General features: G+C 63.7%; 35 protein-coding genes, 2 tRNA genes, 2 rRNA genes, 2 pseudogenes and 1 CRISPR repeat array (2 of these 42 cut by a window edge). Of the genes and pseudogenes, 12 read left to right on the top strand and 29 right to left on the bottom strand.

What is annotated here, in order from left to right; genetic code table 11:
• Window positions 1-208, bottom strand: partial view of a PTS sugar transporter subunit IIA gene (locus tag G4L39_RS01120; protein WP_165105273.1) — the 5' portion only. Its footprint begins 293 nt before the window's first position; 208 of the gene's 501 nt are visible here — the first part of the coding sequence; its start codon is at window positions 206-208; its stop codon lies beyond the left edge, outside the window.
• Window positions 209-662: 454 nt separating this feature from the next.
• Between G4L39_RS01120 and G4L39_RS01115 the strand changes: the two genes are divergently transcribed.
• Window positions 663-1,970: an alginate export family protein gene (locus G4L39_RS01115; RefSeq protein WP_165105272.1), complete on the top strand. Its 1,308-nt coding sequence runs from the start codon at window positions 663-665 to the stop codon at window positions 1,968-1,970.
• 1,419 nt (window positions 1,971-3,389) lie between these two features.
• Here G4L39_RS01115 and uxaC read toward each other — a convergent pair.
• Window positions 3,390-4,844: a glucuronate isomerase gene (gene uxaC / locus G4L39_RS01110; RefSeq protein ID WP_165105271.1), complete on the bottom strand. Its 1,455-nt coding sequence runs from the start codon at window positions 4,842-4,844 to the stop codon at window positions 3,390-3,392.
• Window positions 4,845-5,043: 199 nt separating this feature from the next.
• On the opposite strand from uxaC, the gene G4L39_RS01105 reads away from it, so the two are divergent.
• From G4L39_RS01105 to G4L39_RS15690, 5 genes are all read left to right on the top strand, one after another.
• Window positions 5,044-8,058 carry a sensor histidine kinase gene (locus G4L39_RS01105; protein WP_165105270.1) on the top strand — a complete coding sequence of 1,005 codons (3,015 nt, stop codon included), beginning with the start codon at window positions 5,044-5,046 and terminating at the stop codon, window positions 8,056-8,058.
• Window positions 8,055-8,696, top strand: coding sequence for a response regulator (locus G4L39_RS01100; RefSeq protein WP_165105269.1), 642 nt, complete (start codon window positions 8,055-8,057; stop codon window positions 8,694-8,696). Before G4L39_RS01105 ends, G4L39_RS01100 begins: the two co-directional genes overlap by 4 nt.
• A gap of 184 nt (window positions 8,697-8,880) precedes the next feature.
• Entirely contained in the window at window positions 8,881-11,046 is a 2,166-nt protein-coding gene (locus tag G4L39_RS01095; RefSeq protein WP_165105268.1) for a glycoside hydrolase family 2 protein, read from the top strand.
• Window positions 11,043-12,107: a radical SAM protein gene (locus G4L39_RS01090; RefSeq protein ID WP_165105266.1), complete on the top strand. Its 1,065-nt coding sequence runs from the start codon at window positions 11,043-11,045 to the stop codon at window positions 12,105-12,107. The genes G4L39_RS01095 and G4L39_RS01090 overlap by 4 nt, the downstream gene beginning before the upstream one ends.
• Before the next feature lie 99 nt (window positions 12,108-12,206).
• Entirely contained in the window at window positions 12,207-14,567 is a 2,361-nt protein-coding gene (locus G4L39_RS15690) for a glycoside hydrolase (protein WP_165105265.1), read from the top strand.
• Between the two features lie 42 nt (window positions 14,568-14,609).
• Here the strand turns inward: G4L39_RS15690 and G4L39_RS01080 are convergent, their stop codons facing one another.
• The 14 genes and pseudogenes from G4L39_RS01080 to G4L39_RS01020 all read right to left on the bottom strand — a co-directional run bounded on the left by G4L39_RS01080 (window position 14,610) and on the right by G4L39_RS01020 (window position 27,806).
• Window positions 14,610-15,350, bottom strand: coding sequence for a 3-keto-disaccharide hydrolase (locus G4L39_RS01080; RefSeq protein WP_165105264.1), 741 nt, complete (start codon window positions 15,348-15,350; stop codon window positions 14,610-14,612).
• 250 nt (window positions 15,351-15,600) lie between these two features.
• Window positions 15,601-15,828, bottom strand: a pseudogene (locus G4L39_RS01075) (putative quinol monooxygenase); the annotation flags it as partial.
• A gap of 103 nt (window positions 15,829-15,931) precedes the next feature.
• Window positions 15,932-16,651, bottom strand: coding sequence for an orotidine-5'-phosphate decarboxylase (gene pyrF / locus G4L39_RS01070; protein ID WP_165105263.1), 720 nt, complete (start codon window positions 16,649-16,651; stop codon window positions 15,932-15,934).
• Between the two features lie 393 nt (window positions 16,652-17,044).
• Window positions 17,045-17,626, bottom strand: a complete 582-nt coding sequence (locus tag G4L39_RS01065; protein ID WP_165105262.1) for a hypothetical protein — start codon at window positions 17,624-17,626, stop codon at window positions 17,045-17,047.
• Window position 17,627: 1 nt separating this feature from the next.
• Window positions 17,628-18,053 carry an ExbD/TolR family protein gene (locus G4L39_RS01060; RefSeq protein WP_165105261.1) on the bottom strand — a complete coding sequence of 142 codons (426 nt, stop codon included), beginning with the start codon at window positions 18,051-18,053 and terminating at the stop codon, window positions 17,628-17,630.
• 6 nt (window positions 18,054-18,059) lie between these two features.
• Window positions 18,060-18,755 (bottom strand): MotA/TolQ/ExbB proton channel family protein, encoded by a 696-nt coding sequence (locus tag G4L39_RS01055; protein WP_165105260.1) that lies wholly within the window; start codon window positions 18,753-18,755, stop codon window positions 18,060-18,062.
• Between the two features lie 9 nt (window positions 18,756-18,764).
• Window positions 18,765-19,517: an energy transducer TonB gene (locus tag G4L39_RS01050; RefSeq protein ID WP_165105259.1), complete on the bottom strand. Its 753-nt coding sequence runs from the start codon at window positions 19,515-19,517 to the stop codon at window positions 18,765-18,767.
• Window positions 19,518-19,685: 168 nt separating this feature from the next.
• Window positions 19,686-21,131 carry a PepSY-associated TM helix domain-containing protein gene (locus G4L39_RS01045; protein WP_165105258.1) on the bottom strand — a complete coding sequence of 482 codons (1,446 nt, stop codon included), beginning with the start codon at window positions 21,129-21,131 and terminating at the stop codon, window positions 19,686-19,688.
• 99 nt (window positions 21,132-21,230) lie between these two features.
• Complete coding sequence (locus G4L39_RS01040) at window positions 21,231-23,618, bottom strand: TonB-dependent siderophore receptor (RefSeq protein ID WP_165105257.1); 2,388 nt, start codon at window positions 23,616-23,618, stop codon at window positions 21,231-21,233.
• A 406-nt stretch (window positions 23,619-24,024) separates the two neighbouring features.
• Complete coding sequence (locus G4L39_RS01035; RefSeq protein WP_165105256.1) at window positions 24,025-24,516, bottom strand: FixH family protein; 492 nt, start codon at window positions 24,514-24,516, stop codon at window positions 24,025-24,027.
• Window positions 24,513-26,006 (bottom strand): cytochrome c oxidase accessory protein CcoG, encoded by a 1,494-nt coding sequence (ccoG, locus tag G4L39_RS01030; RefSeq protein WP_205880686.1) that lies wholly within the window; start codon window positions 26,004-26,006, stop codon window positions 24,513-24,515. The genes G4L39_RS01035 and ccoG overlap by 4 nt, the downstream gene beginning before the upstream one ends.
• Before the next feature lie 248 nt (window positions 26,007-26,254).
• Window positions 26,255-26,891 (bottom strand): annotated as a pseudogene (ccoO, locus tag G4L39_RS15685) (cytochrome-c oxidase, cbb3-type subunit II); the annotation flags it as partial.
• Between the two features lie 177 nt (window positions 26,892-27,068).
• The gene (locus tag G4L39_RS15860; protein ID WP_276607511.1) at window positions 27,069-27,194 is read right to left on the bottom strand and encodes a hypothetical protein; all 126 of its coding nucleotides are present in this window, start codon (window positions 27,192-27,194) and stop codon (window positions 27,069-27,071) included.
• Between the two features lie 12 nt (window positions 27,195-27,206).
• Window positions 27,207-27,806 carry a heavy metal translocating P-type ATPase metal-binding domain-containing protein gene (locus tag G4L39_RS01020; protein WP_240893721.1) on the bottom strand — a complete coding sequence of 200 codons (600 nt, stop codon included), beginning with the start codon at window positions 27,804-27,806 and terminating at the stop codon, window positions 27,207-27,209.
• Between the two features lie 474 nt (window positions 27,807-28,280).
• On the opposite strand from G4L39_RS01020, the gene G4L39_RS01015 reads away from it, so the two are divergent.
• The 4 genes from G4L39_RS01015 (at window position 28,281) to G4L39_RS01000 (ending at window position 32,142) form a co-directional block, all read left to right on the top strand.
• A tRNA-Val gene (locus G4L39_RS01015) sits at window positions 28,281-28,356 on the top strand.
• Between the two features lie 716 nt (window positions 28,357-29,072).
• Window positions 29,073-31,142 (top strand): beta-galactosidase, encoded by a 2,070-nt coding sequence (locus G4L39_RS01010; protein WP_165105252.1) that lies wholly within the window; start codon window positions 29,073-29,075, stop codon window positions 31,140-31,142.
• Window positions 31,143-31,166: 24 nt separating this feature from the next.
• Window positions 31,167-31,571: a DciA family protein gene (locus G4L39_RS01005; protein WP_165105251.1), complete on the top strand. Its 405-nt coding sequence runs from the start codon at window positions 31,167-31,169 to the stop codon at window positions 31,569-31,571.
• A gap of 82 nt (window positions 31,572-31,653) precedes the next feature.
• Window positions 31,654-32,142 (top strand): zinc ribbon domain-containing protein, encoded by a 489-nt coding sequence (locus tag G4L39_RS01000; RefSeq protein ID WP_165105249.1) that lies wholly within the window; start codon window positions 31,654-31,656, stop codon window positions 32,140-32,142.
• A 66-nt stretch (window positions 32,143-32,208) separates the two neighbouring features.
• On the opposite strand, the gene G4L39_RS00995 is transcribed toward G4L39_RS01000, so the two are convergent.
• The 10 genes from G4L39_RS00995 to cas3 all read right to left on the bottom strand — a co-directional run bounded on the left by G4L39_RS00995 (window position 32,209) and on the right by cas3 (window position 49,163).
• Window positions 32,209-35,871 (bottom strand): reprolysin-like metallopeptidase, encoded by a 3,663-nt coding sequence (locus G4L39_RS00995; RefSeq protein ID WP_165105248.1) that lies wholly within the window; start codon window positions 35,869-35,871, stop codon window positions 32,209-32,211.
• Between the two features lie 126 nt (window positions 35,872-35,997).
• On the bottom strand, window positions 35,998-37,524 hold the full coding sequence (locus tag G4L39_RS00990; protein WP_240893715.1) for an NADH-quinone oxidoreductase subunit N: 1,527 nt from the start codon (window positions 37,522-37,524) through the stop codon (window positions 35,998-36,000).
• A gap of 28 nt (window positions 37,525-37,552) precedes the next feature.
• Window positions 37,553-39,085, bottom strand: a complete 1,533-nt coding sequence (locus G4L39_RS00985; protein WP_165105246.1) for a complex I subunit 4 family protein — start codon at window positions 39,083-39,085, stop codon at window positions 37,553-37,555.
• A gap of 704 nt (window positions 39,086-39,789) precedes the next feature.
• A CRISPR array of direct repeats spans window positions 39,790-40,541; the repeat unit is 37 nt; unit sequence GTTTCAATCCGCGCCGCGCGCCGAAACGCGCGGCGAC.
• 203 nt (window positions 40,542-40,744) lie between these two features.
• The gene (cas2, locus tag G4L39_RS00980; protein WP_165105245.1) at window positions 40,745-41,035 is read right to left on the bottom strand and encodes a CRISPR-associated endonuclease Cas2; all 291 of its coding nucleotides are present in this window, start codon (window positions 41,033-41,035) and stop codon (window positions 40,745-40,747) included.
• Window positions 41,036-41,071: 36 nt separating this feature from the next.
• Window positions 41,072-42,184, bottom strand: coding sequence for a type I-C CRISPR-associated endonuclease Cas1c (gene cas1c / locus G4L39_RS00975; protein WP_165105243.1), 1,113 nt, complete (start codon window positions 42,182-42,184; stop codon window positions 41,072-41,074).
• A 181-nt stretch (window positions 42,185-42,365) separates the two neighbouring features.
• Window positions 42,366-43,079 carry a CRISPR-associated protein Cas4 gene (gene cas4 / locus G4L39_RS00970; RefSeq protein WP_165105241.1) on the bottom strand — a complete coding sequence of 238 codons (714 nt, stop codon included), beginning with the start codon at window positions 43,077-43,079 and terminating at the stop codon, window positions 42,366-42,368.
• Window positions 43,045-44,052 carry a type I-C CRISPR-associated protein Cas7/Csd2 gene (gene cas7c, locus G4L39_RS00965; RefSeq protein WP_165105239.1) on the bottom strand — a complete coding sequence of 336 codons (1,008 nt, stop codon included), beginning with the start codon at window positions 44,050-44,052 and terminating at the stop codon, window positions 43,045-43,047. Before cas7c ends, cas4 begins: the two co-directional genes overlap by 35 nt.
• Window positions 44,053-44,080: 28 nt before the next feature.
• Window positions 44,081-46,015: a type I-C CRISPR-associated protein Cas8c/Csd1 gene (cas8c, locus tag G4L39_RS00960; protein ID WP_165105238.1), complete on the bottom strand. Its 1,935-nt coding sequence runs from the start codon at window positions 46,013-46,015 to the stop codon at window positions 44,081-44,083.
• Window positions 46,016-46,017: 2 nt separating this feature from the next.
• Window positions 46,018-46,896: a type I-C CRISPR-associated protein Cas5c gene (gene cas5c / locus G4L39_RS00955; protein WP_165105236.1), complete on the bottom strand. Its 879-nt coding sequence runs from the start codon at window positions 46,894-46,896 to the stop codon at window positions 46,018-46,020.
• Window positions 46,893-49,163: a CRISPR-associated helicase Cas3' gene (gene cas3, locus G4L39_RS00950; protein WP_165105234.1), complete on the bottom strand. Its 2,271-nt coding sequence runs from the start codon at window positions 49,161-49,163 to the stop codon at window positions 46,893-46,895. The genes cas5c and cas3 overlap by 4 nt, the downstream gene beginning before the upstream one ends.
• Before the next feature lie 416 nt (window positions 49,164-49,579).
• On the opposite strand from cas3, the gene G4L39_RS00945 reads away from it, so the two are divergent.
• Entirely contained in the window at window positions 49,580-49,918 is a 339-nt protein-coding gene (locus tag G4L39_RS00945; protein WP_165105232.1) for a hypothetical protein, read from the top strand.
• A gap of 1,278 nt (window positions 49,919-51,196) precedes the next feature.
• On the top strand, window positions 51,197-52,039 hold the full coding sequence (locus G4L39_RS00940) for a PEP-CTERM sorting domain-containing protein (RefSeq protein ID WP_165105230.1): 843 nt from the start codon (window positions 51,197-51,199) through the stop codon (window positions 52,037-52,039).
• A 2,244-nt stretch (window positions 52,040-54,283) separates the two neighbouring features.
• Here G4L39_RS00940 and rrf read toward each other — a convergent pair.
• The 3 genes from rrf to G4L39_RS00925 all read right to left on the bottom strand — a co-directional run.
• Window positions 54,284-54,399: ribosomal RNA gene (gene rrf, locus G4L39_RS00935) — 5S ribosomal RNA — on the bottom strand.
• A 151-nt stretch (window positions 54,400-54,550) separates the two neighbouring features.
• A 23S ribosomal RNA gene (locus G4L39_RS00930) occupies window positions 54,551-57,442 on the bottom strand.
• 176 nt (window positions 57,443-57,618) lie between these two features.
• A tRNA-Ile gene (locus G4L39_RS00925) sits at window positions 57,619-57,671 on the bottom strand (it continues 24 nt past the right edge of the window).

Here is a 57,671-nt window from a genome sequence, read left to right as displayed (position 1 = left end):
CCTCGCCGATGCCGGTACTGTGCAGTTCCTCGCGATCCCGCAGCGCCTCCACCAGCTCCTCCAGCCGTTCCGGTCGGCCCTCCAAACCGGGCACACGCGCGGCCAGCTCGCGAAGAACCTCGTCCCGCGTCCGCGCCTGCAGCGACAAAACAATGGTGCTCCGGCTCAGTAACAAATGCAGTTGTAACGACCGGTTCGACTCCACCATGCCGCCCAAGGTAGCCCTGCCATGAACTCGGGAAAGTCCGAATTCCGCCGCCCCGGCCAACACGTCCCCCGCCCACCACCCGCAAACGCCTTGGGAACCCGCCGGCTTTCAACGATCCAACCCCCCTCTTCAGACCCTGGCCGCACCGCACCACCTCCAAAAACCGACCACCCCCGACCCACATCCCCACGGCATCCAAACACTCCCACCAAGCCCACACTTCCAACTGTCGGGTCCCGGCCATCATTCAACCCGCCGGACCCTCCCCCACTCCACGAGTTGCCCCGGCCCCATCGCCCGCCACCCGCCGGGCTTCGACAAACGCCGCCCCGCAAAACCGCCGGATCTCTTGACCTGGGTCAAGGCTTCGCCTCCACCGACCCGGATACTCGGAAGGCAGCGGATCGCCCGAACGTGGTTGGGCGGTCCCCACAAACCGACGGATCACACACCCATGAGAAACAAAATGACCACGACGACCACAACCCCGTGCCGCTCGTGCACGCCGACCTGGTGGATTCTCTGCCTGTGCGCAGCCTCATGGATCGGCGCCCCTCCACTCCGCGCCGTGGACCCTTCATCGTTCTGGAACGCCTGGACGCAGGACCTGCCCCCGGCCCTCCAAAAGGGAACGTTCTCCCTCAACGTACGCGCCCGATACGAATTCGTCCGACAAGACAACCTGCCTCTGGACTCCCATGCAGGCACCATCCGCACCCGGTTCGGATTCACCACCGCGCCGCTGTACGGGTTTCAGGGAATGTTGGAAGCCGAAAACATCCTGGCACTGGATGACGATTCCTACAACGCCGCCGGCGCCAACGGCCAGCCCGGCCGACCGGTCGTCGCAGATCCGGAAACCACGGAAATCAACCAGGCATGGATCTCCTGGAGTTGGGCCCATCAGCTCACCCTCAAGATCGGCCGGCAACGAATCGTATTCGACAATCAGCGCTTCATCGGCGACGTCGCCTGGCGCCAAAACATGCAAACCTACGACGCAGCCACCCTCAGCTGGCACCCCGCCACCGAACTGGCCCTGGACTATGCCTACGTCTGGGACGTGCGTCGCGTCTTCGGCAACGTAAGCGGCCTGCCACCTGCCAATCGAAACTTCGATTCCGACTCGCACCTGGTCCACCTCTCATGGGCACCCCATCCGGCTGCCCGCATCACGGCCTACGCGTGGCTCCTCAACCTCGAAAACGCAGCCGGCCCAAACGCCTCCTGTGCCACCTACGGCCTGGCCTGGAGCGGAACCCAACCCATCAAAGAAAACCTCCACCTGGACTACCGGTTGGAAGGCGCCTGGCAAACCGATTACGGCGACAGCTCGCTCGACTACAGCGCACCCTACTACCTCCTTGAGCTGGCTGCACGTTACGGGCGCTGGACCGCGGGCGCCGCATGGGAAACCCTGGGCAGCGACAACGGAGCACCCGTCCGCACGCCCCTCGCCACCCTGCACGCATGGAATGGATGGGCCGACGTCTTCCTCAACACACCCACAGCAGGCCTGCGTGACCTCCAGGCATTCGTCCAGGTAACACTCGCCGCCGACACCCCCCTCCGCGTGGTCTACCACAAGTTCAACGCCGAGGACAGCGGCGCTGATTTCGGCCGGGAAATCGACATCCTCATCTCCAAACGCGTCGGCCGTTACTGGACATTCCTCGCCAAATACGCCTGGTACGACGGAACAGACCGCCCTTACAACTTCGACATCCACAAGGTCTGGGCGCAGGTGGAATTCAATTTCTAAAGCCGGTGGCCCGTCCCGGGCGAGACGGGCACAACAGACAACGACATCCGTCGGTGGTTGACGACCGCGCCGGAGCGATCCTTACGAGCGGCTGGCTGGACCGTACCGGCAGCGAGGGATGCGGAGTAACCCATCACGACCCGTTCTCAAGGCGACACAGTTCGGGCGATCGCAAGCAAGGCGCCCCGCCCGCAGTCGCCGCAGCGTCGGGCCCAATCCCGGCCATTAGCCCCGATGCTGCATGAACCTCGACCCATAGACATGGCCAGACGCTCGATACGAACCGAATGGTGCCGCAACGGGGGAGGACGCATTTCCGTTTCTCGCGCCCGGCTATCGCTCAACCTGGCGCGCGGCCTTGCCCGGTGCATGCGCGGTCGCGCCAGCCGGGCCGGACCTGCCACAAACCCTTCCCTGCCGGCAACACATTGATCGAATCCCGGGCCCGCTGAAGGTGCATCGTCTGCAAGCACGGCACGGGCGTGTCGAAAACGCATACGACCGGGGACAAGGACCAAAGTCATCCGGCGACCGACTTCCGCTACGACTGCCGGCACAGCAACGCCCACCGTAGGACCACGGATCCGGCCGGCGTGTTTTCCATGGCTGGGCCTTTTTCATGAACCACGGAGTACACAGAGGAAAGCCACCGCGAAGACTTCGCATGCAGTGATCCAAACGAATCCGGTGAAGCGCCGCAATTGTCACCGTTTGCACACCACTGGCCAACCCGGACGCGATGCTGTCGCACAAGACGACAACCCGCCCGCGCCCTTGGCGTCGCATGAATTCCGGAGGAACCGCGTCCCCGCGCTCTACAAGACCACGTAGACACCGGGGACCGTCCCCAACCCGCAACACGATCACATCGAAAGTGCCCTTTGCGACGTCCGACAGGCCGGGAGGGACCGCGTCCCCGCGGTCCGGAACCAACCTGCGCACAGGAGACGGTGCGCCTCCCGCGCCATCGCCCAACTGAAGACACCTTGCATCATCCGCCAGCACGGGAGTTACGGCGTCCTCGCCCTCCATTGGATATGCACCAGCAACAACGGGGGTGATGCCAACCCATCCTGGCCCCCAACCCGCACTCTCCGTGGTCCAAAGGCCCAAGGAGGCTCTCTCGAGGGAGCAGCACCCCGCAATGTGACCGCCCCTCGTCTCGCATGATCCTTTTCGGCCTTCCTCCGCGGCAACCTCTGTGTCCTCCGTGCCTCTGCTCCATGAACAGCCTGTTGGTGCGCACGCGTGACATCACAAACCCGGGCCATGAACAGCACCTCACGCTCACCCGGGCCGGTTGTGCGCCTCAAAGAGGTCGGGCCAGGATGCCACCCCTCCCCCCCGTCTCCAGCCGGTGACGCCCGGATGCGAACATGTTCGGGTCACCGATGGACCCGACCGACCCCGCCACCAGGTTCAATGTCGCTTTCCGCCACGGGATCGGCCCGGTTCCGGAGAAGCGGGCAGGTCCTCAAACCCGAAGAAGGTGCGTGCGTTGTTGTAACAGAGGTTGCGGATCAGCGGGCCCAGGAGCGCATCGTCGTTCGGCAGCTCACCGTTCTCCACATCCCGACCCACAAGGTTGCAGAGGACGCGACGGTAATACTCATGCCGCGGATAACTCATGAAGGAGCGCGAATCGGTCACCATGCCGACGAAGCGCGAGAGCAGGCCGAGGTTGGAAAGGGCGTTGAGCTGCCATTCCATGCCCTCCTTCTGGTCCAGGAACCACCAGCCGGGCCCCAACTGGATTTTGCCGGGGATGCGCCCGTCCATGAAGTTCCCCAGCATGGTCCCGAACACGTAATTGTCGGCCGGATTGAGATTGTAAAGGATCGTCCGCGGCAGACTTTCCTCCTGATCCAATCGGTCGAGAAACGCCGCCAGATTGCGGGCCTGGGGGAAATCCCCGATGGAATCGAACCCGGTGTCAGGCCCCAGCTCGCGGAATCGCCGGGTGTTGTTGTTGCGCATGGCGCCCAGGTGCAACTGCATGACCCACCCCTTGGCCGCGTTCAACCGGCCCACATGAAGCATCACATGGGAGGCAAAGGCGTCGCGTTCCTCCGGACTGACAGCACGACCCGAACGCGCCTTGCGAAAAATGGCACGCAACCGCGCCTCGGTGGTGAATGTGGCGAACGCACTTTCCAAACCATGGTCGGAGGCCCGACAGCCAAGCCGGGCAAACGCATCATGACGCCGTTCCAGGGCTTTGAGGAAATCGTCCCATGACGCAATCTCCACATCCGCAGCCGCTGCCAGCCGGTCCACCCATGCGTTCCAGGCCCCAACCTGGTGGATCTGCAGGGCTTTGTCGGGTCGGAACGTGGGCACGACCTTGAACGGCACATTGGACCGGACCAGTGTTTCGTGATGACGCAGATCGTCGGTGGGGTCATCAGTCGTGGCCACGAGCCGGACGTTGAATTTTTGAAGGATGCCCCGCGCGGATAGTTCGGGGCGGGCGAGACATTCGTTGGCCCGTTTCCAGACCGCGGGCGCGGTCTCTTCGTTGAGCAGGAGGTTGATGCCGAAGTAGCGTTTGAGTTCCAGGTGGGTCCAATGGTAGAGCGGATTCCGTAGCGTGTGCGGGACCGTCCGCGCCCAGGCCAGAAACTTTTCATACGGCGGCGCGTCCCCGGTACAGTAGCGTTCGTCCACACCATTGGAGCGCATGGCACGCCATTTGTAATGATCCCCCTCCAGCCAGATCTCGAACAGGTTTTGGAACTTTCGGTCCTCGGCAAGGTCGCGCGGCGGCAGATGGCAATGAAAGTCCAGGATGGGCTCCGGTTCGGCATACTCGTGGTACAGCCGACGAGCCGTGCGCGTGGTCAACAAAAAGTCCTCGTGAATGAAGCTTTTCATCGGCTCCAGCAAACCGCAGGCGCAGGCCGCCCAGCAAGGGACAATTTGTGCACCGAAACCCATGATTTTTGCATCCGGTCGGCCACGGCCGGAAGGGTTTCGGGGACAGTTGCCAGCCGGGCCGGGACGACACTAGGTTGGTTTGCGCCGTGCCCGGTGCCAGGCCGGCACGGCCGATGTCACGGGCGAGGAACCAACCATGCGAGCCGGGCCGTTGATGACAGGGTGCCTGTTGCTGGGGATCGGGTGGATGAGCCTGACGGCCGCCACGCCGCGCGGTCCGCTGGAGATGACCATCCGCGTATGGCGGCCGGAAAACGGGCTGCCGGATCGCACCGTGACCGCCGTCTGGCAAACCCGCGACGGTTACCTTTGGGTGGGCACTCCCAAGGGGCTGGTCCGGTTCGACGGCGTCCAGTTCCGGTCCGTGGGGGTAAACGGTCCGGACCCCGGCCCGCCACCGGTCGTGACCGTCCTTTGTGAGGACCGGCAGGGACGATTGTGGGTGGGCACGCAAAATGCCGGGCTGTTGGTCCTCGAGCCTGACGGCTTGCGCCCGGTGAGCCTGCCCGTGGCGGCCTCGGCGACCATTCATACCATCACCGCGGCCGAAGACGGCACCTTGTGGGTCGGCACCAGCGCCGGCCTGGTCGAATGGCGGAACGGCCGCAGCCACGTGTTCACGACGGAGAACGGGCTGCCCCACAACACCATCAGCCAGGTTTCCCTGGCGCGAAACGGGGACCTCTGGATCACCACCGCGGGCGGCCTCTGTCAGTGGCAGGGCGGTCAGATCCGCCCCGTGCGATTCGAAGCCGAAAGCACCGGTCGCAGCCCGGAGTTTCTCGGCGTGTACGAGGATCGCCAGGGCAACCTGTGGGCCTTCGGAGACACGTACCTGGTCAACCTGACCGAGGGGAAACGGGTGAACTACTTCCGAAGCGGCGACGTAACGTCGGTCCGCATCTGGACGTTGTGGGAAGGGCGCGACGGTCGCCTGTGGATCGGCACCAGCGGTCAGGGACTCTTCTACTTCACCGGCGAACGGTTCCTGCCCTTGACGCTGCGCTCCGGCTCGTTGCCCAACGACGTGCGCGCACTCTGCGAAGATCAGGCCGGCAACCTGTGGTTGGGCACCGGCAACTCCGGATTGGTCTGCCTGAGCCCCACCCGCGTGTGGGTGCACGGCACGGAGACCGGATTGCCCCAGGGAGCCGCCATCCTCGTCCAGACGCATCCCTCCGGCCGACTGTGGGTCGGCATCGAGGGACAGGGACTCTGGATCCGAAACGGCGACAATTTCCAGCCTTCGACCGGTTGGTGGCGCGCCCCGGTGCGAAGCCTGGTCAGTGCGGTGGCTTTCGACGGCCCGGACCGAATGTGGATTGGCACCGCCGGAGCCGGTCTGTACGAAATCCGCCCCGATCGTGTCATCCGCCACAGCACCGCCGATGGCCTGATCTCCGAGGACATCGGTTTGGTGGCCACCGACGGCTCCGGCGCTCTCTGGATCGCTCCCCGTCAGGGCGGTTTGCAACATTGGCACCCGGATGGCGCCACCACCGCCTCAACAAGCCACCTGCCCCTCGACGTACAGATCACGGCCCTGCTGGTGGTGAGCCCCGAGGTCTGGGCCGGCACCCGAAAAGGCCGCCTCTGGCGAAATCTCGATGGCACATGGACCGAAATCGAGGGACTTGCCGGATCCGGCCATGGAGCCATCCGATCCCTCTGCCGGGACGCCGCCGGACGTCTCTGGGTGGGAACGGACCGCGGGCTGGCCTGCTGGACGGGGCGCCGTTGGCTGACCCGGACATGGGCCGCGGACGGCCCGGTCCCGGTGCTGGGCCTGCAGCAGGACGAGCAAGGAAACCTGTGGTGGACCACCGGGCGGGATGTATACCAACTCTCCACACACAGCCTGCGCCGTTTGTGGCAGGATGACCCCGGTGTGGAACCCCGCCGCTGGTACGCCGCCACGCACCGCTCCGAAACAGGCTTGCGCTGGGGCTGGCCCCACTCCGCCTCCACTCCGGACGGACGCCTCTGGTTCGCCACGGAATCCGGTTTGGTCAGCATCCGTACAGACGGGACCACCGAAGAACCACCAGCACCCTCCGTCCGGATCGAAACCCTGATCGTCAATGGCGAAGTCCGGGCCCTGCCGCAAAATTCCACCGCCCGACCCGGTCCAAACAGCACGCCCGCCCTGCGGTTGCCGGCCGGACTGCGGTCGCTCACCGTGGAATTCACCGCGCCATCCCCCGCCGAGGGTGAAAAAATCCGGTTTCAACACCGCCTCGAAGGCTTCGACGCCGACTGGCTGGACGACGGACCCGAACGGCGTGTGCGCTACGGACGACTGCCCGGCGGCAGATACCGACTCCAAATCCGCGCACGCAGCGCCGATGGCAGTTGGGAAAGCCCTGTGACCGAGCTGGCCCTCATCGTGCCCACCCCGTTCTGGCGCAGCTTCTGGGGCATGAGCCTCTGGGCACTCTTGCTGGCCGGTACCGTGGCCGGGGTGGTCCGCTGGACCTCCCACCGCCGCCTCCGCCGGCAATTGGAACACCTGGCCCAACAGGAGGCCATGCACAAGGAACGCATGCGCATCGCCCGCGACATGCACGATGAACTCGGATCGAAACTGACGCGCATCTCCTTCCTCAGTGAACGCGCGCTCCTCGAAACCCCGAAGACCGACGCCACGGCAGGAAAACTCCAGGCCATCGCTGAAACCTCACGAGCCCTGTTGCAGGCCCTGGACGAAATCGTCTGGGCCGTCAACCCCAGCAACGACAGCCTCGAGCACCTGGTTTCCTATCTGGCCCAGTACGCCACCGAGTATTTCCAGGGCACAACCGTCGAATGCCAGATCCGCCTGCCCCGCCAGGTCCCCCACGCGCCCCTCTCCGCCGAGGTGCGCCATCACGTCTTCCTGGCCTGCGAAGAGGCGCTCAACAACGTGCTCAAACATGCCCGCGCCACACGGGTCCAACTGGAAATGCAAGCAGTCAACGGATCCCTCCACATCCGCATCGAGGACAACGGCCGGGGGTTCAACCCGGTCTCACCCACGACCTCCGGACAGGACGGCTTGAAGAACATGCACCGCCGAATGACCGAGATCGGCGGTGCCTGCCAAATCACCAGCCGACCGGGCGCGGGAACCGTGGTCGAACTGGAATTTCCACTACCCCGTGAAACCTCATGAAAAGACGCTCTGAAAACATCCGCGTGGCCATCGTGGACGATGAAGCCGACCTGCGCGAGCAGATCGCCGCCTACATCGACGCGGCCGACGGGTTCCATTGCGTCCGGGCCTGCGCCAGCGCCGAGGAAGCCCTGGCCTGCCTGCCCGCAGACCGGCCCGACGTCGTGCTGATGGACATCAACCTCGGCACCATGGACGGCATCGAATGCGTCCGCCAACTCAAGCCGCTCCTGCCCGACACCCAGATCGTCATGCTGACCGTGTTCGAAGACACGGACCGCATCTTCCGCGCCCTGGCCGCGGGCGCCACCGGTTACCTGCTCAAACGCCTGGCCCCGCCCCGCCTGCTGGAGGCCATCCGGGAAGTCCACGGCGGTGGCTCGCCCATGTCGGCACCCATCGCACGAAAAATCGTCACCTCCTTCCAACAACCACCACCCAAACCCGACCCGGCCGCCGAGTTGTCACCCCGCGAACGGGAGGTGCTGGAAGGACTCGCCGAGGGCCGGGCCTACAAGGAAATCGCCGACAAGCTCGGCGTCAGCATCCATACCGTCCGCAATTACATCCGCCGCATCTATGAAAAACTTCACGTCCGATCCCGCACGGAAGCCGTCGCCAAATACCTCCGCGGCTGACGCAGCCCCCCGGGGTTCCACCACGGACCGCCCAAACCGGCGATCGCGACACCGGTGCCCCGCATTCAAAAGCCTCGCACGGCTCATCCCGGCCCTGCTGGCCGCCCGACTCCACGCCGCTCCACCGTCTCCCGACTCCAAGCCCACACAACACGCACCCGCATGGCAGCTGGTCCCCGGCCACATGACCACCCGCTGGGCCGCCCGGGTCAGCCCCGACCAAGTCTGGCCCGAATATCCACGCCCCACCCTCGTCCGCGACGACTGGCTCAACCTCAACGGCCTCTGGTCCTACGCCATCACACCCGCCTCCCGGCAAACCCCTCCAACCCGGTGGGACGGCCTCATTCTCGTCCCGTTCCCCATCGAGGCGCCCCTCAGCGGCCTGGGCCGCCGATTGCAACCCGACCAACGCCTGTGGTACCGGCGCACATTTCGAATCCCCGAGTCCTGGACCAACAGGCGGATCCGCCTGCACTTCGGCGCCGTGGATTGGGCCTGTTGGGTTTGGGTCAACGGAATCCACGTGGGCGAACACCGCGGCGGATATGACCCCTTCACCTTCGATATCACCCGCGCCCTGCAACCTGCCGGGGAAAATGAACTGCTGGTGGCGGTGGAGGACCCCACCGAGGGCGGCCAGCCCCGCGGCAAACAGGCCCACCGCAACGAGGGCATCTTCTACACCCCGTCCTCCGGCATCTGGCAAACCGTATGGCTGGAGCCGGTCCCACAACCCTGCATCAACCGTCTCGTCCTCCGCCCCGAACTCAACGGACTGCGCCTCCGCGTCGACCCCTCCTCTTCCCGGGACAACCTCGGCGTCCTGGCCATCGCCAAGGCCGAAGGTCGCGAAGTCGCCCGCGTCACCGGCCCCGCAGCACAGGAACTGTGGCTGCGCATCCCCGAACCCAGGCTTTGGTCCCCCGATAACCCCTTCCTCTACGACCTCGAGGTCGAACTGATGCACCAGGGCCACCCCGTCGACCGCGTGCGCAGCTATTTCGGCCTCCGCACCATCACACTCCGGACCGGCGAGGACGGTCGCGCCCGCATGGCACTCAACGGCCAAACCCTCTTCCAGCTCGGCACCCTCGACCAGGGCTACTGGCCCGACGGCATCTACACGCCGCCCTGCGACGAAGCCATCCAACACGAACTGCTCTTCCTCAAAAAGGCCGGATTCAACCTCGCCCGCAAACACGTCAAGGTCGAACCCGAACGCTGGTATTACTGGTGCGATCGACTCGGCCTGCTGGTCTGGCAGGACATGCCCAGCGGCGAAAACCACACTCCGGAAACCCGACTCCAGTTCGAAGTCGAACTGCAACGCATGATCGAGGCCCGCCGCAACCACCCCTCCATCATCGTCTGGGTCCTCTTCAACGAAGGCTGGGGCCAGTACGATACCGAACGCCTCACCGCCTGGGTCAAGGAACTCGACCCCGACCGACTCGTCAGCAACGCCAGCGGTTGGACCGACCGCCACGTCGGCGATATCGTCGATGTCCACAGTTACCCCGACCCCGTCTCGCCCCCGCCCGAACCCGGCCGCGCCGCCGTCCTCGGTGAGTTCGGCGGACTCGGCCTCGCCATCCCCGGCCATACCTGGTCCACTCAGTTCTGGGGGTACGTGATGTTGCCCGACCCACCCGCCCTGGCGGCCCGCTACCAACGCCTGCTCCAACAGGTCTGGCAACTCCATCGCGTCAGCGGCCTCAGCGCCGCCGTCTATACCCAGACCACCGATGTCGAAACCGAATGCAACGGACTGCTCACCTACGACCGCGCCGTCAGCAAGCTCGACCCCGCCCTGCTCAACCGCCTCAACCGCGACCCCAGCGCTCCCTGGCCCGGACAATTCCTCTCACCACCCGCCTTCTTGGAGCCGGTCCCCTGGCGTTACCGGCTCACCCCACCACCCGAGGGCTGGTTCCAACCCGACTACAACGACGCCGATTGGGCCGAAGGCCCGGCCGGTTTCGGCACCTACGGCACCCCGGGGGCCTTCGTCCAAACGCCATGGTCCGGACCCGACATTTGGCTGCGCCGCACCTTCCAATGCCCCGACCCCGTGCCCGACAACCTCCACCTCCTCATCCACCACGACGAAGACGCCACCGTGTGGATCAACGGTGTGGTCGCCACACGCCTGGAAGGCTACACCACCGATTACATCGCCGTCCCGTTGACTCCCGAAGCCCGCGCCGCCCTTCGGCCGGACCCCAACGTCCTGGCCGTCCATTGCCACCAAACCCGCGGCGGCCAATATATTGATGTGGCATTGTGGGTGCCGGAGGAAACCACCGCCAACCACCGCACCCCACAGCCCGGCCCGGCCCGGCCATGAACCACAAAAGCAACATCAAACATCACACGCCGCCACCGGCCGCAGCAACCGGCCCCAACCACGCGCTTCGCAACCACCAAAACCTCCCCCCTCACACCGCCCCACAGCCGCAAACCTGGCCGGCCTACCTCCGCCTGGCCCAAACCGGCGAACTCCGCCAGCGGGCCGAGCAAGCCCGACAGGCCCTGGCCGCCTGCCGCGTCTGCCCACGCAATTGCGGAGTCAATCGCCTCAGCGACGAAACCGGCATCTGCGGTATCGGCCGCCTGGCCCGCGTGGCCTCGGCCTTTCCGCACTTCGGTGAGGAGGATTGCCTGCGCGGCTGGCGCGGCTCGGGCACCATCTTCCTCGGCGGCTGCAACCTCCGCTGCGTCTTCTGCCAAAACCACGACATCAGCCACCGGCCCGCAGGCGAGCCCATGTCCCCACAGACACTCGCCAAACTCATGCTCGCCCTTCAGGACGCCGGTTGCCACAACATCAACTGGGTCACACCCTCCCACGTGGTCCCGCAATTGCTCGAGGCACTCGCCCTGGCCGCCGAGGCGGGCCTTCACCTGCCCATCGTGTTCAACAGCAGCGGCTACGATTCCCTCGAAACCCTCCGCTGGCTCGACGGCGTGGTGGATATCTACATGCCGGACTTCAAGTTCTGGTCCGCCGAGGTGGCCCGGCGCCTCACCCACGCACCTGATTACCCGGCCATCGCCCGCGCCGCCATCCGCGAAATGCACCGGCAGGTGGGCGACCTCGAGCTGGACGAACACGGACTGGCCCGACGAGGTCTCCTGGTCCGCCACCTCGTCATGCCCGAAAACCTCGCCGGAACCGCCGACGTGGCCGCATGGCTGGCCCGCGAAATCTCTCCCCGCACCTACTTCAACCTGATGGACCAATACCATCCGGCCGGCCGCGTCCTCTCTCCGACCGGACGACAACTCTGGCCCGAATTAACCCGCCGCATCACCCGCGCAGAATACCAATGCGCCCGCTCGGCAGCTGAACAGGCAGGCCTGACCCGATTCGATGAACGGCTCCGGCCCGGAGACACCGGCCCATGACTCTCCCACCCGCACACCCTCAACCTTCTCACAGCACCAGCGACCCACCCCCGAAACCCCGCCTTGAACAAGACACCACCACCCACCGTCCCAAAAGATGTGAGAACCCGGAATCATCGGACGTGGCACCTCCTCCTGCCGTGGCTGATCCCCTCCGCCCTCCTCGTCGCCGGGCCGGGCCACCTCGAAAACGGTGGCTTCGAAAACGGCCTGACCGGTTGGCGGCCGCTCTGGACCCGCCAAACCAACGCCGGCCGGCTTCAGCTCGACCCTCACACCGTGCACACCGGTCAAAGCGCCGCACGAATCGAGCACCGGGGAAACCTGGACTGGAGTTTTGAACCCGCGCTCCAACTCTCCGTGGTCCCCGGCCAGGTCGTCGTCTTCCAGGCCTGGACCCGCAAAACCGGGTCAGGCACCGCGTATTTGTGTGCCTCCCTCTGGGCACCGGACGGTCGCGTGATGGAATGGACCTACGGCAGCCGGGAAATCCACAACTCGGATTCCTGGCAGCTCCACCAGGTCCGCTGGGTTGTCCCCGATGGAGTGGCCCGGCTCCAGCCGCGGTTCATCGGCACCGGCACCGCCACCCTCTGGATCGACGACGTGAACCTGGAACACCCTACGGAAAACGCACGACCACCGGATCCCAACCTGCCCCCGGCCCTGACGTGGGAAAACCCCCTCCTCACAGTCACTCTGATCACGTCCAACGTCACCCTCCACGTCACCGACCGGCGAACCGGCCACACCTGGCATCAGGTCCCGCTACATCGCGAACTCCGCACCCTGTGCGCCACCCCCCAGCCCCGGGGATTCCAACTGGTACTCGATCAACAGGCATGGGATCGCACGCTCCACCTCACCCTCGAGGGCGAGCCGGAAAAACCGGAGTTCACCATCGAACTATCCTCCCCCGGGCCCATGCAAAACGGCCCCCTCCGATTCCCCCACCCATTCGAAAGTCAGCCCGGCCAATACCTCGTCATCCCCATGAACGAGGGCATCTCCTACCCGGTGGAAGATCCGGACGTGGACCTCTTCCGCCTCGTCACCTACGGCGGACACGGCCTCTGCATGGCCTTTTGGGGCGTCACCGACGGCACCAACGGTTATGCCGCCATTTTCAAAACCGCCGACGACGCAGCCATCCAGATCCATCGCCGCAACGGCCGGCTCACCGTCGCTCCCGAATGGGACGCCCAAACCGGCCAGTTCGGCTATCCCCGCCGGCTCCGCTACATCTTCTTCAACCAGGGCGGCCACGTGGCCATCGCCAAACGTTACCGCCGGTACGCCCGCGAAATCGGACGGTTCCGCACCCTCGCAGAAAAACGCCAACAAAACCCGCACGTGGACCTCCTGATCGGCGCCGTCAACGTGTGGTGCTGGGATCCCGACCCCGTCTCCATCGTCCGCGAAATGCAGCAGACCGGCATTGAACGCATCCTTTGGAGCCAGGGCCAACCCCCGGAAACCCTCCGCAAACTCAACGAACTCGGTGTCTTGACCGGTCGCTACGACATCTACCAGGACGTCATGGACCCCGCCCGGTTCCCACACCTGAAGGGAATCCATCCCGATTGGCCCACCGAGGCCTGGCCCGACGACCTCATCCGCGACGCCACCGGCCGGTGGATCCCGGGGTGGGAGGTCGAGACACGCGACGGCACGCGCATCCCCTGCGGCGTCCTCTGCGACAGCCGCGCCCTTCACTACGCCCGACCCCGCATCTCCAACGAACTGGCCACCCACCCGTACCGCGCACGCTTCATCGACACCACCACCGCCAGCCCGTGGCGCGAATGCTACGACCCCGCCCATCCCATGACCCGCTCCGACAGCCGCCACCACCGCATGCAGTTGCTCCAATTCGTTTCCACGGACATGAACCTCGTCACCGGATCGGAAACCGGACACGACGCCGCCGTTCCCTACGTCCACTACTTCGAGGGCATGCTCAGCCTCGGACCTTATCGGGTGCCCGACGCCGGCCGGGACATGGCCCGGATCTGGACCGAAGTCCCACCCCAACTCGCCCGTTACCAGCTCGGCTGGCGCTACCGCCTGCCCCTGTGGGAACTGGTCTATCACGACTGCGTCGTGGCCCAATGGTACTGGGGCGATTACAGCAACAAACTCCCCGCCCTCTGGGACCTGCGCGACCTCTTCAACCTCCTCTACGGCACCCCGCCCATGTTCATGTTCGACCGCAAACTCTGGCACGAGCAAAAGCAGCGTTTCGTCCGGTCCTACCGCACCGTCTGCCCCGTCGCACGCCGCGTCGGTTACACCGAAATGACCGATCACCGCTTTCTCTCCCCCGACCGCGCCGTCCAACAAACCCGCTTCGCCAACGGGGTCACCATCACCGTGAACTTCAGTGACTCACCCCGGCGCACACCGGACGGATCCACCCTCCCACCCCTCGGCTACCGCGTCGACATCAACCCAAACTGACCCCCAAACCAACCACCCCCTCCAACCCGCGCCCTGCCAAACTCACGGCAACCGCAGCGGTCGCACCCGAATGTTCCGAAACGCCACCGGACCGTGGTCGCCCTGCAACATCAACGGGCCCGTCGGCCTCTCATCCTCAAACAACGCCGACCGCGTGGGCCCGTTCACCACCACGTCCTCATGCACCAACCGGCCATTGTGCAACACCCGCACAAACCGCGCCGGCTCAACCTTCCGCCCCTCCGCATCAAACCGCGGCGCCCGAAACACAATGTCAAACGACTGCCACTCCCCCGCCGGCCGACTCGCATTCACACGCGGCGAATGCCCCTCCACCTCACGACCGTCCACCCACCGCGGATAAATCCCACCACACTCAATCCCCGGATACTTGTCCCGTTCCACCCCGTAACTGTCATAGATCTGCACCTCGTAACGCCCCATCACGTACACCCCGGAGTTGGAACGCCGGGCCAGACAAAACTCCACATGAATCTCCGCGTCACCAAATTCCTCCTCGCTGACCAGGTGAACCGTCCGGCCCCGTGGACCGTTCCACGCCACACCGGTCCCCTCCCTGGCACGCAAACGCCGGGGATCCTCGGGATCCAATTCCACATCCCCCGCCACCTGCCAGTCGCCCGTGGGCCCGCGCCACCCCGTAAAATCCCTCCCGTCGAACAGCACACGCACCCCGGCAGACCCCGCATCCTCCGCACAGCAATCTGTCAACCCCAGCCCAACCCCACCCGAAATCCACAGGCCCAAGACCAACCGAACCATCGCTCGAACCCACAAACCGGCCCCAGCCATGCAGACCCACCCAAACCCACCTGATGCCCTCGCTTTCATACCCGTTCAAAACCGTCTCCGAACTCAACCCTCTTCGTAACCGCAACCCAACAGGACCGCAGAAGCCTTCTCTCCAGCCCTTCACAGTACCCGGCCCGGCCCCAGGCCCGCACACCCGGGCCCGGCCCGAAAACCCCCGCCACAAAGCCCTGCGCCTGCGAGCATCTCCCCCCGTCCCCACTCAGCTCAGCAATTCCCAAAGCGTAATCTCGGGCTCCCCTTCCACCAGCTCCGGTACCCGGGCCAAAAACGCCTGCAGATGAGGACGACCCATGTGCGTCTCCCAGTGCGGGCGGTCGGCCCAAATCTCGTAAAACAGGAACCGACCCGCGGAGTCCTGCGACCGATGCAAATCGTACCGGACACAGCCGGGTTCCTGACGCGTCGGCGCCACAAGACCCCGCAGCGCACGCTCAAGCTCCTATTCCCGACCGGGCCGCGCCCGCAACGTGGCGATCACAACCAAGGGTTTCATGCTCAAAAGTCGCCCCGGATCCATCGGTACGAGCCCCTCAGGCTCGCGACGTCTCCCGCAATCCACTCAAAATCCGTTCGGCCGCCTCACGCGGCCGCGGCGCACCGGTAATCGGGCGCCCAATCACCAACCAGTCCGCTCCCGCCTCCAACGCCTCCTGCGGCGTCAGAGTCCGTTTCTGGTCGCCCGGATCACTCCCCTCCGGCCGGATGCCCGGCGTCACCAATTGCATCCGCGGCGGCAGCAACTGCCGCAGCCCCGCCACCTCCAGCGGAGAACACACCAAACCGCGCAAACCCGCCCGAACCGCCAGCATCGCCAACCGCTCCACCTGCCGGCCCACATGATCGTCACATCCCACCTCCGCCAGCGCCGCCCCATCCAGACTCGTAAGCACGGTCACCCCCAACACCAACGGCGCCGTCCGACCCGTCTCCGAGGCCGTTTGCCGGGCCGCCTGCTCGGCCGCTTGCAGCATCGCCAACCCCCCAAGGGTGTGCACCGTCAGCATCTGCACATCCAAATGCACCGCCGCCGCCACCGCACGGCTCACCGTGTTCGGGATATCGTGAAACTTCAAATCCAAAAAAACCGGGGCCCCCATCGACCGAATGGCACGTACCAGGTCTGGCCCCGCCGCCGTAAACAACTCGCTCCCCACCTTGAACCCGCCCACCACCGGCGCCAGCTCCCGTACCAGTTCAAGTGCCTGGTCCGCCCTCGGAACATCCAATGCCACGTAAATCGGATTCCGCATCCGCACCAGTATCCACACCCGGCCCCCTCCACACAACCGGCAAGTCAAATCCTCATCACACCGGAATGCCGCTCAACCTTCCTGCCCCACTCCCTCGTCCGGTTCGCACCAGCCACCCCGTGAAACCGCAGCGCTACAAACAACCATCGGTGCGGCCTCGAATCTCATGGTCAACGTGGATCCGACACACCCACCTCGCCAGCCACCGCACAGGTGACCGCCATCCGAAAGGCACACCCCCGGCTCCCATCACAGACCCAGCCCACCGGACCCCAACCCTGAAGCCAATCACTTCCTCCGCCCAGAGGCCATCGCCCACCCCCTGCCCTCACCCGCACACGTTTCGACTTGCTACGCCCGCACCACTCTCCTGCCAGCGCCGCCCGGAAGTTTCTACGGGCTCGTATCATCAGGTTCAACATCCACCTCCGCCGCCCCCTGTGTCCGATGCCCTCCATGACCCGGCCCACCCCCCGAACCTGTCCCCGGCCTCCGGAGCCGCTCCAACAACCGCCCATGCTCAACAACCAACCGTTCGTAGTTCGTTACACAGTTTCGGTATCGATCCGCCAACTCGCCAACCCGCTGGTTCAATTCCCGGATCGTCCCGGCCGCTGCCTCCAGCTTCTCGTCCCGCAACCGTACCGCTTCCATCCAGTTGGTCAGCACCTCGCGCAACCGCCCCACCTCTGCCTCCAATCGATCCCGTTCCCGACTGACACCATCCAACTCCCGCCGCAGCTCGGCACTGCGCTCCTCGCTGACGCGATACCGCTCCTTGAACAACCCCAAATCAGCCCGCGCGCTCTCCAGCTGTCCTTCCAGCCGCGCCTGCAGTTCTACCAGCCCCCGCACTTCCCTCCGGGATTCCTCCAATCGCAGCTGCAGTTCCCGGTCCTTCCACCACTGCACAACGCACAGCACCGTCAACAACGGAATCGCCAGAAGATTGATTCGGTTAAGCGTCCGTTCCATCTCAGCCCTGCCCCGCCGGCCGCGTATGCAGCGTCACCTGATGAATCCCCAGCGCCCGCACCACATCCAGCGCCCGCACCACATCCGCATGCCGGGCCTCGCCATCCCCGCTGACCACCACCCGCGGCTCTCTCTGCCCCTTCAATCGCTCAGCCAGAGCAGCAGCCAATTCCGCCGGTCCGTACACTCGTCCCTCCCACCAAAGCATGCCATTGCGGTCCACCACCAAATGCACCGTTACCATCCCGGTGTCACTCTCCGCAGAGGCCGCTGCCGGCAGCTGCACCGGTACGCTCTCCAGGTACGTCATGGAAAGGCTCACCAGCATGAACGCCGCCAACAAAAAAAACATGATGTCAATCAGCGGAATGATCTCAATCCGCGGCGGCTCTTCACCCGATTCGTTTGGGCCCAGGGTTACCGGCATGGTTCCTCAGAAATCGTGAAAGATCCGCGCAGGAGATGGAGACGGCGCACCCGACCCACCCCCCACCATCGCCCTCCAATCCACACCCCGTGCCCGCTGCGCTTCCAACAACAGATCCACGTGTTGAATCCAACGCTGCAACCGCCCGCGCATGCGGCTCAGTCGCCGGCTCAACCAGTTGTAGGGCAGCAAACACAAGATCGCAATAAACAGCCCCGACGCCGTGGCAATCAACGCCTCGGCAATCCCCCCGCTGATCCGGGCCGCAGCCACGGTCTGATCACCCAGAAAATGAAATGACCGCATGATCCCTACCACCGTGCCCAGCAATCCCAGCAAGGGCGCCAATGTAATCATCGTGCTCAATACCCAGAGCCGCTTCTCCGCCTGGTCCAACAGCTCCGCCGCTCGCAATTGCATCGCCCCCACCACCGAGACATTCGCACCCTCCAATCCCACTCGCAGCGTCTGCAGAAACGGATCGTCCGATCGCCGCACCAGTTCCACCACACGGTCCCACCGGCCCTGGCCCGCCGCCGACAAAACCTCCTCCAACAAAGGTCCATTCAACCGCCGCGTCAAAGACCACCACCAGACCAACCGCTCCACCAAAACCGTTCCCGCCAGCAGTAAACACCCCAGAATGGGCCACATGATCGGCCCACCCGCCAAAAACCAATGCACCAGAACGTTCGCCAACATGTGTCCCTCTCAACCCCGAAACCCAACCTCGGCCCGGGCCAGCTCAAATCGAATCTCCACCTCGTACAACCTCACCTCCCCCGGCCGAAACCGCCACCAACGCCGCACCGTCGTCAGCGCCGCATCCCGTAACAAGGGCCACGAACATCCATCCAACGCCTCGGCCCACAGCACACGCCCATCCTGCCCCACACAAAACCGGATCCGCACCACTCCCTCCTGCCCACGCCGCCGCGCCTCCAGCGGATACGGGGGCGCCGGTTGCCGACCCTCCCCCACACCCAGTACCAGGGCTTGCACACCACCCCCGGAACCGGTTCCAGCAACCCCGGCCCCCGCACCCACTCCCCCACCATGACCAGACCACCTTTCAGACGTGGCTCCATTCTCCACCCGCCCGCCACCAGCCGATCCCTCCACCGCCAACCCTTGATCCGACCACAACGCCACAGGCAACTCCGGTAAAGCAGGTAAATCCTGCGCCACCATCGCTGCCGGTACGGACACCGACGCCGACGGTTCCGGCAACACCAACTCCCCCGCTGGAAGACTCTGCTCCATACCTGCGGGACTTGAAGCAACCCCATCAAAACCCGGAGGCGCCAGTTCCACAGCAAGGGGTTTCACCTCAAGCACCGGCGGCGCAACCTCTTGAGCCTCCTGCACAGCCTCCGGATAGGGGACCACCAGCCCCACAAACCCCGTCCCGGCGGTCACAGCCCATAAAACCGCCAGCGCCGGTTGGACCAACTCCGCACCCATCAGCCCCACCAAGCCCCTCCAAGCCCTCCGCATGCCGGCGGCCAGTCGCTCCAGCCCTGGATAACCCAACGGCCTCCAAACATCCGCCAACCTGGGCGTTGCACCATTCATCCGATCCATCTGCCACACCAACCAAATCCTAATGCCCACATGCCAACCTCCAGCCCATCATATCACCCCACCCCGACGCCCGCTTGCGGTAGGTTGCGATTCTTTGTCGGTGAATTGCGGTCCCTTGCCCTCCAACGGAGCAGACCCGGACCGGGACCCCGCGGCTCCATCACCCTCCAAACCCACCACCACCCCCCGGCCAAAGAACCGACGCCAACTCAGAGCCAACCCTGTCCACACCAATACCACCGCACCCAGCGAAGCCCCCATCGCCACCAATTGCCCCGGCCATCCCAATGCCTCCCCCGTGTGCAAATACCGCAACCAGGCCCGCAACCTCCGACCCAACGGTTGGTCCTCATGCCGCTCCACCAATTCAACGCGACCCGACCGCGAGTCCACCTGAATCCGCACCACCGCAAACAATGGCCACGCGCCCCGCTCCTGCACCGTAAAGGTCATCACTCCTCCCCCGCGGCCATCCCGCCCACCTCCCCCACCGGCGACCAACCCGTCACGCCTTGTTGACACGCCATCGCGGGCCTCCTCCTTCGAACCGCCGACGTCCCCACGCCCGCCCGACTGCTTGCCCGATTCCCCCACAACACCCTCCAGGCGCCGCTCGGCCGGGCTGGACCCGCCCCCGGACCTCGGCCCACCGGGTCGGTTACCTCCAAAGCGAACCATCACCCTCGTCCAATGGGGCACCTCCCCGGATACCCGCGCCCAAAGCTCATCCACCGTCCATTGCCGCCGGGCATCCGCCTCAACCAACTCATCCCCTCCCGAAGGACGCGACAACACGGAGGGTCCGGCGGTCTGATTCGCTCCGAGACCCGTCACCCAACGCGACGCCCACTCATACGAGATCACAACAGCAGTAGCACTCAGGATCAACAACACGGGCCCACACCAAAGACCCAACACATGATGCCAGTGCCAATCCCGTGCGCGCCCCCGCATGCCCCCGCGAAACCACAGCCGTACCCGCCAGGCGCTCCCACCACGACGAACCGGCCACCACAAAACCGCCCCCGTCACAATCAGGACAAGAAAAGCCACATTACACGCCCCCGTGATCGCCTTGCCCCGGGATCGCCCTTCACCCTCCATACCCAGCCACCGGTGCCATGACGTCAACACGGCCATTGCCTTCCGCACACCAGCGGCACGTGAAGGCCGCAATTCGTCCGACACAGGGTCCCAGTACAACACCTCCTCTCTACCCATCACAATCTCCACCGCAAGCCCGGTGTCCCGGTACCAGGTCAACGCCACCGGCATCCGCCCCGTCTCCCTCTGGATCCGTTCCAACACCGATTGCACCGGCAAACGCGCCCCATCCTCCCCTACCAGCACCCGCCGGTTCCTGCCCTCCGCCCACGCGATCACCTGCTTCTCAAACGCCAACAGGGCGCCCGTGAGCGACATGACTGCAATCACCACGCCGGCCACGACACCGGCCAGCAGGTGCACCCAAAACAACATACTCCGCAGTTTCATCTGGATTCCCAACTCCGACCAGGTCCCGCGGGCCTTCGCCAGGCCCGCGGGACCGCCCCTGTCCTCACCTGTCCCTGACGGAGGAACCCGAACCACCTCCTAGAACCTGTACCCCATGCGCAGGGTCAACGTCCGGGGTGCAGCCACCTGCAGATTCGCACCCGTGGTGCCATCCACGAAGATCCTCTCATCCAACAGGTTCTCCACATTCAGTGCCACATCCAGGTGCTCGTTTACGCGATAAAACAAACCGGCATCCACGCGCCAGAACGACGGCAACATCAGCGGGTCCGGACTTGCCGCCGTGCGGGCCGCAGCGCCTGACATCCGCTCGTCCTGCCACACAACCCCCACACTGGCACCCAGACCCCGCAGCGGCCCCCTGGTCACGTCGTAACGGGTATATAGACTCCAGGAATACTCGGGCGTCTTCGCCACAGGCTTGGGATACAAACCCGTTTCATAACTCGCATCGATCCATGCAAACGTTCCGTTTACCCGCCATCCCTCCAGCGGTCGCACCTCCGCCGAAAGCTCCACGCCCCCGGCACGCTGACCACGCTGCTGGATATAATAGGGTCGGCCATTCACGTTCACCTGTCCCCTGGAAGTGTCCTGCACAATGACATTATCCCGCTCCGTCCAGAACACCGCCGCCGCCACACTCGCACGTCCCCGGGACAGATCATATTTCAGCCCGGCCTCGTAATTCACGCCTGTCTGGGGATCAAACACTCCTGCCCGGCCGTCATAATCCTCGAGCGTGGGATCCGCCGGTTGATAACTGGTTGCGTAACTCACATAGGCCGCCAGCTCCGGCGTGATCTTGTAGAGCAACCCGGCCGTGGGCACCGCATCACTCTTCCGGGTCGGCGCGTCCGCAAAATGCTGCTGGCCATACCCCACTCCCAACGTCAGGATCCACCGCTCCTCCAGTAATGCCGCCTGATTCTGCACATACACATTCCAGTGAAACTCATCGCTGACGCTCACGGGCCCCCAACCCGTCGAAACATCACGCACCGGCTCCAGCACCCGGCCAGTATAAATGTGAATCGGGGACTGCGGTGTCGACAGCGGCCCCGTCGCCGACCGGCTCTCCATATCAAACTTCCTGCCGTTGATCCCCACCTGGAACCGATCCTTCCACCATTCTGCCGGCTCAAACTCAAACACCGTGTTTACGTCGAACAGGTGTTGCAGGCGATCCGCCTGACTCTTCGACTGCGTCCGGTACACCAGATTGCTCTGTACCAGCAGCGCCCGCTGCGCCGCATTGTTGACCACAGGACTCCACTGCAAAATGTCCGTTTCGTAGTGATTGATCCGATACGACGCATTCAACGTCCACCCGTCCAGCAGACGCGACTGTGCGTCAAACCCCGCCACGAGATATTTGTCTTTCCGGTTTCCGTCCCACAAACGGACACTCAACGGAGACAAATCCCCCTCGTGAATCGGCCCGCTCACACCGTCGGACGTGCTGAGTGACGTCGAGGGTGATATGACCATCCCCAACCCACCGGGCCGCTTGTTTTCCGAAAATTGCACCAGAGGCGTGACGAGGTGTCGGCCCTCGGGATCCAGCTTCAGCGTGACCGCCGTGCTGAAATATCGCGTCTGATACAACACATCCTCGGTGAACATCTCGCTGTTGTCCCCGGCCAGCACCGCCCGGTACAACAACCGCCCCTCTGCATCCACCGGCCCCGTGGTGTCCAATTCCAATCCATAACCCAGCCGCTCATCAACATCCCAGCCCCCGCCACCGTAGGTAAACGTGGTCAGGCCCACCCGGGTCAGCGGCTCCGGCCTCGGCCGTTTCGTGATCAGGTTGATCACCGCCCCGGGCATCGTGGAAGCACCATACTGCAACCCGGCCGGCCCCCGCAGCACCACCATTCGCTCCACCCCGTACAACGACATCGGCCCCTGACCGCCACCCACGTAAAAGCCCTGAAACCCATCCACCAGGGTGTCCCCCGGAAGCATCCGAAACCCCCGGGCAATGTAATGATAGGCGCCGTTGCCCACGGCGTTGGGAAACAAACCCGGAGTGTAGTAAAACGCATCCACCGGAGTCCGGAAGTTCTGCTCCCACATTTGCTCGGCATCAAACACCGTGATGCTCCGCGGGATTTCATGCAGCGGCGCCGGCAACTTCAGCGTGTTGTCCAGGCGCCAGCCCCCCTCGGCCACCGGCTCGGCTCGCACCACCAGCGGCGGTAGTTCGGCCGCAGGTGCGTTCGTCGATTCTGCTCCGCCGCCGGCTCCCGATGCAGCACTCACCTCTGCCCCGGCCGCCCCACACACCCATGCCCCCAGCGCCACGCAACCGGACAGCGCCCGGCGCCCACGGCCCCGCTGGAACCTCCACGGGTCCACCCCCTTTCGCAACCCGGCCGGGTCGCCCGCACACTCGGACCCCGGCCCGTTTGCACCATCATGCTTGAGCCTCAACATCCAAGACCAAACCCGTCGTTTCATACGGCCATGAGAAAAAACACAAACCCCGAACCGGCGCTAACGGTCAGTTGCGAAAAATTGTCGGCCGGTTGCGGTTTTATCACCTGAGCGCAGAATCACCACCCATTGCTCGTGCCAACACGAGCCGGGCCCGGGAATCCACCAAGCGCGAAAAGCCTATCTTCAATGAACGCCAAAGGCCGGCTCTGAATCCATCCCCGAAACTTCCGCCTCGCCCGTGCAACCACCTCCACCAACCCGCCCCAAGGTCCGCGGGCTCCTCGAACAGGGCAGAAAGCGCCGGCAAAAGCCCCGTCACCGCAGAAGCCCGCCGCCCGCGGGAAAAATTACTCTCCAGGGTCCCGCACGCGATGGCTCACCCTGGCCCGGGGGGCCCGCAGCACGGCACATGAAGAGACCGGACCGGTTACCGAGCCGGATCCTCGCCAGAGCCGCGCAGTACGAAGTCCCCCGTCTCCTCGTACTCCACCCCGCCGTTCGTCCAAATGACCCGCACGCGCCACAGCCCGGACGCCAGGTCCCTCACCGAAATTTCCTGCAAACCCGAGCCGTCCGGTTGCAACGGCCATTCACGGTCCATCGCCGCAGCCGACGGCCGATAGAAAACCACGCGACCGGTGGCCCCTTCATGCCCCGGCGGTAACTGCAACAACAACCGGCGCCGCAAATCGTCCAGCGTCAGGCGCAGCCGGGGTGCCAGCGCCGACGCCCTGTCCCGCCGCGCCTGCTCCGCATCATGAACCTGCTCTGCTTCGTAATAATCGGGACGCACCAGATCCAGGTTCGCACGCCGACTCACCCAGACCAGTGCCGCCGTGCCCGCAACGAACAACACAAAGGCCGTCACCAGGCCCGCAGGCCACAGCGACCCCCCCGAAGACCGTTCCGAAGCTTTCATGGAATCATGGACGAGCCGGCCCTCACCGGCCCCAGGAAACCGGTCCGAACACTCTGCAACTTCCGTCCCTGATGCATCACCGCAATCCGAACCTCCACGGGACTTTGAACCACCTGCCCCGGCTCCAACTCCACCAACACCGACGTCTGCAACAGTTCCCCCGCCGGGACCACTAGCGGCGCCCCAAACACCGTCATCCGACCCGCCGGCTCTTCCAGCTCCAGCTCCACCGGCATGGGCTGCGACGTCTTGTTCACGATCTTCATCTGATACAGGTTGCTGATCCGACCTTCCGGCGTCTTCTGAAACAAACTCCCGGGCGCGCGCAAAACCGTCACATCCACCGGCGACCGCGTCGCCAAAATCATCCCCAACGCCGTCAACAACCCCAACAACACGCAACTGTACAACACCATGCGCGGCGTGATCCGTAGCCGTTCGCCCCGTTCAATCCCGTTCAGCGATGCATACCGGATCAGCCCGCGGGGCAGCCTGAGCCGATCCATCACCGCATCACACGCGTCCATGCACGCCGTGCAGTTGACACACTCCATCTGGGTGCCGTTCCGTATGTCGATCCCCGTCGGACACACCTCCACGCACCGCCGGCAATCAATGCAATCCCCCAAACCCGCCGCCCGCCGCTCCGCCGGTGTCTGGTCCCGCCGCCATCGCCCCCGCCGTTCCCCCCGTTTGTAATCGTACGCCACAACAATCGAATGCTCGTCCAGCAACACCGACTGAAACCGTCCGTACGGACAAATGAACGTGCACGCCTGCTCCCGAAACCGCGCAAACACGCCATAAAACACCAGCGTGAACAGGACCATGAAACCCAACCCCGTCAAATGCCGGCGCGGATCATCCGTCACCAGCTCCCACCACGCCCGTCCCCCGAGAATGTAGGCCAGAAATGTGTTCCCGATCACAAACGAAAGCGTCAGAAACACCGCATGCTTCGCCACCTTCTTCAGCACCTTCCGCACCGTCCACGGAGCCGCGTTCAAAGCCCGCTGCTCCGGGCCATCCCCTTCAATCCAATACTCAATCGGCCGGAACACCATCTCCATGAACACCGTCTGGGGACAGGTCCAACCACACCACAACCGTCCAAACGCCGCCGTGAAAACCGCAATTGCACTGAAAAACAGCAACAATCCCAGCGCCAGAATCGCGGCATCCTGCGGCCAGAAGACCTGGCCCAGGACCGAAAACCGCCGCTCCACCACGTTGATCATCAACAGAGGGTTTCCGCCAATCGTAATGAAGGGCCCGGTAAACAAAAGCACCAACAGAAACACACTGACCACACGCCGTGCGCGCGTGTAACGCCCCCGCGGTTTGCGCGGGTACAGCCAGATGCGCCGCCCCCGTTCGTCCGCCGTGGCCAGGTGATCCCGAAAATCACCCGTCCCCCGCCCCGACGCCACCCGGGAACCCGCCACCGGAAGGTCGCCCGGACCCGACATGTCCGGTCCTGCCCCGTTCATGCTCACGCCCGGTGCTACTCGTAAATACTGGGACCAGTGGACTGCGGCGCCTGATCCTCCCTCGGCTTCGGGTTCGGCGGATTGCTCCCCCGCAACGTGTAGATGTAGCTGCCCACCGCGTAGATCTCCAAGGGTTTCAATACCGTCTTCCAGGTCACCATCCCTTTCTCCGGCACACCATTATAAATGGTCCGCAGGTTGTCCCGAAACTCCGCCCCGTGGGCCACCGTAACCGGCCCGCCCGAGGGCTGCCGGATGTCACGACCCAGCCGCTGCAAATAGGCAATCAACGCAAGGATCTCTCGATCCGGCTCGGCCTCCACCATCCCGGCCTTCAGGTTTGCCACCACCTGTTGCGCCTGGGTCCGAGCCTCCTCGATCGCCGTGTCCTCCGCCCCCGGTGGATACGGCAGCCCCAGACGCCGCAGCGTCCGAACCCGCGCCGGTAACGACGACATGTCCAGCTTCTGCGTCAACAGCCAGGGATACCGCGGCATGATCGAACCCGGCGAGGTGCTCCGCGGATCATTCATGTGATTGTAGTGCCAGGCATCGGGATATTTCCCACCCACCCGATGCAGGTCCGGTCCCGTGCGCTTCGATCCCCACAGGAATGGATGATCAAACACAAACTCACCGCTCTTCGAATACTCCCCGTAACGCTCCGTCTCGGACCGGAACAATCGTACCATCTGCGACTGACAACCCACACATCCCTCCCGGATGTAAATGTCACGCCCCAACAGTTCCAACGGCGTGTACGGTTGCACGCTCGCCAACCGTGGCACGTTCGAGGAGATCAACAACATCGGCACAATCTCCACCAGCCCGCCCACCAAGTACCGCCACCATCGCAAGCACCGTGAACGTCACCGGCACGCCCTCCAGCCATCCATATATGTGTCGCTCCCGCCGCCGCAGGATTGTGCCCGGCAAATTCACGGTGAAGGCGATCCAGACCACCGCAATGTCAGTCGGCCACTCCAGGTCCGCGTGTTGCTTGCTCGTGGTCAATCCGAGCGGCAGCATAATGGCCGCCGCCACAATGATCAGATTCCAGCCTCAGAAGTTGAGCCAGCTCAGCGTGTCACTGTACAAACGCGCCTTCAACAGGCGCTGCACCGAGTCATAAATCCCCGTGAACATCCCGTTGCCCACAAAGGCAAAAATCACCGCGTTCGTATGCAACGGGCGAAATCATCACATTGCCAAAGGCAAGCCCCGCCACACCCGATTGCAACCACAGCCGAACCGGCTTCTCCGAAGTCCCCCGACGCCCGCCCAGATCCCCCCAGTGAAACACCGACTCGTACCCAGCCAGGCCAGCAACGCCACCAGCTCGCTCAACCGCAACCGCTCCGGGGCATACTCCACCATCAGATCCCGCCGGGGATAGTTGACCTCGCAACGCCCAATGCCCGGATGCAACCGGAACAGGTTCTCCAACAACCACACACACGCCACGCAATGAATGGCCGGAATATGCAACGTAACCCGGTGCCGGCGCCCGTCACTGAAATCCAACACCCTCTCCAACACCTCCGGATCGTCCAGATGGGCAAACTGCGCCGCCCCCACCGGCCCGCTCACCCGCAGACCCGGAGTCCGCGACAACTCATAAAACCGGCTCAAACCATGACGGTCCAGCAACTCAAACACGGTCCGGCACCCGGCACAGCAAAAACGCAGCCCCTCAACCTCCACCGAACCGGTGCCACACGGCGTGCCGCAATGTGCGCAGTTGGAAGGACTCCCCGCAGGACCGGCGTCGGACCCCGCCGCTACCGGCCCCGGCTCCATCAGGGCAACCCCCGATCTGTCCCCGTTCAACCCCATGCAACCCGTCAGTACCCCAAACTTTCTTCCCTTGCCCTTTCTTTTGCATGCATTGTCGCCCCGCTGCCGCATATGGCAGGTCATACTCTGTTCTGATGCCATCGCCGAGCACCATGTTCTGCACTAATACATACCGTTAGCGCGCGCTGCCTTGTCGACGATCTCACAACTCCAAGCCCCGAAAGCCGACCCCCCGCATGCGCACGTCCCGGACCGAAAACAGCCTTCCCACGCGCAAACATCAACGCCGAACGACGGACTCCAAATCTCCTGACCCTGAAACTGCCCCGCGCCTGCAAGGCTGAATGAGGCACTGGAGCGGTCGCCACCCGCCAACCCTCCCACCTCAAGGGCGGACGCAGCACCGCCCGAACGGCCCGAGCCAAACAGGGTTGTCAAGCCAACCCGCCGGGACTAAGGTGTCCCAAGCTCACGGGTGGGCGCTTGGCGCAGCGGCTAGCGCATCTCCCTTACACGGAGGTGGTCGCAGGTTCGAATCCTGCAGCGCCCACCATGATTTCTTCCGATTCCAACAACCAACCCCAACTGCCACCGCGGCGTCCTCCACGGGCGCACCCTGCCAACCCGGCCACTCAGCCAGCGCCGACCCGCTCCCCGTTCGAACCCCTGACCCCAAGGCATCCTGCACCGTCGCCCCTTTGTACCACGCTGTCGGACGGCAACCCGCAACCACCGATTTGTTTTTGGAGCGACAGGACCTTCCTTCCAGACCTGGAGCGGCCCTTCACAGTCCAAAACCATCCACCCACGCCTTCGAACCAATGGGGTCCTCATCCCGGGGTCCAACCGCAAACCGCTCGCCCGCCGGTTTCAAAGACAAGTCCAACCCTAGGGCCCCGCCCCACAAGCCGCGCGATATGGAGACCTGCCAGCCGGCCCCAAACCGGGCGGGCCCTCCGCTCCGATCTTTGCCCGCCTTCGACGCCTTCCACACGGGAGCGGTCTTCAAAAACCCCGGCGCGACGCCCTCGCAGAGCTCCATGGCCGATCGAAACCTCTCCCGGGCCACGGGTCACAGAAGAATTCGGACCGTCCCGACCAAAGCCCGCACGACCGGTCTACCGGAACCCGGGTGCGCACGCCTTCGGCTCCTGCATTTGCCTCCCCAACCACCCACGCCCGGTTCGCACGCCGCGCCGGGACCTTTTCCATTGCACATCCCGTCCGGGCCGGCTACAGTGGCAACGTCGAGCCAGCGGGAAATTGCATATGTATTTCGGCGTGGACTACTACCCCGAGCACTGGGTTCCTCCATACGGCGGCACACCTGAAAACCCCGAAGCTTCCTGGGGCGAGGACATCGCCCTGATGAAAGAAGCCGGTTTCAACGTCGTCCGCATGGGCGAGTTCACCTGGGGCCTGGTCGAGCCCGAGGAGGGGCAGTACGACTTCGGGTGGATGCGCCGGATCATGGACCTGCTCCACGAAGCCGGCATCCGGGTCATCCTGGCCACGCCCACCGCTGCACCCCCCTTGTGGCTGACACGAAAACACCCGGAGATCCTGCCCGTGGACGAAGCCGGTCATCTGCTCCATCCCGGCACACGCCGCGCCGTGTGCCTCTGCAGCGATGCATTCTGGGATTACTCGCGCAAAATTGTCACGGCCATGGCACAGGCCCTCGGAGATCACCCGGCCCTGCTGGCCTGGCAGATCGACAACGCCATCGGCGGCCATGACACGGAGGAATCCTTCAACGAAGCCTCGCGCGAGGAATGGCACCTCTGGCTGAAGGCCAAGTACGAGACCATTCAGCAACTCAACGACGCCCTCGGACTGCGGCACTGGGGCCAGGTCGCGTCGGATTGGGAGGAAGTGCCCATGCCCCAAAGAGCACCGGCACCGCACAACCCGGGCCTGGTCCTCGACTGGCGTCGCTTCTGCAGCGACACCATTGTCCAATACGTCCGCATGCAGGCCGAAATCCTGCGCCAAATCACCCCCCACGCCCCCGTCACCACCAACCTGAAACCTGCAGAGTTTCGCTTTGACCATTTCGACCTGGCCGAGGTGCTCGACTTCATCGGAATCCAGAGTGCCGCAGCCCTCCGCCCCAGATCCGCTGAAACCGCCTTCGAAATCGACCTGCTCCGGTCCCTCAAGAAAACGGACATTCGCACCCCCGACGGCGGCCAGGGTTTCTGGGTGCTGGAACACAAGGCGGGGCACGTCACCTGGCAGGAGGTCAATTCCCTGGTCCGTCCCGGCGTCCTGCGCCTGTTCACCTATCAGCTCATCAGCCGCGGTGCGGACGCCATTCTCTTCTTCCGATGGCGCCAACCGCGCTTCGGCCCCGAACAATTCCACGGCGCCGTCATGTCCCATCACATGCGCAAGGATTACCGGGTCTACCGTGAGATCTGCCAGCTGGGCGAGGAAATGAAACTCCTGGCCCCGATCATCAAGGGAACCCGCGTCGTGGCCGACGTGGCCATCCTCTTCAGCCACGACAACGACTGGGCCCTTCAGGAACCCACCCATCCCAACCGGCACTTCCATCTGCGGGAGCACCTGGCTCTCATCTACGGGGCCCTCCACGACCGCAACATCCCGGTGGAATTCGCCCGCCCGGGGGATGACCTCACCCGGTACAAACTGGTCTTTGCACCGTCGCTGTTCCTCCTCTCATCCGCCGAAGCCCAGGTGCTCAAGTACTACGTGGAAAACGGCGGCGTGCTCGTCGGCACCTTCTGCACCGGACTGGTGGACGAACACCACATTGCACCCGCCGACGGTTACCCGCACGACCTGATGGACCTCTTCGGCCTCGAGGTGCTGGAATTCGACGCGCTCCCGCCCGACGCCGAAAACCATCTCAGTTTCAAGGGCGGCTTCCAAACCAGTCACCTCCACAGCGCCCGCATCTGGTGCGACATCATCGAACCCAGGGGATGCCAGATCCTGGCCACCTACACCAAGGATTTCTATGCCGGCAAACCGGCCATCACCCTCAACAATTACGGGAACGGCAAGGCCATTTACATCGGCACCCTCTCCGGACGCGAGTTCTACGGGGACCTCGTAAACTGGCTGCGTACCCTCTGCGGCATCCATCCCCTGCTCAAGGTCCCGGAAGCCGTCGAGGTCAGCCTCCGCCAAAAAGACGACGTCAAGGTCTACTTCCTCCTCAACCACCATGGCCAGCAGGTCCGGATTCAATTCCTCAAACCCATGCACGATTACCTCACAGGCACCACCATCACCGGCAGCTATGACCTCCCGCCGCACGGCGTGTTGGTCCTGGACGAGCGGCCCGCCCCACCCAAACCGACCGCCTGAATCCGCCACAACCCCGCCACAGCCATGCGCCCTCCCCGATTCCAACCGCCCCTGGGCCCACCCCCACGTTCCGCCCGGGAACGTACCCTCGCCCTCTGGCGGGGTGCGGACCTCACCGACGAGGAACGCGCACTGCTCACCCGGGCCCGGAGCCTGGCCGAGCTGCTGCCCCAACTCCTAGAGGATCTCCGACTCGAGCAACGCCGTCAGGACGCCGAAATCCAGCAGGCCTGGCGCGAAATCATGGAACCTGACATCGTCGCCCACGCCCGGCCCGTGGCCCTGAAAAAAGGCACCCTCATCGTGGGCGTCGATAGCAACGCCTGGTTGGCCGAAATCGTCATGTTCCGCCGCCACGACATCCTCCGGCGACTCCAGCAGGTCTTCGGCGCCGAACGGATTCGCGCCGTCAGCTTTTGCCTTGCCTGACCACCCGCCACCACCACCAAAAATGAATTGGCCAAACGCCCCGGGGAACGCCATGATCCCGGTGAACGTTGGGGTAAACAGCATGAAAGAATTGCTCCAAAACCTGGTCCGACTTCAGGGACTTGAACTGGAGGAAATCCGCGAAAAAAACGCCGCGGCGGTGATCGCCGAGCTCAGAACCAAGATCCCGCCGCAAATCCTCGGCCACTACGACCGACTCATGGCCCGGGGGAAAAAAGGCATTGTGCCCGTCCGGGGCCAGGCCTGCTCCGGCTGCCACATGCGCCTGCCCATCGGCGTCATCTCCGAGCTCCTGAAGGCCGAGGACATTCAGCTCTGCGATACCTGCGGCCGCTACCTCTACCTCGAAGAGGTCATCGGCGTCGCCGCCTCCACCCCCGCCACCGAACCGACCGAGCCCGCCAAGGAAGCCCCAACCCGTCGCAAAAGAAAAACCGCCGCCGCCCCAACCGAACCTCCAGCACCGGCACCCACGCCGCCCAGAGCGCGCAAAAAAGCCACCCGAAAAAGCCGCACTACCACAAAACCCAAATCGGACACGGGCGAATAATACGCTCCTTTTCACCCCCGGACCGCCCTTGCCGGCTGCCAACCGCCCCCGGCAAAACCCCCGCGCTCACTCCACGGGCGCCACGCGGACCCGATAAAACCGCGACCGCTCCGACAGGCTCTCCAACAGGTGCAGCCTCGTGCCACTGGCCGCAACCGCAGGGCCCAGCGCCGTCCACCCGGGATCGTCCAGCCGTTCCTTGAACTCCACCACATACCGGCAGCCCGGAATGGCCTCCCATTCCAGCCGCAACACCCCGGCCATTCCCAAACGGGCGGTCACCATCGGCCGCGGCAGAACCAGCACCCGCACGTTCCCCGTAACCGAAGCCGGCGGGTCACCATCGTCCTCCACCCGCACCTGCACCTCAACAACTTCGCCGGACTGGGCATCGCTCGTCGACCACGTCACCACACCTGTGACCGGATCCAAGCTCATCCCGGCCGGCACCGACCCTACCAGGACAAACCGCAACCGTTCCGGCGGCGTCTCCACATCCCGGGCTCGATTCGTCCAAACCACCGTCATGCCCGCGTGGACCCGAATCTCAGCCGGGCCGTCCCAGACGGGCGGGTCGTTCACCGGCCGGACGGTCAACAAAAAGCTGTTGGTCGTTGAGCTCTGACCGTCCTCGGCCACCACACGAACCCATGTGGCCCCAAACGCATCCGGTTCGGGATACACATCCAGCCAACGAACGGCGCCCTCGCCGCGCACCACCAGGCCGGCAGGCGACACCAAATGGACGTCCTCCGCGTAAGCCCAAACCCGAACCTGTGCAAGGTCCGTGTCCGGATCCCGCACACCCACGGGGATCCCCAGCAACGGGACGTCCTCGTCCGTAACCTGGTCGGGAATCGCATCCAGCTCGGGCGGCAGCGGTTCCACCCACCCACAGCAGACCTGCTGGGTGGTGGTCAGTTCCAAGCGCCAGCCATAGGTCAACTCCCCCACGTCCCCCGGCGCGTCATCCCACACATACAGCGACCACGTGCCGTTGGGGTCCAGTCCATTCAACGCAGACAATGCAAAGCTGTACGGGCCGGGCCCCACCACCACAGTGACGGGGTCGCTGTCCGGGTCATAGGCCGTGGGCCGGTTGGTCCCGGTCCGGATCGCCCCCTCCGCCGGCAATCCCGAGCTGGCCAGATCGTCAAAGGTCAGGGTACCGCTCACATTGGTCCCGTTGCCCGCATCCGACATCAGCCAAACCGGCGGCCCTTGCGGCCCCACCAGCACCACGTCCAGGTCCCCACCAAAACCATGATTCAGCCCGGTCAGAACGACCCGGACCCGCGCCAGCCGACCCGTCATGCCACTGACCACCACCGTCGAAGGAAACACCGAGGCCGGCCCGGCCGTGCCCTCCGCAGGAATCCGAATCAAGGTCGGGTTCACCCGTGTCACGGTCTGGGTCTGAACCATGCCCAGTGTCAACCCGCGGCTGACCACCCCCAGCGGTCGCACCCCATCCTGCAGCTCCCACCGCACCTCGAGCGGATCACCACACCGTCCCGCGGCCGTAAACGTGAAATACCGCGTCGCCGACTGACCACCCCCCAACACACCGTACACTTGGGGCGCGCCCGGACTCGTCACACCCCCGCCCGGCAGCAGCGTCGCCACCAGGTTGCTCGTGGAGGTCGGCGACTGGTTCTGCAACGTCACCGCCAGTGTCACCGTCTCTCCGGGGTCCACCACACCGTTGGTCGGCTGACAACTCTCCCCCGCAACCCGCACCGACCACAACACCACCGAAGGCATCGGCGTGGCCGGCAACAGGGTGAAGCTCCCGTCGCTCACGTCAAAAAACGGCTGACCCACAGCCTCAACCCGCACCCTGGCCAGAGTCGTCTGCACCGGCGGCAGCACCACCACCTCCAACCCGTCGTTCGGCGTGTTCAGGACCAGCGGATGTGGAAATGTCCGTCCGTTGTTGGTCGACAGCCAGAGGTTCACATGCGAAATCGACAGCGGTGCCTGATCCGTTCCAGCCACGTCCCAACGAACCGGCACGGCATTGGAAAGACTTTCGCCCCCGTTGGGGAACATCACCCGAAACGGCCCCGCATTCCCAACCACGGTCACCTCGGTTTCCGCACCGCCCACCCCACCCCGCCCGTCCCGCGCAGTCACCCGGAAACGCAGCGCCCGACCCGCCTGCGGCAACTTCTCGCTGAGGTTCGTCTGATTCTGCAAAAGCGCATCCAGAGACGGGAAAATTCGCGCCGCGTTCGTCCCGGGGCGCACCGACCGAAACAACGGCCCCTGCGAGGTATCGGTCGCGTCCAGAGTCGCCGCCGGCCCCAGGTCCATCTGCTCCCAACAGAACGTCAACGGATCGCCGTCGGGGTCCGTCCCCTCGGCCGACAACACAAAGGGCGTGCCCCGCGGGATCATCACCGCAGGAGCGGTCCTCACCACCGGCGGCCGGTTCCCGGTCACCAGCCCAACCCCGCACCACGACCCGGATCCATCGGTCACCCCGCCCAGAATCTGATCCAGGCTCGCCGCATGGAAATACCAGTCGCTCCGCATTTGCACGTTGTCCCCGGCGCAATTCCCCGCATAGGCCATCAACGTGGAGCCGCTGCCCGGTTCGTATGCCGTCTCGCCATGGCGGTTCGACCCGCACGTCCCGCGCACCCCGTTGAACGTGTGCGTTGCCCCAAACTGATGCCCCAGCTCATGCGCCACGTAATCGGTGAACAATGCATCGTTGCTGTTGCCCACCCCGGTCTGCCCGCGTGCCTTCAACCCGCTGCGGCATACCACCCCCAGACTCGCAAGACCCCCGCTCGCCCGGCTCAGGACGTGTCCCACGTCATAGTTCGCATCCCCGATCACCGCATCCAAATTGGCCTGGTTCTGATCCAACAGCGCTGCGGCGTCCGTGCCGCTGTAGGGGTCCGTGGCCGCGTTGGTGTACACCAACCGGTCGTTCTGCGACACCAACACAAACCGAATCGAAACCTCCGCCTCGTAAATCGCATTCAGCTGGTTCACCAAAATCACCATGGCGGCCAGGCCGGATTTGACCGTCCCACCATGCGCCGCAGTCCACTCACCCGTGCCCGCCAACGCCAACCGGTACACCCGCAGCACATCACCTGCCGACGACGGCCGGGACGATCCCCCCGCCGCCACCAAAGGTCCACCCGCCGTCTCACAACGCCATGTCACCCCCACCGGCTGCACCGCAAGGAGATCGTATGCGCGGTAAAACGTTCCCCCGCCCATCGGATGCGGCTCCAACACCGACCACCCCCGAGGGGTGCGCCAGCGCCCGTGCAACCCCTGGGGCGTCCAGCTGAGCCGCCCCCGCAAACCCGGGTCTTTCACCCCCGAAAACACAAACGTGCGCAGCTCCGGATACCTCGCCTGCAACCCGGGCTCCATCACCGGCGACTCCCAGCACCACACCCGCACCACCGTGCCATCCGCCTGCGGCAATGGAATGCTGACCGGCGATTTGACACCGCCCGTCTCCCCTTCCAATGGCACACGCACCACCTGCGCCACCCACTCCGGAAAGTCCAGCTCCCACACCATGCCATCACCGGATTCGATCACCATCGGCTCATCCGGCACCGTCAACGGCACGTCCGGCCGCGCCCGCCACGAACCATTGCCTTCACCGGGCGGGATCGGTGGCAGAGCCGCCCGGCCCACACCCGGCCCCGTCAACAGCGCGCACAAGGCGACCGCGTACCAACCGCGGGGGTTCATGACACATCCACGCACCATGAGACCAAACCCGTCCTCTCCGAGCCGGCATCCCTGTCAATTGCCCCGCCCAGTAGGACCCCTGCCCACGCTTTTCTCACTCCTCGCGGGCTCCGCACAGGGTGTCCTTTACAAGCCGGACCCCGCCAGCGCTGATTCCAGGCTGCGCAACACCGGAGACGGGAACATCCCCAACAACACCACACCCAGCGCCGCCACCCAGAGGGTCACGCGCACCTGCCAGGGAATCTCCCATCCGGCCTCATCCCCTTCAGACAGCGGCGACCTCACCCACGCCTCCTTCAACACCAGCAGGTAGTAGTACAGCGACACCGTGCTCAACGCCACCGCCAGGATCACAAGCCACAGCAACCCCAACGAGCCCCCCGAACCCAGCGCGGCCACAAACAAATAAAACTTCCCGAAAAAGCCGGCCAGCGGCGGAATCCCGGCCAGCGAAAGCAGGAACACCATCAAACAAAGCGCCACCCCCGGAGCACGACGGCTTAACCCGGCAAAGTCGGCCAACCGCGCCTGGCCACCCCGCTGCGCCTCCACCACCGATACCACCCCAAACGCGCCCACCGCACTCAGGGCATACGTCGCCGCAAAATACATCAGCGCGGCCACACCCGCCCTGTCCTGCGCAACCAACCCCAACAAACCATACCCGGCATGCGCCACCGCCGAATACGCCAACAGACGTCGTACATTCGACTGCACCAGCGCCGCCAGGTTGCCCCACACCAAACTCACCACGCTCAACACCGCCAGCAGCACACTCCAGCCGGGCACCCACGCGCCCCAACCGGCCGACCCCGCCCCTTGCGGCAGCCCCGTCATCAGCACACGCACCAGAACCGCAAACGCCGCAACCTTCGACCCCGACGCAATCAGTGCCGCACTCGGAGTGGGGGCCGCCTGATAGGCATCCGGCGCCCACAAATGAAAAGGCGCCGCAGCCACCTTGAACGCCAAACCCGCCACAACCAGGACCAACCCCGCCCACAACGTCACCCCCATCGGCGCACCACCAACCCCCTGCGCCATCCCCTCCAACCGGGTCGTGCCCGTCACCCCATACAACAGGCTCATCCCGTACAACGTGAACGCCGCCGCCACACTGCCCACCAGGAAGTACTTCAACGCCGCCTCCCCCGCTTCGCCCCGCTCCTTGTCAAACCCCGTCAACACGTACAGCACCAGGCTGCTCAACTCCAGCGCCAGAAACACCATCAACAAATCCCCCGCACCGGCCAGCACCATCAACCCCACCGTCCCCAGCAAAATCAACGCCAGATACTCCCCCACATGCCGCGTCCGGGCGCTTGCCATGGACAAACCCACCGTCAACGCCGACAACAACAGCACCACCCCCTTCACCCACACCGCCAAACCGTCCACGGCAAACCCCAACGGGCCGGTCGCGGCCTGGAACCCGGTCGTCCCATGCAACAATACCACCGCCGCCACACCACAGCCCGCCCAGCTCATCAACCCCGTAAGCAACCAACGCACCCGCAGCGAAACCCCGCGCAGCCCGGCCAGATCCGCCAGCAAAACCACCAGAGCCGTCGCCAGCACGATCAACTCCGGAGCCGCGCCCCGCATCAACGCCCCATAATTCACTCCACCCATTTCAGATCCCATCCCCATGCAGCAGCCTTTCTCCCCAGCCTTCCCCTCACCACCAGGCGCCCCGCAGCAACCGTCCGTACACTTCACCGGTCAAAACCGGCGCCACCACATCGAGCACCAGCCTCGGCCACACCCCCAACAACACCACCCCGCCCAACAGCAGCACCGCACCGGCCCGTTCCGCCCAGGTCACCGGCGCCACCGCTACCGCCGCCGGTGCCGCCCCAGCCCCGGCCGGCTCCACCGAACCTCCTCCAAAAAACGCACGCTGCATCGCGCGCCAGATGTACGCCGCGCCCAACAACACGCCCGCACCCGTCACCACTGCCAAAACCGGATGACTCTGCCACGCACCCAACAGCACGTGCACCTCCGCCATAAACCCGCTGAACCCGGGCATGCCCGCAGACGCCGCACCCGCCAGCACAAACGTCCCCGCCGCAAAGGGCAAAGCCCGACCCAACCCCATCCGTTCCAACTCCCTCAAATCTCGCGTATGAGCCCGGTCATACACCATCCGCCCCACCACGGCAAACAACAGCCCCGCAATCAAACCATGCGACACCATCTGCAACACCGCTCCCTGCCACCCCGCCCCGGTCAATGTCATCAGGCCCAGCAGCACAAATCCCATATGGCTCACGCTCGAATAACCGATCACGAACTTGAAATCCTGCTGGACCAGCGCCACCAGGGCACCCCACACAATCCCCACCACCGCCAGCACCGCAAAAACCTCGGGCCACGAACCCAACCCCCACCATTCCGAACGCCACGGCCACAATCCCTCCCCAAACAACGGCATCGCCACCCGCAAACATCCGTACGCCCCCAGCTTCATCACCACGCCGGCCAGCAACATCGAGGCCGCCGTCGGTGCCGCCACATGACCCGTCGGCGCCCATGTGTGCCACGGCCACAGACCCGCCAGGATCGCAAACCCGAGGAACATCACGGGAAATCCCCACATCTGAACGCTGCGCGGCACCGAAGCCCCGACCATCTCCCCCCACCCGAACGAATGCGCCCCGGACGCCACGTAAGCCGCCAACAACGCCACCAAAACCATCGCGCTCCCCACAAACGAATACAGCACCAGCTTCATCGCCCCGTATTCGCGCCGGGTCGATCCCCAGATGGCGATCAGAAAGTACTTGGGCACAATCGCCAGCTCGTAAAACACGAAGAACAGGAACAGGTCGAAGCTAAGGAACACCCCGTACACCGCCCCCACCAACCACAGAAACAACGCAAAAAACTCCCGCACCCGCGTCTCAATGTTCCAGGAAAACAACACCCCCGCCACCGCCGCCACCCCCGTCAGCACCGCCAGCACCGCACTCAACCCATCCGCACCCAACCGGTACCGGATCCCCAGCTCGGGAACCCATGCCACATCCGCCAAAAGCTGCAGTGCACCCCCCGCCCGTGTCACCTCCCACAGGCCCACCCCTGACAGTACCGCCCCGGCCGCCGCAGCCAACAACGCCACCCAACGAACCCCGGCCGCCCCCCGCCCGGGCCACAAACCCACCAGCAGGGCACCCAAAAACGAAACATAAATCGTCCAGCTCAACATCGCTTGACCTTCCCCAAATGCCGGCTGCCACGCACCCAACAGCCCACCAACCGCGCCCGACTTTACCCACCCCGCCCCATCGCGACAACTGAGTTCTCCGCAGCCTCTCTCTTTCCACAAGCCCCGCCCACCTCATGCCCCGCACACCCAAAGGCCGGCTCCCCGGGCCGGCGTTTGCACGGGTGAACCCACGGATCCAAGGTGGATTCCCGAGCCTCACCCGGTCCGAAGTTGGCCAACCGGACCCGGAGAAACCCAGGGCCGCCGATCCCTTCACCCCCAAGCGCCCGATGCAATGGCGGTCCCTTGGCGCCTTACACCATCCAAGCCGACCGCCATCGTCGGGACGCTTCACGAAAGCAAAAAACGTCGCTACACGACGAAAACGCCGCGCCAAGCCGTCCGCCAACACCCAAAAACCCAAGTGCCCCAGCTTCTTCATCCCACAAGGCCCGGCAACTCAAGCCGGGACACCCCGGGCGTACACCGTCGCATCCCCCCACCCTGCCGCCGGGGCGACACGGAATGCCCCGCACATCGTACGGATCCCGCACACAGCGGCGCTGCGAAAGAGTACCGGCAATCGCCAACGCTCCCAGCAACCCAAAGGTTCCACGTGACCGGACCAATGTGACCTCGTTGCAAGGGCGCCGCGCTCACCGACTCAGGCCGGGAACCCGGATCCGGGGCACGGGCACTGACATTTGCCAATCCGCGCCGCGCGCCGAAACGCGCGGCGACTTTGTGATTCGCGATCCGGTGACGATTCCACAAATGTTTCAATCCGCGCCGCGCGCCGAAACGCGCGGCGACGTGGCTGCGGGTGCCGGAATCATCGTCACCACGGTTTCAATCCGCGCCGCGCGCCGAAACGCGCGGTGACCATCAGGGCCCACGACTAGGGCCCGGCAACCAGTGTTTCAATCCGCGCCGCGCGCCGAAACGCGCGGCGACGAACTCCGACCACGTACCTCCACTCTCCTTCCGAAGTTTCAATCCGCGCCGCGCGCCGAAACGCGCGGCGACCCAATCGGCTCCGGTTGATTCACTGACGGACCTTTGTTTCAATCCGCGCCGCGCGCCGAAACGCGCGGCGACCGTTCCACCGAGCGTAATCCCCGAGGTTTCCATCGTTTCAATCCGCGCCGCGCGCCGAAACGCGCGGCGACTTGCCGAGGCGCGGAAGGAGGCGGCACGGCTCGCGTTTCAATCCGCGCCGCGCGCCGAAACGCGCGGCGACCCGGTCTTCCAGTCCACGATCAGCCCGATTTTCCCGTTTCAATCCGCGCCGCGCGCCGAAACGCGCGGCGACTGGCGTGTCCTGCATCATCCGATGCGATGTCTTTGGTTTCAATCCGCGCCGCGCGCCGAAACGCGCGGCGACCGGACCGTAGCCGCTGCTGCAGCTCCTCCAGGTTAGTTTCAATCCGCGCCGCGCGCCGAAACGCGCGGCGACGCGGCATGCCTAAGTTGCTACATGCCAATTAGTTTGTACTTGGTTTCCGCGAACCTGCCAACTCTCCTCAGCGCCCAAATGCTCAACCTTGTCAAAGAACGTGGCAAACACTCGCATCGGGGGCAGCCGCGGAACTCTCAGGCACAGGTCGGCGCTTGCGGTTCGCGCCGCAGGGATAGGATGCACGCTCTGGATTCCGCGGTTCACAACACCAGCGGTTCAGTCAAGTCCAGGGGTTTGCCCACGCCGTGGTGTTCAATGCGTTGAAGGGCGGCCTGGTCGAGAAAATAGAACCGGAGGGAATCCTCGTCGTGCTTGATCTCCTTAAGCAGCCGAGCGCGCAGTTGGACCCACTCTTTGGGGCCGACCGTGCATTCGAACACGCTCTTTTGCACCCTGACGCCGTAATCCTGGCAGGCGCGAGCGACACGACGAAGGCGGCACCGGCCTGCCTTTTCCGTGGTGGAGACATCATAGGTAATCAGGATGAGCATGGCGGTGGCGCGAGTTTGGGGTTTGGCGTTTGCAGTCTACTTGGGGATGAACGGGACGTACTCGGGAAGGTCGCCCCGGAGGTGACGCGCAAGAATACGGGCCTGGATGAAGGGAAGTTGGCCAATGCGAAACTCCTGCTCCAGCAACGGGTGGGTGAGTCGTACTTGTTTGCGCTCCTGGTAGGCCTGGATAACCTGTTTGCGCCCGGCATCGCTCAACTCGACGGCTCCACCTTCGCGGACCCTGAAATCCTCGGGGCCGATTTGCTGGCGGTTGATGAGCGTGATCGCCAGGCGGTCGGCCAGCCAGGGCCGAAACTCTTCCATCAAGTCCAATGCCAGTGCCGGGCGGTTCGGACGCTCGGCATGGAGGAAGCCGACGAAGGGGTCGAGCCCCGCGCAGGTAAGGGCAGCGATACAGTCATGTCGCAGCAACGCATAAAGAAAGGAAAGAAGGCAGTTGATGCGGTCACGCGGCGGACGACGAATGCGTCCGGTGAACCGGAAAACTTCGCGCTGTTGTTTCAGCAGCAGCGTGAAGACGCCGAAGTAAGTGGCGCTACCCAGACCTTCGATGCCGCGCAGGGCGTCGAGTGCATCCGCTGCCCGGAGTTGGTCGAGGGACCACTGCCCCAGGCCTTCAATTTGTCGGCCGAGCGCATCCGTAGCCGGAGTGATTTGGGACTTCAGGTCCGGGCTTTCGGCCTCGCGGGCGCCGCGCAACAGGCTGTTGCGGCTGTTTTGGAGCTTGGCGGCGATGATCTGCCGTGCGATGGCGGCGCAGCGGGGCGGATCATCGGCGGCACGGAACTGAGCGCGGCGCAACGTGACGCTGGTATCGGCCACGCCGACCAGGCGAGCCTGCAGGAGCCCGAACTCGCTCAGGAAATTCACCGCCACTCCGTGCTCCCAGCACAGGTGCAGCGCGGGCGGGCTGATGGTACTCGGACCAAAGACGCATATGGATTCGAGGTGGTGGATTGGGACGCGGACGCATTTGAAAGATGGGTCTTCGCATTTGACTCCTCCGGCCGGGGACCGGGAACCATCGGAACACAGGGGCACCTTGACCAGCAGGGTCAGGTGGTCGCGCGCGACGTACGTTCCGGGCGTGGTCAGATACAGGGTGTTCTGGGCGATGTCGGGCATGGGGGCTTTTCAGTCTTCACCATCGAGGGTCTGGACCATTCGGTCCTTCTCAAAGCCTCTGCAATCCAGTTGCCGGAAGGACAGCTCTCCGCTGCGTTTGCAGCTCCTGATGGGCAACGTGCGTTTTGCAATCATGTTTCTGAACGTCCGCTATGGGAAGGGCGCGACCTGGTTGGCGATTTCAAATCTGAAATATCGCCCGTGCCAGACGCTCTGCGCGGTCCTTCCCGACGCTGGCCCTGGGCATGCAGGTTTCGTAAAGGGAACATTCTGCACAGGCCGGCTTCCAGACAACTGGGGGCAGCCGGGGCAACTCGGATCTGCGATTCGCGATCTCAGATTCGAGGAACAGGGCGTGCAGATCGGCGATGACGCGCTCGGTCAGCGCGCGAAGTTCGGGAGTGAACACCACTTCCCGCCGGCGTTTGCTGGAGGCGTGAAAAATTGCGCCCCGCGGCACGGGAATGCCGAACATCTCCTCGAGACACAGTGCCTGGGCGCAGAGTTGGGCGTCATCGTTTTCCCACCTGCGACGCTTGCCGAGTTTGAACTCCACCGGGTAAAGCGCGCCATCGGGCCGCCGCTCCACCAGGTCGCACTTGCCGGAAAGGCCGAGCCGCTCGCACCAGACAGGCAGGGCGCGGAGCACGGTCACACCCTTGGCGACTTCGTACCCAGCCAGGTCTGAATGTTGGTGGACGATGTTGCCGCAAAGGGTGTGCTCGTTGTCTTTGAAAACGCCCTCGATGTGGATGAAGGCAGCCCGGCGAGGACAGAACAGGTACTGGTTGATGGCGGAGAGCGGGATCGGTTCTCGCTCTCCGCCCCAATTTGGCGGCGACGGCAGTGTTAGATGCCGGTCAGACACGACGCGGACCGATGGACCGGCCTTCATGACGCAGGTGCAGGACGATGCCGGGCGGCAGGTTCTCCGCTGTCCATTCGCAGCGCACGTCATAGTCGGCAAATGATTCAGGGAAACTCCTGCCCGGCTTCAAAGTCACCTTGATGCCCTCGAACAATACGTGGGCATGAGCGCAGCCAAGGCGTGCTTCGCGTTTGTTTTGTTCTGCGTTATTTGGGTGTTGGGTCCCCACATGCTCGAAGTCGTAAAGGCCGCGCACGACCATTTCGCCGCGTGCCGCGGAGCGATCGTGCTCGAACATGTGCAGAAGGGCCTGCCAGAGGAGGTCCAGGTCCGCCTGGGTGAAGCCGGTGCGCTCGGCAAAGGCCGGGGAGACGTAGCCTTTGGCGACGTAAAGGGCGTAGGGGACAATGTGCTTGTTGCCCATGGTGCGATTGCGGCCGCTGCCGGGTTCCTGCGCTTCCGCCTCTTCAACCTCTTTCTTCTCCTGGGCGTTTGTCACCGCACAGCGCGTGATGGAAACCTCCAACGGCGTGATCGGGTGGAAGGACTGGCCGAAGGTGAACTGCACCGGGCCGCGGACTTGCCCATAGGCAGAGCCTTTGAAGATTTTGTTCTTCGTTGAAAGGACTGCACCGAAAGCACGCAAGTCGTAGTAACGACGGCAAAGCCAGTCGAGTGCCTCTTTCTCCCAGTGATCGCGGTTTTTGTTCGCATCTACCCGCTGATTCGCATGTGGTTCGGCTTCGTCAATCAGGTCGTTCAGCACCGCGCCCTGCTGAATGAAGATGCAGTAGTTGCGGCCGTCTCCAGCGGGCGGCGCGAAGTGCGTGAGGTAGTTGCGGACTTTGCGTTTGAGGCAGACGTCGGAGACGAGGCCGCGGTTGGTGTTGGGGTCCAGACGCGGCAGGTTGCCGGCATCGGGATCGCCGTTGGGGTTGCCGTTGACGACTTCAAAGAGGAGCAGGAAGTCGTGGCGGTTGGTCAGGATGTTGTTGTTCATGTTCGTTTTGTTTGGGTTGAGGGTTCGGTTATTTGCCTGCGGGTTCGGATGCTTCTGACGCGGCGGCTTTGCGGGCGGCCGCGTCTTCAGCGGATTGCTGGTAAAAGCCCAGGGCAAACCGGCCCTGGGCCTGGAGATCAAGGACGCGCGGAAAAACCGGCGGTTTGCCCGGTTGTTCCGGCTTGAAGAGCGCCAGGATGTTTTGGATTTGCTCTTCCAGGAACCGTTCGTCGCCGGCGTAGCGCTTCGATTTGCTGATCTTGCTGAGGTGATGGCGGTTGAGCCGCAGCAGGAGCGGGAACACGCTGGCGGGCGATACGGAGGCGGTGCCGAAGTAGCGATCCGTAACTGTTGCATTGGCTTTCTTCCAGTCTTCCCCAGGTTTCCAGTCAGCATTCATTGCCTTCTCCTGGCAGCTGGCCAGGACGGCAAGCAGACGACCGCAATTGTAGGCCGGGTCGTCTGTGTCGGCCGTGAGTTTGGGTTTGATCTCCATGGTGTTTTCCTTTCGGTTGCGGTTGAGGATGAGTTTGAGGAGGGCAAAACGGCTTTCATCGAAAAGGAGGTTGTAGTTTTTGTCCCGCACGAGTCGGGAATGAAGCTGATCGAGGATCGGTTTGATGAGGGCGATGGAGGGCGCGGTGCCTTCGAGAGCGGCACGGTAAAGTTGTGCGGGCACGTCCGGGTGCAACATCTCATGATTCGGCACCAAGCGCCCGCCCTTGCGCATCAGGGGCGCGGTGCAAGCTGCCAACCGGCTAACGCCCAATGGTGCAGCTTCATCTTCGTCGGCGATGGGGGGCTGCGCAGTTTCGGAGTTCTCAGTGATGGCAAGATCTCTGAACCATCGTTCGAAATTCTTCGCAACGTCGGCTAAAGGCATCTGAAGCCAGCCCTTGATGACAATGCGCGGACCGGCCGCCGTGAGGGTAATCGCGACGAACTTGTCGCGTTCCGGCGGTGGCTTCTGCAACCCGCTCCACGGCGAAGTCATGAACTTTCGGACGGTAAGAGGATCAGGTCGCCGCAGCAGCCGCGCAAAGAGATTTGATGCCTCTTCCGATTCAACGGCCCAGAAGCAGAGCCATGCCGGGCCGAGCGAAAGCCAGTGGTCTTGCTGTTTGCTTAGAAACTGAAGCGCCAAGAGGTAGCCCTTCGAGGCGGTGACGGATGTCGGGGCGTTGTAACTCTTCTCGAAGCCGTAGGAGCAAAAGGCCGGCCTCTCAAAGCCAACGATTCCGGCGCCGGTGCCTTTTGCGGGCTTGGGCAAGCCGGTGACCATCGGCGTGTGAGTCCGGGCGAGAGGCACGTCACGCTGGCCAGTTACCAAGCACAAGCCGCGTTCCGCTTCTTTCTCGGTATTCCGCATTTCAGCGGCGAAAACCCTTCTCCAGTATTCGCGGACGGCTTGGTCTTCAAACAGGGGCTCTGGTCCTTTGCCTGAGACCACAAAGCTAAATAGATCCCCACCGAGCGGCTTTTCGTTTCCGCTGGCCGTGCGCACAAGCCAACCTGTGCCTTTTTCATCCAAGCGCAGAAATGGAGGCGCGCTTCCGCCCAACGCTTCCTTAAAGCGCAGCAACGCATCGAAGCGGGCATCTCCCGTTGCCGCCTTGGCCTCTTCGATTTGTCGCCAAAAGTCCAGGTGTTTCTGCTTCAGCTTCTTGGAGGCGCGTTCGTTTAGCGGCGCACCGGGCTTGGTGCTAAGGCCAAAGATGGCTCCAATGTCGTCCACAAGAAAATCGGCGACGGTGCCGGAATTCGTGGCGCGGCTCGTTTTGGGCACCTTGTATTCGCGCCCTTTGTTCTTTCGTTGACCTTCAGTTTCTTGCGGTCCCTGGCCGAGGAGATTCCCATTTTCGTCAAGGCAGATGAGCCAGCGGACCGGGGTCTTCGGGCGAAACGCTGGGTCATCCAGCAGATTCCGGGATTTGGCAAAATCGTATAAGAGTTGCAGGAGCATGGTCAGTTTCCTTCGATGTTGGGGAAGAGGATTTTGACGCGGTCGGGGTGACAATCCAGTTTCGATTTCTCGACCCGGGCATGGAAGAAAGCGGCTCGGGGTTGGATCAGCTTGCCGGTCCAGCGGGGCGGCTCGGCAACGCTTCGGTTGGCGCGCGGCGAACCCCGAGCACGCCGGGGCGTTGAACTCTCAGACTTTGAAATCTCAAAAGCGGCGATTTCATCCGGGCGCAACCAGCGGAAGCCGGAAGCGCGCTCGCGGTAGTCGAAGACGTCGTAGAGCATCAGGCCGATGTCTTCGTTGTACTGGTCTGGCGAGCGGCCCAGCGCGGCAGCGCGGCGTGCAAGAGCTTCATCCGGGTCGCCCTCGACCCAGTCGAAGTCCGCGGCGAATTCCCTCATGCCAAGGCCGGGGCGATGGAAGCATTTGCCCTGGCGGGCGCGACGCTCGATTTCTGCGAGATATTTGGCGAGCGAGTCCTCGGGGCGATTGGCCAACGGCGTGGTGCGCACTTCGGCGGTGATGAGATATTCCACATCTTGCAGCGCCAGCATGTTCCGTTGGGTGCCGTCGTCCGCGCCGCCCCCGGCTTGAATGGGCACAACCTTTTCGGGCGACTGCATCCAGGTTTTGGCGCTATCGAGGCTGATGACCTTGATGACCTCGTTGCGCCGAAACGAGAACCAGCGGCCTTTTTTGACGACGCGAATGGCGTCAACAAGGTAGTACATCTGCGGTTCCCAGAAGATGGCTTCGAGGATGCCGCGTGCGGCGGATGGCGTCATGACGGGGTAGCTGACGCGCTCGACTTTCATTTCAGGGCGGGTGAAACAGGCGAAGTCGCCCCAAACCCGAATGGTAATGTGGTGGTTTGTTTTCATGCGATAAAATCGTCCAACGGCCGGTTTTCGATGACAAGGCCGAGTTCGGGGTGATAAAAGCCGTCATCCAGGACGTGGAGTTCGAGGTTGGGCAGGAGTGGCTGGACGGCGTGGAGCGCCTCCAATCGTGCGAAGTTCTGTGACGGGACGTTGACCATGAAGCGTTGCAGGCTGCGGAGGTCGTCACGGGTGAACCGGGGCTGGCCCGGTGCGGGCGTTCGGGCGCGGATTTCCTCTATGAGCGGCGCGGCGTAAGCCTTGCCGTGGCTGTCGCGGGAAACGATCACAGGCCGCCCCTCATCGGAGATCACTTTGGCCTTGGCAGCAACCTGACGAAAGCGGAGCTGCTTGCGGTCCTCCTGGATCGTGGTTTCGCCACGCTTTGAGTAGTCGGTATTTACGACCTGGTACAGTGACTGAAAGTATTCGGCGAACAATTGGGGGTCGGTGGCCAATCGCTGAGAGGCGTTCGGGTCATGACCGAGCCGTGCGAGGATGACAGCGGCCTGGTCAGCTGCCGCTTGATACACGCCCGGCGGTAGCTTGTGGTCGGCAGGACGAAAGACGTGCACCTCGCCGGTTGCCAGCCGACCTTCGCGATTACAACGGCCGGCAACCTGGACGATGGCATCGAGCGGCCCCAGCGCGCGCCAGACCACGGGAAAATCCACGTCCACACCAGCTTCGATGAGCTGGGTGGAGATGACGCGACAGGGTTCATTTTCGCGCAAGCGTCGGCGGATTTCCTCGATCAACCCCAAACGGTGCTCAGGACACATGGCGGCGGAGAGATGGATCGGTGGCGGCTCGTCAGGCTGCTGGCGGCGCAGTTCTTCCCAGAGTTCCCGAGCGTGGCGGGTAAGATTCACAACGCACAGTGCCTGGCGGTGCGCTGCGAGGCGTTCGGCCAGCGTCGGCCAGTCGAGCGTTTCGCCGGGAGCGGGCAGACGGTAGTCCACACGCCGCAATTGCCGGAAGAGCGTCGGCGGGTCAGGAGCGATTTCGCGCAGTTCGTGCGGTTCGAAGAAGTCTTCCGGCAACGAACCCGCGCGCCGAAAGGCCGGTTGTGTAGCGGAGCAGAAAACGAAGCTGACGCCGTAGTTTCGCTGCAACTCGCGAAAGACATTGAAACACGGCGCGAGCAGATGCACCGGCAGGGTTTGCACTTCGTCGAAAACGACAACCGAGCGGGGGATGCGGTGAAGCTTGCGGCAGCGTGCCGGCGCAGCGGCAAAAAGGGATTCGAGAAACTGGACGGAAGTGGTGACAATGACCGGCGCGTCCCAGTTCTCCGAGACCAGTTCGAGGCGGGATTTCTCCTCTTCGCGTTGGTCCGGCGGCGGGCTGACGCCGGAGTGATTTTCCAGGACAACTTCATCGCCGAAGATGCGCCGATACTCGGCAGCGTTCTGCTCGATGATGGATAGGTAGGGAATGACGACGATGACGCGGCGCAGGTCGTGGGCTTTGGCATGAGCAAGTGCGAAGGCCATCGAGGAAAGGGTTTTGCCGCCGCCGGTGGGCACGGTGAGCGAGAAAAAGCCCTGGGGCTGCGCAGCGCGCGCCAGGCAGGCATCGAAGATGCGGTTGCGAAGCGCGGCGAGCGGGCTGTTCGGGTTGGCTTCGTTCTTTCGGCGGCGCTCGGCCTGCAGCGCGTCGAGCAGGCGTTCCGTATCGAGCGGCTTGTCAGGCGGCGGTGCAGCCGGCCAGTAGGCGGTGTCAAGACGGTCCGCGTCCACCAGGCAAGAAAAGAGCATTCGGATGTAGAGATCGGTCGCCAGCGCATCTGACACCCAGGTCGGTGGGTCGGGCGCAGGCGGCAGCGGGCCCAATTCGCCTTCGAGCAGGCGAACCAGTTTGGCAGACGTTTCGACCGGGTGCAGGTGTGCACTTCGGACAAGCTGCTGCAGGTCTCCGACGTCATGCAGGCCAGCGTGGTGGCCGGCGATGGCGAAGGCTGTTCCAGCGAGCTTGCCTTCGCGTGGGACACAGTCAAAAGCCCAAGCTGCGCCAAAGACGGCGTGCTGAGTGTCGGCGCTGCTGCTTCGCTGGCCGCGAAGCATTTGTTGGAATTCGATGCGGTACTTGCCCAAATCATGCAGCAGGCCGGCCAGTTCGGCTTCGGCCGCAAGGGCGAGGGGTTCAGCGAAGCGCCGGGCCAGCGCCGCGACGTTGCGCAGGTGTGTTGCCAGCGGCTGCCACTTTCCGGATCCCACCGGCAAGGGGCGCCCGGATTCGTCTTCGGCCGTGTGCGCGTAGAAGTCCAAGGAACCAGCCAGCCTTGAGCTTCGTCTCCAGAGTTACCCCGTGCGTACCTGCTGTCGGCAAATTGGTCAAGTCTGTTTCCGTATTTCGATGGGCTGGAGTTGGGTGGGTAATTGAGTCCAAGGAGACTGTTACCCTGGGGGTAGCCCGGTCGCGGAAACGGGTCGTGACGCGAAACGCCGGAGTTACGTACCATGAACACCAAATGGGTGCACTGGCCGAACCCAGACTGCCGAGAAAACTGCGGCGTGCTTATGCCCGGGCCGGCAGGCTTTACAAACGTCAACGGCTCGACCAAGCGGTCAGCTTGTTGGACTACCACCGCACGGCTGCCATCAGCGCCTTGCGCGCTAGATCGGCTGCACTACGGTCGACGGGCCGGCTGTTGGGCCGGCTTGGATCGTAGCACCCCGACACCTTGGTGCCGACCTTCAAGCCCGACTGGCCGGAGGTGAACACGGAGGGTGCAGCAGCTACCTGGATGATCGGCGGCACCTGTGGACGCTCGACGCGGGGGCACCGGCACTTTCACTGGACCGGCCTGTGCGCGGTCCAATACCGCAGTCAATACAGCACTTTGTCCCAAATCCGCGGTTTGGTCGCGTGGCTGCCCTCTGCCTTCTGGGAACTGGACTGCGACAACGGCGGACAGCTCCTCAACCATCACTGGGTGCCCTACCTCCGTCACCGCTCTCGACCGGTGCTTCTGACCCGGGCACGGCCGTGGTGCAACTACGACCATGCCCATGGGGAGTAGCACAACCGAGCCTGGCTCCGGGTGAACCAGGGCTACGTGAACCTGGAGGCGGCCCGGCTTGCCAACGCCCTTGGAGCCGGCGCCGACACCCGCCGCGGAAGCTCTGACGGTGCCGGTTGCCAGCAAACTGCCCTTTGCCGATGCCGGCGCCGCGCTGGAGCGGTTGAGCCGGGTCAAACCGCCCCCCGGCCACCCTCGACCGCCAAGCCAAACGCAAGGGCGCCGTCCCCGAGGAGTGCGCAACCGACAAGGCGCACACGCCGCAACCGGTCCCCGCCAACCGGGCCAGGCCCTCGAACCCTAACACATGGTTGCACCGGACGCTTGGAGCCTGCGAAAACGCGACGGCCGGAGTCAAAGCGCCAACCCCCCCGCCAAGGCACTGAGCCGGCACGCTGGCACCGGGTTCTCACCGGCACGGTCCTGCGCCCGGATCATTGCCGGCAGACGGCAGGCGGTCGGACGGTCGTCGCCCGGTACGGCTACGTGCTCCCGCGCCAGCGATCGAGCGCTCTACTCCAGCATCTGCAGGGCGAAGCGTTCCAGCGGGGGGCTGGGGGTGGCCAACGCACTGGTACCGGGCGACGGGACGGTGTCGATTTGGCGGCTGCCCGACGAGCACCTGCCGCAGGCCGGAGAACGACTGGATGACCACCAACTGCTGGAGCACGGCTGCGGCAGGGCGGTAGTTTTGGGGCGAAGAGAAGGGCAGATTCACCGGGTCGCTCAAGCCGCCAGTGCGCCAGCGCAAAAGCAAACTGGCCGTCAGAAGTGACCCGGCAATTGGATGAAGCGTTGGACGGACTCCCTCTCGGGTCGAGCACCGGGACAGTAGCCAGAAAGGTCGCGTACCACAATGAGCATTGGCAGTGTGTACACTCTCGGGCCGGAGAGCCGATGGGTAGCGGGGCTGTGGAGCTGACCTCCGGGCAGACACAACGCCGGTTCAAGTGGCCCGGGTAATTCTGGAATCCGGCTGCGGATGAAGCGCTGCTGTGCGTGCAAAGTTCTGGTGCAACGGGCGCCGGTTGCTCCTGTTCCCTCACGCCGCTTCGACCCTGCAAAAACCTGCGTTGCGCCCCTACACGCCGACCTCTGGAGCGGTGGTTTGACAAAACGGATCGAGCGTCCTAGTCTGGCGCCCAGTCTGCCATTTGGCAGACGGCGAAAGGCGCGATGTACGGGCCCTTGATCGCCAGCTGACCGAGAACAAACCGTCAAAACCTCGCAAGGACTATGCGTCAAAATCGAACTGCCTGGAGAAGCCTCGCCCTGGGCATGATTCCCCTGCTCTTGACCAGTTTCGCTCGGGTGCCCCAAGCGAACGCCCAGGCCTACAATGTGGCCAACTGGGTTGTGGACACCAACCTGCAGGTGGCGCCGGTCAGCGTCGCCAATGCCTACCCGATCACAACGTTTATCAACGGCACTAATCCGACCGTACGGCTGTACCAGTTTTTCGCAAACTCCACCATCGGGGACACACCAACGACATTGAGTCTCGACAACGTTGGTGACCGGCTCACGCTGAGCGGGACGGCCGTCTTTACCGGAGGTGGTGCGGGTGCCTCCCAGGACTACGGCAACGTTCAATGGCGGATCGGGCTCTTTTACAAGGGCGACCGCAACCCGCCGCCGCAAACGCAGGGAACAAACTGGTTGGGCTACTTCATAGGAGCCGGCAGTGGCACCACCACAAGTCCTTTGTACGAACGGGCCGATCCAAACACGGGCATGTATGCTTCCGGTACCGGGGCCTCCATCAACTGGAATGGCTCGGGCCCGGGATCGGGAACGAATTTCTCACCCGGGACGTACAATTTCCTCCTCGACATTGAGCGCAGCGACGCCAACCAGCTCACCTTCAACTTCAGCATCACCGGTACCAACGCCCTGGGACAGCTTTACTCCGTAACCGGAGCCAACCTGCTGGATACCAGCCCGTCCACGATGGCGTTTGACCGCGTGGGAATGCTGTGCGGCGCCTCGCTCAGCGCGCTGGAAATCAGGTACGAGAATCTGCAAGTCCTTTATGCCCCGATACCCGAGCCCTCCGTCCTGGCCCTGACGGCAACCGGGCTGGCGGGCCTGGCATTGTGGCGCAGGCGTCGCAACGGGTAGGACCGGCGGGAAAGAGTGTCCGGCGGGTCCCTGGGACCTGGCTGCATAGGAAACCGGACATACACGCCAAATTCCGCTGAAATAGCGACGCGGTCGTATTCGGGCATTCGGAGATTCCCGAACCACTGGTAGGGACAGCGCCGACAGTCTCGACTTCGACTCCCTGCATTCTCCGGGCCAGGAGGGCTGGTAATAGTGCGAAAGCCCCGGCAGCATCCTCAGGGTTGTTCTACCTCAGCAGGCCGCTTCTGTGAACAGCGGCGAGGTGTGCAGCTTGTGCGTTGGGCCGGTCACCACACTGATTCTCCACCGGCGAAGGATCGGTTGAGTCGGAGATAACACCGGCCCAAACCACGTCGGCAAGGCTCCCGGCGCCTGTGCTCGAGTCGGCGGAGATCGGACATGCCACGCACCGCACCCCTGATGCGGTCTCCAGACTCATCATTTGCATGCCCTTGAGCCGGTCCGATGGCGCTTCGACCGTCCCGCCCGAGCAGCCGGAATCCACTGCTTCATGCCCACGGCCTTGCGCTGCAAAGGTACCAACGCCGCCATCGAAACCGTTCCCGACACCTCGAGACCAGGTTGCACTATGCAGCCTTCCCCGGATGAACGGCTTTAGCCCTTCCACGGGCGAGGCCGTAATGCCGGTTATAAACTCCGAAGCAACCGGTGCGCCTAGCCGTTGCCAACCCCGTGCGTTTGACGCAACCTCGGGTTCACCCGACACCAACTGCCAACGTGCCTGCCGTTTTCCCAATGCACGGTTTTCCCCGGTTTAAAGCCTCGCCCCGCCGGACATCACTACAGATCCCGTTGCCAGCCCGGCCGGGCGCCCGCTTGATCGGCCCGGTCTCCTCGCCGGACCCGGTTCCATCGCACCACCAACCACCTCTAAGGCCGCACTCGCCGGGTCGTGTAAGGAATCATGAACAGAGGTCTGTGTCGCGCGGGGACACAACAGAAAAAGGTGCCCCATCGACCAGAATGCCCTGCACGTCTTGCTGAGAGAGCCAATGAAGGGCACCGTGACCTTGGTCATCCGGTTCCTTCTGCCCGGGAGCCAGCGGTCCTTCCTGCAGGAAACGGTGGCAGGGAAAGCTGCTTGTGTCGCCGCATTTTGGAGGCCGGCATCAGCTTTCAAGAAATTGTCCCCCAGGCCACGGAATACGGGTATTGCCGCTCCTCCCTGCCCTCCTACCGGCGCCGCCCGCTGGAACGGCGCGACACTGGCCATGGCTGTTGACTTTACAAGAATCCGCCAGCCCATGGCGGCAGAGGTCTTGTCCCTGCTGCCGGGCCACCGCCATGTCCTCGAGACCTCGGCTGTCTCAACGACCAAGTGCCGCAAGTGGCTTGGGGCCTTCGCCAAAGATTTCACCCTGCAAATGGCCTTCATCTACCTGGAGGGGCTGTCCGTGACAGCTGCTGCAGGAAACCGGAGGAAGTGGTCCAGCTCCCGTCTACGTGGCTTGGGGCCACGCCGGCGAAGAGCTGCACGGTGTTAGGGCACTGGTTTTTCCCTCCGGGAACTGCTCGTCAAGGAAGGCCGCGTTGTAACGGCTCCGGGAGCGGAGACTGGAGCGGATGCTTCTCGTCATAACCGAAAAGCCCACCGAGCTGGCAGTTGCAGGGACCCTGTTGCACGTCCGACGCGCGGCGAATCGGCGTGAATCCCCAACTTTCGTCCGGCCCCCGGTTCTCCAATCGTCTTTTCCTTCCACGGGCTTGGGAACCGGTTGATAACGGAACGGGTTGTTCCGATCAAGGTTGCGATCCGGGCGTGTGGCTTTAACTCGTTAACTCGTTCAGGCGGGTTGCATCCAACGAGCCGGGCGGCGTGTTGAGCCGACGCAGCCAGCCGCTGATTTCACACAAACCCACGATCCGTGCGCGCGGCATGCCCCGGTCCCGACGCGAACTCCGGCCCGGCAATTCCTCACGTGGACACAACCGATGCACGGTCCGCCCGGCATTCCCGGGTGAACAACCTGCGCAACACCGGTTGCACTGCGCGGAACCGTTCGGGCCTCGAGGGCCCGGAGTTGTTCGACCGGGCAGTTTTCTGCACGGCATCACGTGGATGCGCGGCGATGAGGTTTCAACAACCCGACCCTGCAGGATGGCCGGCCGATCCGTTGGGCCGTTCGATGACCGGCCTCAATCCAAGGGGACCTGCCGGGAGCCCGCTTCGAAAAAAGCAAACGGCCGGAACTACGAAGTTCCGGCCGTTTGGAGATAAACTCCTGGCAGCAACCTACTCTCGCGGAAGCTCGACAACCACTACCATCGGCAATGCGGCGTTTCACGGCCGTGTTCGGAATGGGAACGGGTGGTTCCACCGCTTCATGGCCACCAGGAAATCCGTTGATCCCGTCCCGCAGGCCTTTTCCCCTGCCGGGACCGCTGAAATCCATCTGGAAAAGAGCTGTTCTCTGAAAACTGCGCACAGTGCACGGGCTGACCCGGTGCGCCGAGCCGAAATCGTTCATCCGCATGAGGGGCGGATAAACGATCAAGCCGCACGACCGATTAGGACCAGTCGGCTGAACGGATTGCTCCGCTTACACGTCTGGCCTATCAACCCGGTAGTCTTCCGGGGGTCTTCAGGGACCTTGCGGTCCGGGAGGCCTCATCTTGGGAGGGGCTTGGCGCTTAGATGCTTTCAGCGCTTATCCCTTCCGCACATGGCTACGCAGCGCTGCCCCTGACGGGACAACTGCCACACCAGAGGTGCGTCCTTCCCGGTCCTCTCGTACTAGGGAAGGAATCCCTCAAGCCTCCTGCGCCCACAGTGGATAAGGACCGAACTGTCTCACGACGTTCTGAACCCAGCTCGCGTACCGCTTTAACCGGCGAACAGCCGGACCCTTGGGACCTTCTCCAGCCCCAGGATGCGATGAGCCGACATCGAGGTGCCAAACCGGGCCGTCGATGTGAACTCTTGGGCCCGATCAGCCTGTTATCCCTAGCGTACCTTTTGTCCGATGAGCGACGGCGATTCCACATTCAACCGCCGGATCACTTGGGCCTGCTTTCGCACCTGCTCGACTTGTAGGTCTCGCAGTTAACCCGGCTTCTGGCCATGCCCTCACCGCACGGTTGCCAACCGTGCTGAGCCGAGCTTCGCGCTCCTCCGTTACCTTTTAGGAGGAAACCGCCCCAGTCAAACTGACCCGCTCGCACTGTCCCCCGCCCGGCTTCACGGGTCGGGGTTAGAATCCTAATTGGCGCAGAGTGGTGTTTCATTGGCGGCTCCACGGGAACCGAAGCCCCCGCTTCCAAGCCTCCCACCTACGCTACGCAGCACCAACCAGAACCCAATACGAGCTTACAGTAAAGGTGCATAGGGTCTTTCCGTCCTACTGCGGGCAGGCGGCATCTTCACCGCCATTACAGTTTCGCCGAGAACCTCTCCGAGACAGTCGCTCGGTCGTTACACGATTCGTGCAGGTCGGAACTTACCCGACAAGGAATTTCGCTACCTTAGGACCGTTATAGTTACGGCCGACATTCGCGGGGACTTAGGCGCGCGGCTTCGCCTTGCGGCTAACCGAGCGCTTTCATCTTTCCGCATTGGTCACGTGTCACTCCCTATACGTCGTCTTCACGACTTTGCAGAGAGCTGTGTTTTTGTTAAACAGTCGCCAAGCGCCGTTCACTGCGGCCCACACCGTTCCCGCCTTGCGGCGGGCCCGGGGGGCACCCCTTCTCCCGAAGTTACGGGGCCAATTTGCCGAGTTCCTTAGAGAGGTTTCTCTCGCGCGCCTGAGTGCATTGACACCCACCCACCTGTGTCGGTTTCCGGTACGGGCGGACAAGGCGCACCTGAAGGCTTTTCTCGGCACGGTCAACACCGGTGCGCTTCGGCCGAAGCCTAAGCTCAGCATTCGATTGCCTAGCCGGCGTCTTTCCATGCGTCCCCTTCAGGCCAACTCCTTGCCCGGCGCAGGAATATTAACCTGCTGTGCATCCACTACGCCCTACGGCCTCGTGTTAGCTCCCGGCTAACCCTGGGCGGACGAACCTGGCCCAGGAAACCTTGGGTTTACGGCGACCGGGATTCTCACCCGGTTTATCGCTACTCGTGTCCGCATTCTCACTGGCCGGCGCTCCACGGTCGGTCTCCCTCCCGCTTCACAGCACCGGTCACGCTCCCCTACCATCCGCCGCCGGCGTACCGGCTGCGGATCCACGGCTTCGGTAGGCGGTTTGATCGCCAATCATTTTCGGCGCGACATCGCTCGATGAGTCAGCTGTTACGCACTGTTTAAATGATGGCTGCCTCTAAGCCAACATCCTCACTGTCTAAGCGACGTCACATCCTTTCCACTAAACCGCCTTGAGGCACCTTAGCCGGTGGTCTGGGCTGTTGCCCTCTCGGCCACGGACCTTATCGCTCGTAGCCTGACTGCCGGGGTACTGGAACCGGAGGCATTCGGAGTTTGATTGGTTTTGGTAGGCTGGTGGGCCCCCTAAGCCATTCAGTGCTCTACCTCCTCCGGGTACTGGCCCGACGCTCGCCCTCAAGCGATTTCGGGGAGAACCAGCTATCACGGGGTTTGATTAGTCTTTCGCTCCTACCCTCAGGTCATCTCAGGATTTTTCAACATCCACGAGTTCGGCCCTCCACCTGGTGTTACCCAGGCTTCAGCCTGCCCAAGGGTAGATCACCTCCGCTTCGGGTCTATTGCCCGCGACTCAACGCGCTGTTCGCACTCGCTTTCGCTTCGCCTCCGGCCCTGAGGGCCTTAAGCTCGCCGCGGACAATAACTCGCGGACTCATTATGCAAAAGGCACGCCGTCACCGCCTTGCGGCGGCTCCGACACCTTGTAGGCATGGGGTTGCAGGATCTGTTTCACTCCCCTCATCGGGGTTCTTTTCACCTTTCCCTCACGGTACTGGTGCACTATCGGTTGCCAGGGAGTATTTAGGCTTACCCGGTGGTCCGGGCGGATTCGCACGAAGTTTCACGTGCATCGTGCTACTTGGGATCCCTCCGGGGGGCCTCGGGTTTTCGCCTACCCGGCTGTCACGGTCTATGGCCGCCCTTTCCAGAGCGTTCGGCTAACCTCTGGCGCATCCCCTGATGGAGGTCCCGCTACCCCGGGGAGACAAGTCCCCCCGGTTTGGCCTGTTCCCCTTTCGCTCGCCACTACTCAGGGAATCCCATTCGGTTTCTTTTCCTCCGCTTACTGAGATGTTTCACTTCAGCGGGTGTCGCCTCACCGGACTATGCATTCATCCGGTGATGACCGGGTATTACCCCGGTCGGGTTGCCCCATTCGGAGATCCCCGGATCAACGCCTGCTTGCGGCTCCCCGGGGCTTATCGCAGCTTGCCACGTCCTTCATCGCCTCCTGGCACCAAGGCATTCACCCCAAGCCCTTCGTAGCTTGATCGCAAAGTCTGGCCCCTTGCGGGAAACCGGTTGCCCGGATTCCTCAAGGAGGACTCGGCGAACTGGAATCTGCCCTGATGACACTATGCGCAGTTTTCAAAGAACCACCGACTCGGATTGCCGACCGCGCAGTGCCTGCGCGATACAGCCCGGTCGTTTCAAATCCCTGCGGAGCGTTGGTGGGCGTGACTGGACTTGAACCAGTGACCCTGCGCTTATCAAGCGCATGC

Source organism: Limisphaera ngatamarikiensis, from assembly GCF_011044775.1.
In the GTDB taxonomy this organism is placed as follows: domain Bacteria; phylum Verrucomicrobiota; class Verrucomicrobiia; order Limisphaerales; family Limisphaeraceae; genus Limisphaera; species Limisphaera ngatamarikiensis.
Note: the sequence above shows the minus strand (reverse complement) of the source record. Positions and strands in the feature narration are given on the sequence as shown.

What these genes read in the sequence shown, in the direction of transcription:
- G4L39_RS01005 (WP_165105251.1), top strand. Translation starts at nt 31,167, where the DNA reads ATGCGCCCTCCCCGATTCCAACCGCCCCTGGGCCCACCCCCACGTTCC.
- G4L39_RS01080 (WP_165105264.1), bottom strand. Translation starts at nt 15,350, where the DNA reads ATGGTTCGGTTGGTCTTGGGCCTGTGGATTTCGGGTGGGGTTGGGCTG.
- cas2 (WP_165105245.1), bottom strand. Translation starts at nt 41,035, where the DNA reads ATGCTCATCCTGATTACCTATGATGTCTCCACCACGGAAAAGGCAGGC.
- G4L39_RS01060 (WP_165105261.1), bottom strand. Translation starts at nt 18,053, where the DNA reads ATGCCGGTAACCCTGGGCCCAAACGAATCGGGTGAAGAGCCGCCGCGG.
- cas4 (WP_165105241.1), bottom strand. Translation starts at nt 43,079, where the DNA reads ATGAAGGCCGGTCCATCGGTCCGCGTCGTGTCTGACCGGCATCTAACA.
- cas1c (WP_165105243.1), bottom strand. Translation starts at nt 42,184, where the DNA reads ATGCCCGACATCGCCCAGAACACCCTGTATCTGACCACGCCCGGAACG.
- G4L39_RS01065 (WP_165105262.1), bottom strand. Translation starts at nt 17,626, where the DNA reads ATGGAACGGACGCTTAACCGAATCAATCTTCTGGCGATTCCGTTGTTG.
- G4L39_RS00985 (WP_165105246.1), bottom strand. Translation starts at nt 39,085, where the DNA reads ATGTTGAGCTGGACGATTTATGTTTCGTTTTTGGGTGCCCTGCTGGTG.
- ccoG (WP_205880686.1), bottom strand. Translation starts at nt 26,006, where the DNA reads ATGAACGGGGCAGGACCGGACATGTCGGGTCCGGGCGACCTTCCGGTG.
- G4L39_RS01115 (WP_165105272.1), top strand. Translation starts at nt 663, where the DNA reads ATGAGAAACAAAATGACCACGACGACCACAACCCCGTGCCGCTCGTGC.
- G4L39_RS01090 (WP_165105266.1), top strand. Translation starts at nt 11,043, where the DNA reads ATGAACCACAAAAGCAACATCAAACATCACACGCCGCCACCGGCCGCA.
- G4L39_RS00995 (WP_165105248.1), bottom strand. Translation starts at nt 35,871, where the DNA reads ATGAACCCCCGCGGTTGGTACGCGGTCGCCTTGTGCGCGCTGTTGACG.
- cas7c (WP_165105239.1), bottom strand. Translation starts at nt 44,052, where the DNA reads ATGAACAACAACATCCTGACCAACCGCCACGACTTCCTGCTCCTCTTT.
- uxaC (WP_165105271.1), bottom strand. Translation starts at nt 4,844, where the DNA reads ATGAAAAGCTTCATTCACGAGGACTTTTTGTTGACCACGCGCACGGCT.
- G4L39_RS01035 (WP_165105256.1), bottom strand. Translation starts at nt 24,516, where the DNA reads ATGAAAGCTTCGGAACGGTCTTCGGGGGGGTCGCTGTGGCCTGCGGGC.
- G4L39_RS00940 (WP_165105230.1), top strand. Translation starts at nt 51,197, where the DNA reads ATGATTCCCCTGCTCTTGACCAGTTTCGCTCGGGTGCCCCAAGCGAAC.
- cas5c (WP_165105236.1), bottom strand. Translation starts at nt 46,896, where the DNA reads ATGAAAACAAACCACCACATTACCATTCGGGTTTGGGGCGACTTCGCC.
- G4L39_RS01055 (WP_165105260.1), bottom strand. Translation starts at nt 18,755, where the DNA reads ATGTTGGCGAACGTTCTGGTGCATTGGTTTTTGGCGGGTGGGCCGATC.
- G4L39_RS01040 (WP_165105257.1), bottom strand. Translation starts at nt 23,618, where the DNA reads ATGAAACGACGGGTTTGGTCTTGGATGTTGAGGCTCAAGCATGATGGT.
- G4L39_RS01045 (WP_165105258.1), bottom strand. Translation starts at nt 21,131, where the DNA reads ATGAAACTGCGGAGTATGTTGTTTTGGGTGCACCTGCTGGCCGGTGTC.
- G4L39_RS01050 (WP_165105259.1), bottom strand. Translation starts at nt 19,517, where the DNA reads ATGGGTGCGGAGTTGGTCCAACCGGCGCTGGCGGTTTTATGGGCTGTG.
- pyrF (WP_165105263.1), bottom strand. Translation starts at nt 16,651, where the DNA reads ATGCGGAATCCGATTTACGTGGCATTGGATGTTCCGAGGGCGGACCAG.
- G4L39_RS01100 (WP_165105269.1), top strand. Translation starts at nt 8,055, where the DNA reads ATGAAAAGACGCTCTGAAAACATCCGCGTGGCCATCGTGGACGATGAA.
- G4L39_RS01105 (WP_165105270.1), top strand. Translation starts at nt 5,044, where the DNA reads ATGCGAGCCGGGCCGTTGATGACAGGGTGCCTGTTGCTGGGGATCGGG.
- G4L39_RS00990 (WP_240893715.1), bottom strand. Translation starts at nt 37,524, where the DNA reads ATGGGGATGGGATCTGAAATGGGTGGAGTGAATTATGGGGCGTTGATG.
- G4L39_RS01020 (WP_240893721.1), bottom strand. Translation starts at nt 27,806, where the DNA reads ATGGAGCCGGGGCCGGTAGCGGCGGGGTCCGACGCCGGTCCTGCGGGG.
- cas8c (WP_165105238.1), bottom strand. Translation starts at nt 46,015, where the DNA reads ATGCTCCTGCAACTCTTATACGATTTTGCCAAATCCCGGAATCTGCTG.
- G4L39_RS01010 (WP_165105252.1), top strand. Translation starts at nt 29,073, where the DNA reads ATGTATTTCGGCGTGGACTACTACCCCGAGCACTGGGTTCCTCCATAC.
- G4L39_RS01000 (WP_165105249.1), top strand. Translation starts at nt 31,654, where the DNA reads ATGAAAGAATTGCTCCAAAACCTGGTCCGACTTCAGGGACTTGAACTG.
- G4L39_RS01095 (WP_165105268.1), top strand. Translation starts at nt 8,881, where the DNA reads ATGACCACCCGCTGGGCCGCCCGGGTCAGCCCCGACCAAGTCTGGCCC.